This is a genomic window from Promicromonospora sp. NPDC023805 (assembly GCF_040639635.1).
Taxonomy (GTDB): Bacteria; Actinomycetota; Actinomycetes; order Actinomycetales; family Cellulomonadaceae; genus Promicromonospora.
Genome location: NZ_JBFAAH010000026.1, coordinates 1 through 56,937, shown reverse-complemented (window position 1 = coordinate 56,937; position 56,937 = coordinate 1). Strand labels below are relative to the sequence as shown.

Sequence of the window (56,937 nt, the reverse complement as noted above, 5' to 3'; positions counted from 1 at the left end):
CGGTACGCGAGCATGAGGAGCCCGCCGATCGCCGCGAGCCCGAGCAGCCGACGGACCAGCACGAGGCCCGGGCGTGGGGTCCGGGCGCGTGCGCCGTCGAGCACTATCCACAGGCTCATGCCGAACAGGAAGCAGAAGATCGGCACGAAGCGGGTCTGGACGGTGAGGTACAGCGCGTCCATGACCGGGTCCGGGACGATCGCACCGCCCGCCAGGATGCGGTCCATCCCGGGGCTGATGATGTCGATCGCGTTGACCAGCAGGATCCCGAGGACCGCGAACCCGCGCAGCGAGTCGATGAAGTGCCAGCGCTGCCGCGTCTCTGCCCGCGGAGCCGCTGCGAGTGCAGTGGTTGTGCTCATGCTTCCCATCCAAGCGATCCGATTCCTGCCGGTCGTCAACCCACGGGCCCACGTTCGGTGGTCACGAACTACGGGTGAACCCTGTGTGCAGCGCCCTGTCCGTCAGGGGGCCGGCCCTGACCTCGGGGATCCGGTCTCCGTCGGTCGGGTGGCAGTCACGGTAGTCGTGATGGTGGCGTACGTCGCGGCCAGGCTCGCCAGCAGCCGCAGCCGCTCCTCGGTGGGTGAGCCGGGGTCGGCGGTGTAGATGAGGAACGACAGCCCTGGTTCGGCGGTCAGCTCCACCAGCTGAACTTCCACCTCGCGTTCGCCCGCGACAACGGCGTGACCGAGCAGGAGCTCGTCGAGACCATCACGCACCTCGCGTTCTACACCGGCTGGCCGAGGGCGATGTCCGCGATGACCGTCGCGAAGGCCGTCTTCGCGCCCAAGGAGTGACCGGAGGCCTGTCCCGGAGTGACAAGCAGGTGTCCGCACCGGTGCGGGTGATCGGCAGGATCTCCGTCGAGGATCGAGTTGTGCCTCGGCACCCTGAACGAAGGGAGGACGCCATGGGCGTCAACAAGGAAGAGATCAGCCGGACCATCCTCGAGCTGGAGAAGTCCTTCAACGAGCGCTGGAGCGCCGGCGACAACCGCGGCTACCTGGACAACTACGCCGACGAGCTCACCTACTTCGATCCGATCCTCAAGGACCTGGTAGTCGGCCGTGACGCGACCATCGCGCACATCGACGCGATCTACTCCAACCCGCACATCGTGCGTAGCGAGTACCTCAACCCGGTCGTGCACGTCGGCGACAGCGGCGACCTCGCCGTCCTGGCGTACAACCTGAACACCTACGTGCTCGACGAGAACGGCGAGGAGCAGCAGCTGCGTGCCTGGAACTCCACCGAGGTGTACCGGCTGATCGACGGCGAGTGGCGCATCATCCACTCCAACTGGGCGTTCTCCGAGACCGCGACAGAAGCAACTGCTTCCTGACCTCTCACCTGCCGGATCTCACCTGGCGGAGCCGGCCTCGCCGGCCGCGAAAGCGGCCGGCGTCAGGCCGGTCCGAGCGCGGAAGAACCGTCCGAAGTTCCCGGGGTCGGTGAACCCGAGATGGGTCGCCACGTCCCGGGCGTCCCAGCCGGCGACTCCCAGCAGGCGCCGGGCTTCGAGGAGTCGTCGCTCGTCGATGACCTCACGCGCTCCCTTCCCGGTGGCATCCCGGGTGGCGCGGCTGAGGGTACGGATCGAGCAGCCCAGCAGCCGCGCGTACTCGGCCACATGGTGCAGCTCCCGGAAGCGCAGCTCGAGGACGTCCACGAACCGTGTGTACGTGCTGCCTCTCACCGCCGGCGCCGCGACAGGACCGACGCCGGAAGAGCTCGCGAGGCGGAGCAGCAGGGCTTCGAGCAGGCTGCGCCGTAGTGCATGGTGCACATCGAGCTGACGGCGCCCCAGCGCACGGTGCTCGTCCAGGAGCTGGAACGCCGTCTGCCGCAACCAGGCCTCGTCGTCCGGATGCGGAGTCAGTACCGCAGGAGCCTCGTGCACGGTGACCGGGGCCAGCAGATGGGCGATCTCCGGCGAGAGCACCTCCGGCTCGAACAGGATGAACGGACCGCGGGCGGCGCTCGGCGGGTGCCAGCACTGCGCATGTCCGTGGCGGACCCACAGCCACTGGCCGGGCCCCACGGTCTGCGTGACGTGGTCGACGTCGTGGAGGAGCTCACCCTCGGTGACCAGGATCAGGTAGTGGAACGTGGCGCGGCCCGGACGGGACGTGTCCCACGGCCAGGGATCGTGCTTCGCGAAGAAGTCCTCGATCGTGTTCACCTCGAGGCCGTACGGCGTGCCGACCGGAGGGTCGAACTCGTACAACGGCACCGCCGCCTGCCCCCGGCGTCGACCTCGCGACGCACCCTTGGCGAACGGCCGCCGCTTGTCGATCGTCACGTGTCCACCAATCAGTCGGTCGGGCGACCCGCGCTCCTCAAGGTAGGAGACGAGCGAGGACTTCGCGTGCCAGCGCCGCGGGCTCCTGACCTTCGACGTGCAGCCGAAGGTCGCTCGGCAGGTGCTGCAGGTGCCCCGCGTAGGCCTCGTGATCACCGCGGAGGAAGACCGGATCCTGACTGATCCCGCGTCCGGAGTCGGCCCTCGCCCGGGCGAGCGAGGCGTCGAGGTCGGCGGTCAGCACGACCTGGAAGACGTCGGTGCCCTCGGGCACCTGGTCGAGCACCTGCTGCACCTCCGTCGGGCTCGAGGTGCCCTCGTCTACCACTACGCCGACGCCGGTCCTCAGCCAGGCGCCGACCAGCTGCGCGTGGATCCCATGAGCCCAGTCCCAGCTCGGCAGCGTCGGCAGCGCCATCTCCGCGACGGTGTCGAGGTCGGTGAGCGCGACCGAGAAGCCCTCCAGGCGCAACAGCCGAGCCAGCTCTCCGGCCAGCGTGCTCTTACCCGAGGCGATCGGTCCGCTGATCATCACCAGCCGGGGAATCGCGCGGTCCTGCGTCGTGTCATACACCCGGTGATCGTGCCACGGCCTACTCCTCGTACGAGAACGTCACGCGGCGTTCGAGCACGTCCTGGGCTGCGGACAGCAGGCTCGTCGACCGCGCGAAGGCACGCGCCCGGATCATCGCGGACGCATCGCCGGGGCTGACCCCCAGCTGGGCGACGACCATCCCGATGGCCAGGTGAAAAGGGCTTCGCTCGGACCAGTCGAGCAGGTCGGCATTCCCCAGCAGCACCGCCCCGACGGCGTCGGCCACGAGCTGCAGACCCTCCCGGCTGAGGTCCTGTGGATGAGCGGTCACGTACAGGCTGATCGCCCCGATGACCCGACCGTCCCCGCGCATCGGGATCGCGTACAGCGTCGGGTCACCAGCTACCGACTCGGTCAGCCGGGAGAAGACGGGGTACTCGTCCACCAACGTGCCGATGCGCACATCCACCAGCCGGTCCTCGGCCATCGCCTGAGGCACCGGCCCCTCCCCCAGCACCTCCTGGAGCGGCTCGAGGTCCTCGAACGCGCCTGGCGTGCTGACGGCGGCCTGTTCTCCCGGGCCTGCCGAGACAGTCAGCGCGCCGCCCTGCGCGTCAAAGGTATCGACGCACGCCTCGCACAGCCGCGTCAGCAACGGACGGTCGTCGTCGGTCTCGGCGAGGTTCCGCACGAGCATGCTCAAGAGTTCCGGTGGGTCCATCGGTCCGCACCTCCCCTGCCCCCACCCTCACTCTTGCATCACGACTTTCCAGTCGCATTGCCTGTTTTGTCACCGCACCGTGCCCTGCGAAACAAGGTGGCTGCGGATCAAGGCTGGACCGACGCGGCGACCAGCCAGGCCGTGAGCAGCACGATCACGACCATCAGGGTGGTCTCGCGTCCCGCACTGCGCCGCAGCGTGCTGCCGGCCCGGTGGGAGAGTCCGGCATGGCGCACCACCCCGCGGCGTCGGGCCGTGAGCCTCGGCACGACGCTGAAGTGGTTGTACGTGCCGATCACGGCGACCACCAGGACGACGCCGACCTTGGCCAGCAGCAGGAGTCCCCAGGCGCTCTGCCAGAGCTGCTCCGGGCGATCGATGATGCCGACCGCGAGCACCACCCCGGCCACGCCGACCACCGTGACGGAGAGGGCCGCCACGACGGAGAAGCGAGCGGCCATCAGCGCGGCGTCGAGGTCGTGCCCGTCCCGGTGCCGGGCGCGCAGCAACAGACCCATCGAGACGACGCCGCCCACCCACGTGGCCGCGGCCGCGAGGTGTGCGACGTCGGCGGTCACGACGAGCCACCGTGGCTCGACCGTGTTGCTGTGGCCGCCGAGGACGTGCCCGGCGCCCACCAGCACCGCACCGAGCACGGCGAGCCACGAACCCCGCAAGGTTCGCCGGGCGCCCGCGGCCAGTGCGACAGCACCAGCGGCCTGAAGGCCGACCTCCCGGAGCGTGGTGCCGGTGAGCGAGTCCGCGATCGCCGAGGGTGAGACGGCCGCGGCGAGGTCACCATGGGCGACGAACACCGATCCGGCCAGGACCCGGACGGCGAGCCCGCCGAGGATCAGCACGCCCGCCCAGCGGGCGAGCCGCAGCACCACCGGCGCGTCCGCCTCGTCGCGTCCGCGGAGCACGAAGGCCGTGAACGCCAGGGCACCGGCGGCGACCAGCCCGCTCCAGAGCGTGACGGCGCTGCCGAGCCGGGCGACCGCCGCCGCGACATCGGTCGCCGGACTGTCCATCGCCGACGGTTCGTGGCCCATGTCGTGGTCCATGCCACTCATGTCGTGATCCGTACCGGGGCTCGCGCCCGCCGACGGCGCTCCTGTACCTCCGGCCGGCTCGCTCGGGTCCGCGCCGGCGACGACGAAGCCGAAGGTGCCCTCCAGCGGGTGGCCGTCCTGGGCAGCGGCCGTCCAGGTGACCGTGTAGTCGCCTGCGGGCAGCCCGTCGGACGGCGTCGCCACCAGGGCGAGGCCGTCCTCTGCCGCAGCGACGTCGGCCACGACGGCGCCGTCCGGTCCCTCGATCAGGATCCCCTCGCCGAGCAGGCTCACCGGCAGCGTGAACCGCAGCGTGACCTCGGTGACGGGACCGTCCGACGTCGACCCGGCGGCGGGTGCGGAGGATTCGAGCCGGGTGTGTGCGGTGGCGGACGGCGCGCACCACAGCGCGAGCAGGAGCGCCGCGAGCACCGCGACGGCCGCCCGGATCACGACCGCGCCGGAGCGCCCACCAACAGAGGTTCGGCGCATGTGCGGACTCCTTCGCAGCAGGGGTGGTGCGCCGGCGCGTGCCGGCGCACCACCGGAGGGTCACATCGAGGCGAGGAGATCCTCCATCGTCGCGATCTCGGCCTGCTGGGTGTCGACTATCGTCTGCGCCATCTCCAGCGCGCCCGTGTCCTGGCCGGACTCGATCTCGGTCTGCGCCATCTCTACCGCGCCCTTGTGGTGCGCGATCATCTGCTCCAGGAACAGCCGGTCCGCCTCGGGGCCCGCGGCGTCGGCGAGCGCCTGCATGTCCTCCTCGGACATCATGCCGCTCATCCCTGCGTGGCCCGAGTGCTCAGCGGTGCGCTCGGCGCCCCAGGCGTCGAGCCACTGGCCGAGCTCCTCGATCTCGGGCGCCTGGGCGGCCTTGACCTGGTCGGCGAGCGCCGTGATCCGGGGGTCGGCGTCGGGCTTGGCCAGGACGGCGTCGGCCATCTCGATCGCCTGCTCGTGGTGCGGGATCATCATCTGCGCGAACATGGCGTCCGCGTCGTTGTGCTCTGCGTGCTCGCCGGCCACGGTCGTGGTGTCCTGCGCGGGCTCCTCCCCTGAGCAGCCCGCGAGGGCAAGCGCTCCGGCCAGGGCGATGACAGACATAACGGTTCGCTTCATGGGGTCTTCCTCTAACTCGTCTCTGGGTAGCAGTCACTGACCCGGCCGCGCTGGGCACGGCGGGGCTGTCGGATCGGCGCGGAGCAGGCGCCGGACCCGGGTCTACGTCCGAGAGATACAGAGTTCGTGCAAGGAAGGAGCGGTGCGGGCGCGGACACCGACGAGCGCCGGTGTCAGGGACATCGCCAGCTCGAGCGGGGCCCGCCACAGCAGCCGGCGTACGGGCACGACCAGGGCGAGGAGCGCGACAAGGATCATGAGGCACATCGCCGTCGCGAGGCCGTCGCCGCAACATCCCCCGCAGTCGCCGGTGCCCTGTTCGCCGTGTCCGCCCAGCGTCTCCGCCACAGGGCGGACGACGACTGCGGCGGCGGCGGTGACCTGCTCCGCGACGACCACGGGGGCCTCGTGCGGCACGGCGTGCGAGTGCGTGACCGGTGACCCGCTCATCGAGTGCATGGTGACCACGCCGACGATCACCGTCAGGATCGCCAGCGCGCCCACCGGGCGTCGGCGAGGCCCGGCGACCGCCGAACGAAGAAGCGAGATCACGCGCACGGCACGGAGGCTATCCCACCGCCGATGGGGATGAAACCACGGCTGCGGCCCGCCCTGCCCGTCACCGGCGTAGATCGCGATGTGGCCGGGCGACCAGAGCAGGTCCCCTGGCTGCGCCTGGGACCAGGGCACCTCGGTCCCCGCGCGACTGTGCCGAGATGGTGCCGCCGCGGGATGATGCGCGTACGGCCCGCCGCACCGAGCGGAGCGCCGTCGCACCCGGGGGAAAGAAGAACCATGAACCACACAGCGATAGTCACCGGCGGCGCCGGCGGCATGGGTCTCGCGACAGCGAGGATCCTCGGCCGTGACCATCGCGTCGTCATCGCCGACGTGAACCAGGAACGCCTCGACGACGCGGTGGCCCAGCTGAGCGAGGACGGCGTCGAAGCCGTCTCCGCCCGCTGCGACATCACCAGCCGGGAGTCGGTCGAGGACCTGTTCCGGGACGCCAACTCCGACGGCACTCTGCGCGCGGTCGTGCACAGCGCCGGCGTCAGCCCGCAGATGGGTGACGCCGGGAAGATGATCACCGTCAACGCCCTGGGGACCATCCATGTCACCGAGGCCGCTCTCGCCCTCGCGGGCGAGGGTTTCGCCGTGGTCAACGTGGCCTCGTCCGCCGCTCATATGGCACCCCGGGCCCTGATATCCCACCGCGCCTACCGGCTGGCGTTCACCGACCCCGCCCGCTTCGTGTCCCGGCTCACCGCCCGCGCGAACCTGCTGCCGGGCAACTTGCGCTCCGGGCTGGCCTACGCCCTGAGCAAGAACTTCGTCATGTGGTACTCCCAGGAGATGGCCGCACGGTTCGGCGCCAAGGGCGCACGCATCCTGTCCGTCTCCCCCGGCAGCTTCGACACCACGATGGGCCGGCTGGAGGAGAAGAGCGGATCGCACAAGCTCGTCGAGTACGCCGCCCTGCACCGCTACGGGAAGCCCGAGGAGATCGCCGAGGTCCTCGCCTTCTGCGCCAGCGACCGACCGGGCTACCTCACCGGCGTCGACATCCTGTGCGACGGCGGGACCAAGGCAGGACTCGACCTCAAGGGCACTCTCGCTATGGCCCGAGGCAACTGAGCTCTACCCGGCGCGGCGGGGAATTCCCGTGCGGCCCGTATCGCGCGTCTGCGAGCATGCGCCGCTATGCAGACCAACGACGTCGCCGTCCGCCGTGCGGTCGACTCCGATGCCGCCGCGGTAGCCGAGGTATACCTGCGCTCCTTCACGGCGGCGCTCCCGAGCGTGCGCCGGGCTCACACCGACGACCAGGTCCGATCCTGGTTCCGCGAGGTGGTCGTGCCCGACCAGGAGACGTGGGTCGCGACATTCGAGGGCTCGGTGGTCGGGATGATGGTGGTGGACGGCGAAACCTTGGACCAGCTCTATCTCGACCCTGCCTGGCAGGGTCAGGGCATCGGCGGCCGACTCGTTCACCTGGCAAAACAGCTTCGTCCGGCCGGGTTGGCGCTGTGGACGTTCCAGGTCAACGAGTCGGCGCGGCGCTTCTACGAGCGGCACGACTTCGTGGCTGCCGAGTACACCGACGGTCACGACAACGAGGAGCACGAGCCGGACGTGCGGTACGTGTGGTGCCCCGGTCGGGGGTCAGAAGGACATATCCGTTAGCCACTGTTCGGTGGTGCGCGGGGTCAGGCCGAGCTTCTGCTGGGCGCTGGTGGCATCGTCGATCACGTGGGCAGGCGCTTCCCACAGGCCCTGATAGAGCGCTACGACGCCTGCCGCAGCAGCTTCGCCGACCGCCGAGGCGATGTTCTTGCCGAACTCGGCCGGGACGACGGCCTCGAACACGACCTCCCGGCCGAGGTAGGTGGAGTAGGCAGCGGCGAGGTCCTTGCCGGTGATCCCGGACAGCTGGCCCAGACCGACGATCCCCGTGGTCCTGGTCTTGTTCACCAGCAGCTCGACTGCCGCATCGGCGATGTCCAGGTGCGAGGCCCAGGAGATCGAGATGTCCTCACGGATCGGATAGCGCAGCACCCCGTCACCGCGGACGGCCTCGACCAGCGGGGGCATCAGCAGGTTCTCGAAGAACAGCCGGGGCTCGATCACCGCGTGCGAGATCCCGGCCTCCGCGACACCGGCGATCAGGGAACTGAGGACGGCGTCCTGCCCCTGCGGCGAGGACACCAACCTGCCGCTGGTGGAGATCACCACACGGGCCGGGTTCGCGGTGCGCAGCGCTGCTGCGATGTTCCGCGCCATGGGGCGAAGCACCTCGTCAGGCGCCGCCGGCAGGTGGACGAACACGCCATCGGCGTCGCCGTACGCCCTGGCGAGCGAATCACTCGAGGCGAGGTCGGCGACGACGGTCTCGACCCCCGGGATGCTGGTCTGGTGGTCGCGGGTGAGCGCTGAGACCTCCGCGCCGGCGGCGGTCAGGGCGGAGACGACGGGAGAGCCTTGGGCGCCGGTGGCGCCGTGCACGGTGTATCGCATGACCCATTGGTACACTCGCTGCACCAGTTACATCAATTGCACTAATGGAGGTGCACTGCACCATGGAATCCCGCCGCAAGCTCCCCGAATGCGGGGTCGCCCGCTTCTTCTACCTCCTCGAGGGCCCGTGGGCGAGCCTGATCGTGAAGGAGCTGTTCGAGGGCCCGCGCAGGTTCACCGAGCTGCGCAACGCGCTGCCCGGGATCAGCCCGCACACGCTGACCAGCAGGCTGCGCCAGTTCGAGAGCCACGGCATCGTCACCCGACGCGCCTACGCGGAGATCCCGCCCAGGGTCGAGTACGAGCTGACCGAGCTCGGCCAGCGGCTCCGACCGGTGGTCGCCGCGATGGGCGAGTGGGCGCTCACGGTCCCGGATCCGTCCCTGACCGACGACGACAGCGTCTCCACCCAGGTACGTGCAACTTCGGCCAGTTCCTGACGAGGACCCCACCGACGTCAATACCGTCGTCTCCGCGTCGACCGACTCCAGCTACCTTCCTGCGGGCGGCGCACGTTGATCATCCCCGCAGGGGGGACGGGCTCGCGGCGTCGGGCGCGATGGGATTCGATCAGCAGCATGCCTGCCGCGACCAGAAGGATCGGCAAGGGCGAGGGCTCCGAGGTCACGAAGGTGACGACCGCGGCTGAAGAGCCGGGTGCGATGTCGACGATGCCCCTCTGTCTCACGGGGAGACAGAGGGGCTTGTCCGGTTCGTCCTAGCTGATCTTGCGGCGGTAGGCCGACATCGCGAAGAAGTACGCGACGGCGAGGATGCCGACGCACCAGCCGAGGGCCACCCAGATGTCCGTGCCGACCGGCTGCTGGGCGAGCAGGTCGCGAATCGTGTTCACGATGGAGGTGACGGGCTGGTTCTCGGCGAACCAGCGCACCGGCCCGGGCATGGTCTCCGTCGGGACGAAGGCCGAGCTGATGAAGGGCAGGAAGATCAGCGGGTAGGAGAAGGCGCTCGCGCCGTCCACGGTCTTGGCGGACAGTCCGGCGATGACCGCGAGCCAGGTCAGGGCCAGCGTGAACAGGACCAGGATGCCCGCGACCGCCAGCCAGGCCGGCACACCCGCTCCGGAGCGGAAGCCCAGCAGGAGGCCGACCAGGACGACGACCACCACCGAGACGATGTTGGCGACCAGCGAGGTCAGCACGTGTGCCCACAGGACCGCCGACCGGGCGATCGGCATGGACTGGAACCGCTCGAAGATGCCGCCCTGGAGGTCCAGGAACAGCCGGTAGGCCGTGTAGGCGATGCCCGAGGCGATGGTGATGAGCAGGATGCCGGGCAGCAGGTAGTTGACGTAGTTGTCGGTACCGGTCTGGATCGCACCCCCGAAGACGAAGACGAACAGCAGCATCATGGCGATCGGGGTGACCGCCGTCGTGATGATCGTGTCCGGGCTGCGCAGGATGTGGCTCAGGGACCGGCCGGTCAGGACGGCGGTGTCGCCGAAGAAGTGCTTGGTCATGACAGCTCCTTGCTCGACTCGTCGCTGGTTTCCTTGCTGCCCTTGCCGTTGGTGCCCACGAGCGTGAGGAAGATGTCCTCCAGGGACGGCTGCTTCTCGACGTACTCGACCTTCGCCGGGGGGAGCAGCGCCTTGAGCTCGGCGAGGGTGCCGTTGGCGATGATGCGGCCCTGGTGGAGGATCGCTATCCGGTCGGCGAGCTGCTCGGCCTCGTCGAGGTACTGGGTGGTGAGCAGGACGGTGGTGCCCTGCTTGGCGAGCTCCGCGACGATCTGCCAGACCTCGATGCGGGCCTCGGGGTCGAGCCCGGTGGTGGGCTCGTCGAGGAAGATGATCGGCGGGTTCCCGATCAGGCTCATCGAGATGTCCAGCCGGCGCCGCATGCCACCCGAGTAGGTGCCCGCCTTCCGCGATCCCGCGTCGACCAGGTCGAACCGGGCCAGGAGGTCGTCGGCGATCTTGCCGGGGTCCTTGAGGTGCCGCAGCTTGGCGACCAGGACCAGGTTCTCCCGGCCGGTCAGGACCTCGTCGACCGCCGCGAACTGTCCGGTCAGGCTGATCGACTCCCGGACGCGCTGTGCCTCCGTCGTGACGTCGAACCTGAGGACGGTCGCCGTGCCGGCGTCGGGCCGCAGCAGCGTCGACAGGATCCGCACCATCGTGGTCTTGCCCGCTCCGTTGGAACCCAGCAGCGCGAAGATGCTCCCCCGCGCCACCTCGAAGTCCACGCCCTTCAGGACGTGCAGGTCCTTGTAGGACTTCTCCATACCCCGCACCCGGATCGCAGGTTCGCGCCCTGCTCCGGTCGTTGCCTCGGCACTCATCTGATTCCCTCTCGTCACGTTCTCGCTGGTCACGTTCAGAGGCTGCGGGCAGCGATGTCACCCTGGGTGGTGGTCGCCTGGATCTCCAGGTCAGCGGCGCCGGTGTTCGTGAGCGCGTTCTGGATCCGGCCCATTGAGGTGCCGGCGTCCAGGGAGGCGGAGACGCCGGCGGCGGCGCCCACTGTCACGTTGCCGGCCTGGGTGGTCAGCACGACCTTGCCGCGGACGGCCTCGGTGATGGTGATGTCGCCCTGCATGGTGCTGATCTCTCCGGGACCGTTCAGGCGGCCGACCGAGACGTCACCGGCCTGGGCGGTGAGCCTGACGCTCGCCGCCTCGTCGATCTTGATCGCGCCGTAGGCCTCGTGGGTGACCTCGCCGAACCGGCCGACGCCGCGCAGCTCGGCGGTGGCCGTCTTGCCCTCGACGCCGGAGCCGGCGGGAAGCTGGACGGTCACCTCGATGGCTCCGGAGGCGCCGAGCATCTCGTGCTTCACCGGCGTCACGATCCGCAGGACGCCGTCGGCGTACTCGACGGTCGTCCGCTCCGCGGCCTTCACGTCGCGGCCCTTGGCGGCGTCCGCGGGAAGGACCTCGACGACCGTGTCGGAGCGGTCGGCGGCGATGAGCTGGACCCGTGCGGCGGGGACGTCCAGGACGGCGGTGATCGGGTTCGGGGTGTCGAAGGTCTGCATGGTGTTCAGCTCCTGTGCTCAGCGATGCTCGTACTTTCTGATGTCGGAAACGCTACGTTGCGTTCGCACACCAGGCAACACTCACGTTGCGTTGACTCGATGTTTCTGCAGTTCGAAGCGTATAAATCGTTGCGCTGCATAAGAAGTTAACGCAACCAAGGTTTCGCAGAACGTTGCACTGTTGGAGAGTGAACGCTATTCTGAAGGACCGCACGAGCACCAAGGAGATCGCTATGCCGGGTGGCAGGCTCACCAAGCAGGAACGCCAGCAGATCGCGCTGGGTCTGGCCGACGACCTCGCTTACGCGGAGATCGCGCGACGCCTTGACCGGCCTACCTCGACGGTCACGCGCGAGGTGCTGCGCAACGGCGGCCCCGTCGACTACCGCGCCGACCTGGCCCACCGGGCCGCCGAGCGCCGCACCCACCGGCGCAAACAGACGACGCCCCGCGGGCAGGAGACACTCCCCCAGGCCCACGGACGCGACGCCGAGGCCGTGCGCGAGTTCGAGGAGTCCTTCACCACCCTCTTCATGCAGTCGGGCGTGCCCCGCATCGGCGCCGGAGTGCTGACCTGCCTCCTCACCAGCGACGCGGGCAGCGTCACGGCGGCCGAGCTCGCCCAGCGTCTCGAGGTCAGCCCGGCATCCGTGTCCAAGGCGATCTCGTTCCTCGAGGGCCAGGGCCTCGTCCGCCGTGAGCCCGGCGAAGGTCGCCGCGAGCGCTACGTCGCCGACAACGACGTCTGGTACCAGTCGATCATCGGCACCGCGCAGTCCAACGCCCAGCTCGCCACGTCCGCGCGGGAAGGCGTCAGCGTCCTCGGCCGCGACACCCCGGCCGGCGAACGGCTCGAGAACATCGCCCGCTTCATGGACTTCATCAGCGAGAGCCTCGTGCGCGCGGCGGCGCAGGCTCGCGAGATTCTCCACACGAGGTCCGGGACGCCCTCGGACGACCCGTCCTGAGCGACGACGCGAGAGCGGCCGGGGGCCGCGCTCGGAAGAAAACGTCTCCCGGGCAACGAAGAAACCCCGCTAGACCGGAGCGTTTGCTCTGGTCAAGCGGGGTTTCAGTCTGTGGAGCTAGGGGGATTCGAACCCCCGACCTCTTCTGGGGGTGCCGAGTCCGCGCTCTACAACCGGACCGTCTGGTTCTTGTTCTTGTGGCGAGTCCGCGACCAGCGGGATCGTTGAAATCCTGCGGCTCGCGGGGCTCGCCGTCGAGTCTGGCACTCGTACACAGTGGTACGCAACCGGGCCCACCTAGGCTCGTTCGATGCGCGGCATGCGCGTGGCACAGGACTAATGCGTGGCACATCCGTGGCACAAACTCGTTCGCAATACCAGTCGACATACTCACAAGCACGGGTCGCCGACCAACCGGGCAGGGCCCGCCACGAGGCGGCGAGACTTGGTCCTCACCTGTAACGATCAGGCAGCCCTGGGGACTACTAGGTATGAGGCCTGACGGTCCGAGACAACTGCGACAAGCAAGACGCGCAGCCTGCCACGATGTGGCGGCTGTACGCCCACCGCGTACACGCCTACGCGCTGCGACACGCCGATACGAGTGTCGCTGAGGACGTGGTCGCTGATGTCTTCCTGGTGGCGTGGCGCCGGATCGACGACGTTCCGGAACATGTCACTCTGCCGTGGCTGTTGAGAGCCAGCCGAATCGCAGCGCGCTCTCGCGAGAGCGAGCCACTCCGAAAGGGACGCGCCAGCCGGCATGACAGCCCTCACCAAGCGGACATCCGGAATAGACGACCGTCGTCTCCCTCATCGTGAAGCGTCAGGACGACTTCTTCTCTCGTCAGCGTTGAGGCGCTAGTACCCAAAGACGCTGGCAAGTCACTGTCCAGAAGAGAGACTATGGGTTGAATGCCAAGATCTGCATACTCCCTAAATACACCGAGCAACTTCTCTCGCTTGCGAGGTTCCAGTTGCTCAAATGCACCGTCATGGTACACAAACCTTGGAAACTCCACATCCAAGTACGTGCGAAGCATTGCCAGATCGAACGCTATGCAGAGCAACTTCTTGTACGAAGTGCCTTGATCCCCGCTGGTTGCAGTTCCGCCGTCCCCTATAAACTCGGCGGCAAATTCGAGCCCACCCCTGCTATTCATCTTGATGGCCAGAACAGCATTCTGACCGAGTACCTCGTGAACAATTTCGGTGAAGTAGCGGCGCAGCTGTCCGAATCGACTCTCTTCGTCCGAACTTAGCGCACCAATCAGAGCCTCCACCTCGGTCTCGAGGTGTCCATACTGCTCCTTGATAGCTCGCTCTTCTCGCCGCAGCTCAAGGAGTCTCTCTACAGCTGCACGACGAACTTCAAGCGATTTTAGTTCAGCCCTTTGGGAGACCAGTTCCTGAGACAATTCTTTGTACTTTTGAAGAGAATCCGCCTCACGCAGGAACTCCAGGGAACGAGTGCGTTCCAAGTTGAACTCAATGAGTTCCCTATCAATCTCACCCAACCGCGTCGAAACTTCGACTCGCTGAGCCTCAAGAACTTGTCTGCGTTCCTCCGTAATCGCCCGGTTGAACTCGACGAGTTGCCGATAGTCCCGCACAACTTGATCACCGAACGAAATACCCGCCTCCCGGAACAGCCGTTCGGCATCCTCTGTTCGGAATATGACCTGACTCTCCGCCAACGACTCGTCCAGCCGAACAGCAAGTTGACTCAAGCGGTAGGATTCCTCGTTCAAAGCAGAGATCCTAAGCTCGGTCTGCTCTACGAGATCCGTGGTCTTCCGCGAATCTTCTTCCCTGAAGGAGAAAGTGTCCAGCGAGTCCGACTTGGCCTCCACGTCACGTCGCATAACTGAGATCAAGCCGTCGAGCACCGAAGCGCTAGCACTCTCGCCGCCCCACTCCCTAGTCAGAGCCGCTAAATGCGCCTCTGTCGCAGCCAATTCCTCACGCTTACCATAGAGGTCGATTACCGGCTGAGCATCCATCCCTAACACATGCGCAACAAATGGCTTCCAGTCCTGATGTTTGCCGGAGAATTTTCCCAGTTGGAAGACGTCCATGTAATCGCGCTGCGAACGGATCAGGTAGCCAACCAGTTTCCGAAAACCCCAGGGCTTGAGTGCCTCGATACCGAGCATCCCATCGAGAAGCAATTTTGCACGAGAGAAAGCAAGATTTGTGTGGCTCCAATTCAAGTCGTCGAGTTGAGTGACGTCAGGAACGGACTCGTCGGTCAGTACCAGATCGACGCGCGATCCCGGGTCGACCGGCCGCGATATGGTCAAGAATTTGCCACCAGAGATCTCGACTTCCAAATAGAAAGTGAATCTCTGAAATAGCGCCTCGTGGCGAAAAAGGAAGAAGTCCTTCGCCTTGCTGCGCAGCAAGCAATAGTCGATGAGACTTCCGACTGTCGTCTTCCCGAGGTTGTGGGTATCCAGGGTTCGGTTGGCGGGAATTCTGATCTCCGCAAGAATGGCAGAGAGTCCGTCGTTGAAAACGATGGGCGAGAAAAGCTCAGGCTGATTGGTGTACAGGCGCTTAAGCCGCATCAGTTCCCCACATACTCAAACGTGTCAACAGTGGATCGATATTTGACCAGGCCCAAGATGTACAAAAGGCTGATCGCTGGAGTGAAAAGATACTCAAGATCTCTCACTCGCTCGCCGACCCCATCCCTTAGCTCGTCATAAGTCATTGCTTGATGCTCGGCGAGTGCACCCAACATTGCAGTCGCTGCAGCCAATACCGTGCCATCCGGATGTGAGTGCTTATTCGGCAGTAGCATCTTGTACCTCCCCGATGTCACAATGCCAATACATATAGAACAACATTGCTCGGGTGGTCCGACGGTTGGCCGATAGAACACCGTCACGCTTGAACAGTAGATCGATCAGATAGTTATATACGTGATCAAAGGTTTGGTACTCTTGGCGATGAGCAACGATCTTTAGCTGGAAGTCCTCGACCGCCGCTTCGTAGCGCTTCCGGATATCTGAATTCGCCGGAGAGGCCAAGAAGTCTTGGATCTGCGGCACTAGGCCCATGTAGTTTCGTACGAGCGTCCTAGAGAACGCAGGCGTCATCCCGTTCAGCAGGTCCTTCTCATTCAGAGAAACCCTGCCCATTACGGCAGAGTCCCCCAGTAGAGACGGTGCCGACAGCACATCCGCGATCCCCAGAATCACTTCTGCAAATTCACGGCTTGAGACAAGAAGGGGGCCATCGATTGGATCGATCCGCGCGAGGCGGAGGAGGTCGGGGTACTCGTGGACCATATCGTCGAGGAACTCAATCCCCGCTAGATGAATCCGATCGTGCAGGACTCCAGCATCATCAGAGATTCGCTTTATGATCCTCGGCCCTGCGACTCCACCGACCCGGCGATTTGTCACAAGGAAGTAGTTATCGAGGTCATTTCCTCGCGCGAGCGATTTAATGCGAACTATTTCGTGTGAGATGACCGATGTGTCGGCGTCGCTCCCGAAATCGGAGTCGCTGACGTGGGCATTAATCGCATTAGTGTGTTTCGCTTGACCTACAGTCGTACCCACCCATGCTCCAGCGGCACTCGGGAACCTCTCCGCAGTGCCTCGGAAGCGTGCATCCCGCCCCCCATCGGGCCCCGCCGCGAAAGACTCGACCCCTGGCCCGAAGAGCTTGCGCATGACTTGGACCACCAGTCGCTCAAACTGGGAGTCATCCAAGTCTTCGTATGGGTAGGCCACGTTGGCACCCTACCGTTGCAGGTAGCCTCCGGGCGGGCGATATTTTCCATGTGTCATGATGCCCACTCGGGGGCAACGCTCACATGTGTGTCCGGATTGCGACCACTGATTCGACGGGTCTGCCGATCCGACTGCCGCAGCGATGATTGACACGCGACACAATCATCCGGCCCAGCGGGCGAGCCACGCCCAAAGCGCCTCAACGGGCAGGTTATCGTCCCGTTCGCGAGCTGGGTGGCGAGGAGTCCCCCCTGAGGCGGAGCTGGCAGCCCGTCGGCGACAGGGCTCACCATCGGGCAAGCACGACACCCGAGTGTCGGTGAACCGCCCTACCCTCTCTGCATGGAGTGGACTGACTGGCTCGCCCTTATCTCTGCCTCGGCTCTCGTTTCGGCTGCCGTGTCGTCGCTGGTCCAGTGGGGCACCGGTCTGCACCGCGACCGCGCGACGGCGAAGCGTGACCGGCTCTACCTCGCTGTCGCAGACCTGATCGCTGCCGAGAGTATCCGGTGGGATGTCGAAGACCGCACCGAGTCCGCCTTCCATCTGCACCTGCGCGCAATGGAGAGGGGCGAGAACACCGAACGAGCAGAGCGCGAACTAACAGAGGCACGCGAGTCGTGGCTACCCGCCCTGATCGACTCCCGCAACGCTCTGGCCCGCATCCGCATGGTCTCCGCCGATGTCGGCGAGGCTGCCGCAGCCCTCGTCGACATGAGCGCGCACCGCGCGAACCCGGACGAGCGGGCTGTGGCGGTCGATGCTCTCGTGACAGCCGCGCGGAAGGAGCTTGGGTTCGGGTGAGCCGAGGTGGCTAGGCGCGCCTGGGTGGCGCTGTGGCCATCTTCTACATGCCGATACCTCGCTCGTGTCGCGTCGTGCTGTGCCGGGGTGCATGCACGGCAGGTGGTCGCCCCACTCCACACAGCGCAGCGGCCGCGCCTGCGGCATCGACAGCCTGAGCATCAGAAAAGACCGGGCCATTGCCGAGCGGTGCAGCGCTGGTGATGCCGTAGCGGTCGCGGTACGCGGCGATCATGTGTGCGGTGGCCTGCCAGGTGTGTCGTGCTCCGGTGTCGTCTGGTTCGGGGCCAAGCGCGGTAAGCCAGGGTTCGTGCTCGTGGATGGCGCGTTGGACGAGGCGTGTGACGCGTTGCTCGATCAAGACCACCCGCTCCTGGAGCGCCTGCTGGTACTCGTCTGCCATGGGTCCGGCGGCTTCGGGGATTAGGCCGGCGATCCGGCGCGGTGGGCGTTGTCGGATGGTCAGTCCGTCGTGATAGACGGGCCGGGCCGTCGCGGTGGCGAGGCGGTGGTGCAGCACGGCTGCGGAGTCGTCGGCGTCGCCCAGACCGCGCTGAGCGACGAGTTCGGGCATCAGACGTTCGATGTCGTGGCCATCTGCTTCGGCCCGGCGCAGCTCTGCGGTCAGGGCTCCGAACGCGGGCGCGGTGATGACCTGGTCCGCGTCCCGGGGTGCGAGGCCGCACTGGTGGAGCAGTCTGGTCCAGCGGTCGCGTTGTGCGGCTGCGGCCAGGGTCTCGTACTCGGCGGCGAGCTGCGCGACCGAACCCCACCGCTCCGCCTCGTCCTTGCCGACCTGGGTAGCGGACTTCTCGGCTCCGACCGTGCGGACGATCCCGGCCAGGATGCTTCGGGGTGTGGGGTCCTCGTGGTCGTCTGGCGTGATCTCCACGGGAGTGTCGGTGATGACGTAGGCGGTGTTGTTCTCCCGGCCCCGGGTCAGACCGACGTACAAGCTCTCCCGAGTCATCCCTGGCCCGGTGATGACGTGGCTAGTGTCGACCGTGAGCCCTTGCGCACGGTGGGTGGTCACCGCGTACCCGAGGTCTAGCTGCTCGGCCGTGTACGTCGCGGGGAGCACGACCGTGTTGCCGTACTCGGCTTCGGGTCGGCGTACGACGACCGACCCGTCACTGCGGATCTTCACGAGGGTCCATCGGTCGCCGTTACGCACCCACGAGCCGTTCCTGGTTCGCAGGTGGCGGTCGTTGCGCCGGGTGATGACCACGTCACCTGCCGACGCGCCGAGCCCGTCAGCGAGCCGCACGGCCCGGCCAGCATCGGTGGCGCCGGTCTGGAGTCGTTCGGTACGGGCGCGTTCGTTGACCGCCCGGACGGTCTCGCTGTCCGAGGCCACGAGCACGGAGGTCTTGCCGTCGGCGAGGTCGTCCTGCCACGCGACATACGCGGTCTCGACCATGTCCTGGGCGTCGCCGTCGCGGACCCGTCCGTGGTCCATGTAGGCGTCGATCGCCTCGTCGTGTCCGTGGCGTAGCGCGAGGGAGGCATGCTTCTCCCACGTGTGAGTGAACCGGTGAACCTCGGTCAGTTCCGGTACCCCGTCCTCGGCCTCCCGGGTGGCGGCGAGGAGTACGAACGCTCCGCCAGCCTCGACGGCCTGGAGCTGGGCCGGGTCACCGACCAGCAGCACCTTCGCCCCTACCTCGGCGGCGTGTGCGGTGATGCGGTCCAGGGTCAGGGTCCCGGCGAGCGTGGCCTCATCGACGATGACCAGCTGCCCTGGCTGGAACACGGCGGCCTGGTGGGCGTGGTCGTAGAGCCACTTGGCCGTGTTCTCGCACGCGATGCCCAGGTCTTCGGCTAGGACCGCTGCGGCAGCCGCCGACGGCGCGAGGCCGACGACGGACTCGGGGCCGTGCTCGTGCTCCCATGCGGCGCGCAGGGCGCGCATGGTGGTCGTCTTCCCGGTGCCGGCCGGGCCGATCAGCAGGTCCACCTGCCGAGCCGAGACGGCAATACGGGCGATGGCTTCAGCCTGCTCGCCCGAGACCATCCACGTCCGCTCACCGGGACCGCGCGTGGTGGTGGTGTGCTCGACAGCGTCCAGGCTGATGGTCGGGCTCGTGCGGGTGCCGGCCCGGTCCAGGAGCCGTGCCTCGGCGTCCAGCAGGGCTTGCGAGGAGTAGAGGGCTGAGTCCTTCGGGCGCAGGATGCTGCTTCCGTCTGGGCGGCGGAACTTCTCGGGGGTGACGGCCAGGTCGTGCGGTGTCAACCGCACCGAACCGCCCTCGGCCCGGTCCGTGATCGCGGCGAGCACGGCCATCCGGTCGTCCGCCGAGGCGAACCGCAGGGCCTTGGTCTGCCGGGCCGCTTCGGCGTACAGGTTCCAGCGCCGCCACGTCGGCCGCTTCTCCGAAACCACGATCACCACCAACTGGGCAAGGTCGCCGATCATGTCCAGGGGGACGTCATCGGCCCGCAGCACTCGAGGCGGCGCCTTGGACACGAGGCCGCTGGCCCACGTACTGGGATCGCGGCCCAGGATCTGGGCAGTATGCAGCCGCCACGCTCTGGCCAGGTCGGCCAGGGAGTGGTGGGTCTTGTCCGGGCGGGTCTCCCGGCTGGCCCGCTGCCGGTACTTGTTGATCGTGGGCCTGCTGGGGCGGCGCCCGTACTTCGCGACGTGCTCCGCGATCAGCTCGTCAGCGCGAGTGTTGACCTGTACCGACCGGCGCGAGAACGCCACCATCAGATCATCCGGGACGCCCTTGATCGACCAGCCCGGGTTGCGGCCCTGCCCGGCCCTGGGCCGCAGCTCCCACCCGACGCCCAAGGTGCGGGTCAGGTGGTCCATCACGATTGCTTCGTGCAGCTCCGACATCGCGACCGTCGCGGCGTGCAGCCCCCGCCCGTCCAGAGACCGCCACTTCCCATCGAGGACGGTCTTGACCTTGTTGGAGACCACGACGTGGGTGTGCAGGTGCGGGTCGTTGGTCCGTGAGTCCCAGTGATCGAACGCCATGCCAATCAGGCCAGTGACACCGACCTGCGCCACCGCGCCGCCCTCCCCTGCCGCGCTTGTCGCGTTCCCGGCGACAAACGCTCCGGTCCGGGTCGCGGCCAGCTCGCGTTCCATGAACGCGAAGACCTCGGCCACCGCCGCGTGGTGGATCGCCACGATCTGTTCCTGGACCCCGGCGTCGGCCACACCCCACAAGATCGAGGCCGACTTCGGCAGCGCGAACGAGAAGTCATACCCCGCCACCGCCCGCCGAGACTTACCGCCCGCGTTGGGTCCGTACACCGGGTAGGCGCGGCCGAGCCGTTCGCCCGTGATCGGGTCCAGGGCCTTGCCCGCCAGCCGGGCCATCTGTTCCTCGGTCACCAGGTCCCCTACGAGCAGGCGCCCCAGCTCGTTCGAGCCCAGGCTCGCGACACCGGAACCCATCCACCGGCCGGGCGGCGTGCCCGTCTCGGTGTAGTACCGCGTCAACGGGGTACTCATCGACCGGTCGCCATCTCCAGCCGCGACCGACCTCATGAAGTACGAGTACCCGTCCCCGCCCGACATCACGGCAATCGTCACAGCCATACGCCGCACACCTCCCAAGCACGAGGTGTGCAGCCCGCACCCAAGGCGGGCTAAATCGCTCTAGGTGCCTCGATCTGCAAGAGGCGTGACCCGTTCTCGGGCGGTCCGCGGGTCCCGCTGTCAGTCCGCTCGCTGTCCTAGCCGCACAAGCGCAACGTCGTGTCAGCCGTCTGTTGTGTGTCGTCGCGCGCGTGTATGTCGCGCGCGTGTGCGTCGGCCGTATCGCAAGCGCGCAGGCCGTAGTCAGTGCTGCCAGGGCCGGAGGGAGTCGCGGAGTGGGGACCCCTGCCCCTAAGCCTCACCGGCACCGCCCAGCGTGTGACGCAGTCCGTTCGGCTGGGCGTCGCTGCCCTTCAATGCCATGTGCGCCTCCCCTCGACAGAGCAGAGCCCCAGCCCGGGACGATTCGGGCTGGGGCTCTGGCTTGTCTCCTGGGGCGGGTTAGCTCACGGGAAGTCGATACCGAGCCCAGAGCTGCGCGCCACGAGTCGGGGCATCACGGTGCGGGCTGGGGAACTCGATGGAGAAACGCCTCCACTGGCCGTAGGTGGTCGCGGCGAACGTCGTGAGGGCATCCGCCGTCGCGCTGGCGTGCTGCATCCCCCACGTGCCCGCCACCAACTGCTCAGCGTCGGCCGGGTCGTGCCCTTCGGCGATCAGGCGGATAGCGAGGAGTGAAGCGTCCACCCAGGGCGCGGCGGTCCGGGACCACGCCCAGTCGATGACGCTCACCGTGCCCTTGTCCACGAGCATGTTCAGCTCGTGGATGTCGGCGTGGACCAGACTGTCCCCAACCAGGACGCGTGGCGCGTGGTGGTCCAGCTCGACGAGCAAGTCCAGGTGCTGCTTCTCCCACGCGTCGAGCTGGTCCGCATGGTTGTCCGCCAACCATTGCCACCCGGCCAGCCGCGCGTACTTGCGGCTGAGCGGCGCCACCTCGGGTGCAGGACTCGGTGTCAGGTCCTCGGCCATCCGGGAGATGGCGTCGACCACGGCCGGGATGTCAGGCGAGCCGGGGGCGAAGTCGGCGTGCTCGCCAGGCACGGACTCGTACCCGGCGAGCAGCCAGCCTCCAGCCTCGATCGTCCACAGCAGGCACGGCACACCGGAGACGCGGTGCCGTAGCCAGGTGTTGACGCGGATCTCGTGCCGGTGGGCGTTGAACAGCCGAACGTCGGTCGGGATGCCTTTGACGAACACACTCCCGTTCGCCGTGTGCAGCAACGCGGACAAGGCCGAATTGCGGCCAGCGGACGGGGTCTCGATGCGCAGGACCGGCCCGCCGCATTGTGCCTCGATAGCGCGGCGGACGTCGTCGGGCAGCTCGTCCCAGGATCGGCGGTTCATCTGTCTCCCTGTCGATCAGACGGGCGAGCTGGTGCAGCCCGCGTGACACTGCGAGCATTTGCCCGCGTGCGCGGTCGGCCACAGCTCGGTGTCGACATAGAACCCTGCGAAGGCGATGGCGCTCACGGTGTAACTGAGCGTGTCGTGTGCGCCCTCGCCTTCAGCGGACAGCTCCTGGGGGTCGGTGGGCACGTGGTGCAGGAACCGGCCGGCGACCCGCTCGCAGAACGCAGCGTAGTCAACCGTGTGCAGGATGAACTCGTGCCACCCCGGGTCCACGATCTCGGACGGTGAGAGGGGACGCCCCACGTGGGTCGCGGTGGTGCCCAGGAACGCGAGGGCCTGGTCCACGATCCGTCCGGCCATGGTCAGGTCGTGGTCGTGCTCCTCGGCGACTCGCTGAACGAGCTTGTGGAACAGGTCGGCATCGACGAGTTCCCTGCCCTCTCGCAGTTCTCGCGCGGTGGTGATGGTGGTCATGTGCTTCCTCCTCGTTGTGCGGGGTGGTGCTGTACATGCCCGCCAGAAGCGGGCTTGCGGCCGAGCGGTGATGAAGGGGTCTGGGGCGCCACCCAGCCGCAAGATCAATGAGTGATCGGGGCAGAAGCCCTGATCCGGGCCAGGCCGCGCAGGATCAGGGCTGCCCCGTCTTCGAACACGGACTTTGTCCGGTAGGGGGCCTGAGACCGGACCGAGTCCGGGGCATGGCCCATGGCCACCCCACGGTTCGCCCACCTCAGCATCGGGATGTCGTTCTCGCCGTCCCCAATGGCCACAGTCGCTTCCTTGGGAATGCCTAGTTCGCGGCGGAGCTTTTCGAGGGCGGTCGCCTTGCTCACCTTGTCCGGCGTCACGTCGACCCAGTCGGGTCGTGTCCGGATGGCGGTCATCCCGCCTGCGCGGATCGACGGGACAAGTGATTGTGCGTTCGGCCCGTAGATCGCCAAGCGGGGCGTCGGGTTAGCCCAGAGGCCGGAGAGTTCGGAGACCGATATCTGGTGGCCGTTCAGCTCCCGAATCGGGAAGCTGCCCCACACGTGGAAGCCAATTCCGACGATCTCGGTTGCCATGCATAGTTCGGGACGGACGTACGACACGTAGTCGACGACAGCCTCCGCGTCGACCGGATGCATCTCGGTTACCTCGGCCTCGGCGCCAGTCATCCGGGCCACGACGGCCCCGTTCGAAGCGATGATCCAGCCGTCTGTCATCTCCAGTAGGCGGGCTGCCCTCAAAGCACCGACCAGGGAACGCCCCGTTGCGAGCACCAGTTTGTGGCCGGCGTTCTGTGCAGCCCTGAACTCAGCAACAACGGCAGGCGTCGGGTCCTTGCCTGTTACGAGTAGCGTCCCGTCGATATCGAGGCCGACCAAGTGTGACCCGGATCTGTTAGACGCTGGCGGCTCTGCCTGTGCTGGATTCATGGGGCTCTCCTGGTGGTAACCCGCGCCTTCTTCGCGGCTTTCTCCACCCTGCCAATTCAGCGAGAGCGCTACCGACACAAAATCAACACAGGGGCCGGGCCAGCACGGACGGGCCTGTTGCCGGGCAGAGCCGGGCATTACAGTGAGAATCCCCCGCTACCCACCATCCAGGGATGCCGACATGGACGACGACGACTCGATTGGTCGCCGCATCAAGCACCAGCGCAAGTGGGCCGGGCTCACCCAGCAGGCACTGGCCCGCAAGCTTGGGATCAGTGAATCGCTCCTGCGCAAGATCGAGGCGGGTTCCCGCGAAGCGAACCAGCCCATCGTCGCGCGGACCGCGCGCGTGCTGGGCATCGACATCGCGGACCTGACCCGGCAGCCATATTTCCGGAAGGGTGCGCAGCCCGACCGTGTCCACCAAGCAATGCCGGTTCTCCGGCGCGCCCTGGCCTACTGGGATTTCCCGCCTGAGCTGGACGGGCCTCCGCGCCCCCAGGCGGAGGTCATCGCCGACGCCTTCCGGTTGTCCAAGCTCCGCCAGCTCGACCGGAATATCGAGGTTGTGGAGCAGCTGCCGGCGGTCATGCTGCAAGCCGCCGCCCTCTTCCACGAGGACCACACCGGCCGGGAGAGAGCGGCGCTCGTCGATGCGATCACGGCCATGCTCCACGCGGCCCACTCGGTCAGCTACAAGCTCGGCTATGAGGACTTCTCGGTTGTGATCGAGAAGCAGATTCAGTGGCTCTCCACTCAGGTGAACGACCCGATGCTCGCGGCGTTCAGCGATTGGGTACGGACCAACTCCCTCATGCGCATGGGCGACTACTCGACCGGCCTAAAGATCCTCGACCGTGGCCGCGCCGGTATCGACCCGATGGGCCGCGACAACCCGGAAGCGCTCCGCATGCTGGGCTCTCTCCACCTGCGGTCCGGGATCATCGCCGCTCGCGCCAACAAGCCGGACGAGGCGCGCGCCCATGTGGCCGAGGCCCAGAGGATCGCCGTCCACCAGCCCATCGACACCGATGGTGACTGGAGGAAGCTCGGCTTTGGCCCGACGAACGCGGGCATCCACGCCGTGGCGACGGCCGTCGAGTCCGGCGACGGGCCGACTGCCCTCGCCCTGAACGACCAGGTCCGTGTCCCCGCGGAGTGGCAGCGCAGGCTCCCGACGCGCGTTGGGCACCACTACCTCGACCTGTCACGGGCGCAGTTCTGGCAGGGACACCACGAGGACGCTCTAACGAGTCTCGAAAAGGCACGCCAGGTCGCACCCCAGCAGACGCGCCACCACCCGACGGCGCACGAGGTCACCCGGCTCCTCGTCCGCGCTCACAGGCGCACAAACCAGCCGCTGGTGGAGTTCACAACGTGGCTCGGTGGCGACGGCAACGGGCAGTAGGGTCGCGCCGTGTCGACATCGGACTCCGAGATTCCTCATGAGTTATCCGCCGAGCGTGAAGGCGACTCCGTTTTCGTGTTTGCCGAGGAAGCGCTGCCGCGAAGCTGGAGATCGATCAAGCGGCAGCGCAAGCTCGACAGCGGTGTGGATGCCGTACTGCTCGGCTGAGTGCAGGCGAAGGCACCGGTCCTGAGACGACGAAGAGAGGCAACCCGCCCGTTCCGGGTGGCGTTGCCTCCGTCTCGGCGCACTCTCCGTGACGTCGGTGTACGACGAACTGGTGTGCGCCTTCTGACCTGCACAGATAGGCCCGCACACCCTGGTGTGCGGGCATCTTGGTGTGCGCAGAGCGTGCGCTCGTTCGTCACCATCGACGCATGGATGTGTGCGTGCGCGCGGGTCGCCCGGCGGAGGCAGTGGGCGGAGCAGGCTGGCCCAAGCCGTCGTCGGGCGATGCCTGTGCACGAACGCGCTCCGATTTCCACGTCCCGGCCCTGAGCAATGTTCACGAGTTGGGGGACATGTGTTCGCCCTGTTCACCGCCATGTCCCCCACCCGGACCCTGCCCGGAAAGGCTGCTTGGGGGGACGTCAACTGGTACCTCGACGAGTACAGGTGGCGTGCACAATCGCGAGCATGGGGCAGGCAGACGCAGGTACATGCGGGCTAACTCGGACATGCGCGGTGGTGGCAAATTGCCACCACCGCGCGACCTGCGGGTTCGCTCCGACATGCCGCGCGGTCAGGACTGCGCCGTCACCAGCCTCAGGGCTAATTCGGACAGCCGCGGTGGTGCCAATTTGGCACCACCGCGTGACCTGGGCTTCTACCGAACCACCGATGCGCCCCTGGCCCGTCCCGGCTCTGGCGAACAAACCGGACAACAATGGTTCTGCCAAATTGGCAGGACCATATGACCTGGGCAGACGTTCCAGGCCCAGCGCCGAAATTCCCGAGCCCGGGTGTCGGCGTCGATCACCGGCCAGAGCCCCAGGACGACCGCCGGCCGATCCGAGTTTCAGAAACGATCCGCGTCGGGCCCTCGACGGACCTGAGGAACAAACCGGCCAAGTACGGTCCCGCCGATTTGGCGGGACCGTACGACCTGGGCAGATGCTCGGTGCCCCTCTCGGGGGTCACCAGCCGCTGGCGTCCACGAGCTCTCGGTCCGGCACAGCAGGAGCCTCAGCCGCTGTCTCCGGATCGGTTGTTCCTGGACGCTTCTTCTCAGCTTCTTCCTCGCCGATGGCGACCAGTTCCTGCAGCACGGACGACGTGTCCGGCGCCAGCCTCAGCCGCTCGATGTAGTTCCTGACCGTTACCCCGCCGTCGATCTTGTGGCCGAGCAGAGCGGCGGCGACGGCCGTGCTCATCTTGCGAGCGACGACGGTCGCGACCGTCTTGCGCAGCAGGTGCGGGTACACCTCGCCGGTCATCTTGGCCTCCTTCAGCGCAAGGCGCAGGGATCGTCTGACGTTGTGCGTGGTCTGCGGAGTGAGCGCGTTGCGCCCGTCCCGGAACGTCCGGGACGGGAAGACGGGCATCTCCGCCGTCGTGGCCGAAGGGCGGATCGACTCCAGCGAAGCGGCCAGGAACGGCGGGATGATGATGGTCCGCTCCCCCGCGTCCGTCTTCGGCCTCTCCTGGCGCACAGTGCCCTGCCCCTTCACGTCCGTCAGGGTTGCCTCGACCGAGATCGTCGGCAGCCCGTCCGGGGACAGGTTCACCTCGCCCCACCGCAGCGCCATGACTTCTCCGATGCGCATCCCGGTCCCGAGCATCACGTCCACCGCGACCGGCAGATGTCCTGTCGGCTTCGGGCCCGGCTGCCCCTCCCGGGAGGCCTCCCACGCGCGAACGGCGGTACGCAGGCGATACACGTCCGTCGCAGTCATCGCCTTCGGGTCCGGCGTCTTCCTCGCCGGCGGGATCGTCTTGCGTACCGGGTTGTCCCGCAGCGCGTCATGCACCACCGCCCGATCCAACACGGCGATGAACGCACCCCGGGCACTGATCGTCGTGCTGATCAGATCGTTCTTCTTACCCTGCCCACGAGCGACGATGCCGTCGATCCAGGCCTGGCAGCGAGCAGGCGTCAGCTCGTACAAGCGCAGCTTGCCCAGGTGCGGCACCACATGGTTGCCCAGCAGCCGTTCGTACTCGTCCACAGTCTGTGGACGGATCTTCGGGTTTGCCCACTTCGACCGCACCCGCAGCTCTTTGATCCACTGCCGACAGGCGGTGCCGACCTTGCTGTCCGGCTTCAGGTCCACAGACCCCTGTGCCGCCCCCAGACGCTCCGCAACCGCGTCTTGCACCCTGAGCCGCGCTTCCTCACCCGTCGGCCCTACGCGCGAGACCTGCGTCTCGGACCCGTCGAACAGGCACACACGCACTTTCGCGCGGTACTTGTCCTTGTGCTCAGAGATGAAGATTTCGCCGTGCTGTCCCGGCTTGAGCTTGATGGCCACGATTCACCACCCCGACCCGTCATCGGTACCGGTGTGCTCGTCGGTCTCATCATCGGTAGCAGACGTTGTCCGGCGTGCCTCCAGCCAAGCGCGTACGTCGGCCTCGTCGAACATCAGGTGCCGGCCGACCCTGTATCCGGCAGGCGCAGTGCCGCGACGTCGCCAGCCGTGGACCGTCCGTGGCGTGACGCGCAGCTTCGTGCACAGTTCGTTCAGCGTCCACAACGGTGTCCGCGACAGGTTCTCGTCGTCCTCAGCGTGGTCGTTCATGGGCGACAGGTGTGCGTGGCACACCGACCGTCCATGACCGCTCATGCGCGCCAGCCGCCATCTCACGCGTGGCACAACCCGTGGCATCTTCATTCGGCCGCCCTTCGTCGTGGCGGTCCGGCAAAAACAAAGAAGGCCGCTGACCTGGCGTTACGCCAGGATCAACGGCCCTCTGTCTGTGGAGCTAGGGGGATTCGAACCCCCGACCTCTTCATTGCGAACGAAGCGCGCTACCAACTGCGCCATAGCCCCTCGGACTGCAGAAGAGTAGCACTTCACCTCAGGTGATCCGCAACTTCTTCCGGTGTCGCGCGGGTCACGGATACGTGACCCGCGCGACCTCGATCAGCGGCGTCACGCCGCCGACCAGCAACGTCATCCGGCCGCCCGGCGCCGCGCCAGGATCTCCTCGAGCGGCTTGCCCAGCGTCTCGGACTTCTTGCGCGGCGGCTCGCCCCGCAGGAGCTCGTCCTCGGCAGCCGGGTCGGCCCCGGCCCGCGCGGAGGCGGACACGGGGACCGACGGCGGCAGCACCGCACCGGACCCCGGCTGCCGGCCCGGAGCGCCCGTCGTCGGACCTGAAGATGCTGCCGCGCCCCTTGGCGCCGTCGACGAGGCCGGAAGTGCCGCCGGCTGACGCTGCGGCGCCGCCGGCTTGGTCACGTAGGTGGGCAGCGGAACCGGAACCGGGTCCCAGGCGCGGCCGCTCGGCGGCTGGTCCCGCTTCGCCGGCTCCTTGGCCTCTACGGGACGCTCCGCCTGCACCTCGTCCTCGACGGGCACCTCGATGACCTTCGGCTTCGCGGGGCCGTCGAGGATCTCGTCGAGCACGTCCTTGCGGACGACCCGTGGGATCGCCTGTGTCTGCGTGCTCGAGCCGTGCGTCGCCAGACCGGTGACCTGCGCCCGGTTTCGCGGCGCGTAGGGCCCGCCGTTCGCGAGGACGCGAGCCTGCGTGGCACGCTGTCGCGCCGCCCGCACGGTCGCCTGCCACCGGGCGTCCGCCCGCCGTGCCGCACGGGCCGCACGGCGGCCCAGGAACAGCACGAACAGGAGCATGCCCGACGGCGCGACGGCCATGCCCCAGTGCAACCGGTCGAGACCGACGAACACCCAGGCGGCGATGCTGCACACCATCAGGAACGCGGACACGATGAGACGACGTCGGGCACGCGCGGCCCGCCGCGCACGCCGCTCGACCCGGCGGATACGCTCCGCCGTCAGCGGGCGGCCGCGGACCATGATCTGGAGCGGGTGCCCCTTCGGGGTCGGGCGGGCGACGCGTGGCACACCCTGCCCGGTCCCCCGCGGCTTGCCGTCAGTAGCCATCGCCCCTCCTTTCCGTCCGGAGCCACTCATCGCGACGATTCGCAGCCCTGCCGAGAACCGGTCGGTCACCCGCGCGTCGGCGAGCTCTGTCCGGTGGCGTACCAGGCTTGGCAGCCAGTAACCCAGCCACAGGACGAACAGCGCTGCGGCTGTCAGTCCTGCGGTCGATTCCACGACACGACGTTAGGCGAGCATTGCCTCGCCCAGCGGCACCGCGCGCGGCGTGTCCTCCCGTCAGGGCGCGTCCCGCAGGCGCTGCCAGCGCGTCAGCAGCCCCTCCGGGACCTCCTCGCGGGTGACCGCGAAGGTTCGGTGGTCCCGCCACCGGCCCTGGATGTGCAGGAAGCGCTCGCGCACACCCTCGTCCCGCAGCCCCAGCTTCTCGACCACACGAAGGCTCGGCTTGTTCTCGGGCCGGATGTTGATCTCGATGCGGTGCAGCCCAAGGAAGAACGCGTAGTCGGTCGCCATCGCGACGCCCGTGGGGATGACGCCCCGACCGGCAACGCTCTCGCTCACCCAGTACCCGATGCTCGCCGAGCACATCGACCCCCACGTGATGGAGGAGACCGTCAGCTGCCCCACGAGGGCGCCGTCGAGCTCCACCCCGAAGGGGAGCGACGTCCCGGCGCGGGCCTGCGCGGAGAGCGAGCGCACGTACTCGCCGAACGTCGAGGCGATGTACCGGTTCGCACCGGGCGCCGTCGCCTCCCAGCGCTCCAGCCAGGCTGCGTTCTCGGCCCGGAGCCGGGACCATTCGGTCGCGTCCCGCCGCCGGAGGGGGCGCAGCACGACCGCACCCGCCGACGTGTCCTCGCGCAGCGTCACCGGCCATGGCTTGGCCACCGTCCACCCCTTAACAAACTTTCCCGTCGTGCCTTCTGGCACGTCCGACCTGCTCGACGGCATCATCGTTCGCCCCTTGCCGCGTTCCAAGACGAATCCCGGCGTTGGAGCGGGTCTACCACGCTCGGTGGTGGAGGACCCGTCGAGCAGCCGCTCGGTCATGTTCTCGCCTTCTTCGTACGCTGTTCGTAACAATCTTGTCTCGGAGTCTTGGCACAATAGCGGTCATGAGCGGCATCTCGGTTCCGACGCCACAGCCTTACCCCGTCATACCCGGGATGGAGACAGGTGACGCCAAGGAAGAGCTCCGCCGCGCGATCCGCGCACAACGCGGCCACCGGTCGGCCCGGCAACGGGCCCAGGCGGCTGAATCACTAGCGGACATCATCGAGTCAATTCCCGACGTTCGCGACGCGGGCTGTGTTGCGGCCTACGCGGCACGGAGCGCCGAACCCGGCATGCTGCCGCTCCTGGACCGCCTCATGGACCGCGGGGTCCGCGTGCTGCTCCCCGTGCTCGGGGCCGGCCTGGCCCGCGACTGGGCCGACTACACCGGCTCGCACGACCTCCTCGAACGTGCACCGGGCCGGCCGCCAGAGCCCGGAGGCGCGACGCTGGGCACCGACGCCATCAAGCTGGCCGACGTCGTCCTGGCGCCGGCTATCGCGGTCGACACCCGTGGGGTGCGGCTCGGGCAGGGCGGCGGCTGGTACGACCGGGCGCTCACCCACCTGCGGCCGGGGGCGAAGGTGATCGCCGTCGTCTTCCCGGAAGAGGTGTACGACGCCGCGGACCACCCGCTCCCGCTCGAGGAGCACGACATCCGCGTGGACGCCGTCGCCACGACGACGGACTGGCGCCTGCTCGGCGGGAGCTAGACCACCGCCTCCCGCCGAGCAGGCGCCTACCTCACGGGGTGAGGGTCAGCTCGTCCACCTGCGCGGCGGCCACCGCCTCGGGGCTGGACGGCCACGGGAAGGTCTCCCCCGTCGCCCATGCCTCGAGCTGGTCGTCGTAGTGCGCGGACGCCGGGTGCGCGGACGTGCCGGTCACCACCACCCAGGTGGAGGCGTCGAGATCCGCGAGGTCGACGACCATGCGCATCGACGGGCCGCTCGTCACGTCGAAGCTGCCGCTGGCGGCGTCCCATGCGGTGGCGTTCACGACAGAGGTGCCGCCGCCGACCATGACCGGCGCCGGGTTCATGTACGCGGCCAGCGGCGCCGGGATGCCGGGCCCGCCGAGCACCAGATGCCGCAGCTTGAGCTGGTGGAGCGTGCCCCACTCCCAGTCGCTGGTGTCCTTGCCCAGCTCGACGGTCAGGTCCTGGCGCGCGCTGACCAGTGCCTCGGTGAGCACCTGGTCACGGCTCTCCACGACGGCAACCGTCGACCTGTCGTCCCAGAACGCGTCGTTCGGGTTGTCGAGCATGCCCTGGATCACGGCGAGCCAGCGGCTGCCGCCGTCGGGCCACATGGACTGCGGCAGCTCGTCGTTGAACGTGATCTCCAGGAGGTTGCGCCATACCGCCGCGAAGTAGGCGGCCGCCGCCGAGTCCGGATCCATGGAGTAGTCGTCCCAGTCGGCCAGGAGCTTCTGACCGTCCGAGTCGTAGCCGGCCGGGAGCTCGACCTCGGTCAGGACGGGCACCAGGGTCTCGGCGAACACGCTCCACTGGTCCAGCTGGAACTCCGACATGTCGGCGGCCGTGAGCTTGCGACCCTCGGCGATCCGCTGGCTGATGAGCGTGCGGATGCGTTCCGACCGGTACCCGTAGTCCCAGTCGCGGGTGATGAACGGCCCGGACCCGCTGGGCAGGACCGCTTGGTTGGCGGCGACGATGAACCCTTCCTTCGGGTCGACGACGCCGGGCATCTGCGCCGGAGCCACGTAGCCGGTCCAGTCGTAGCGGGGGTCCCAGCCCGGGCGCGGCCAGGCGCCGTCGGACTCCACGGCGCCGGGCACGCTGGCCCGCACCGGGATCTTGCCCGGCGCCTGGTAGCCGATGTGGCCGTCAGTCGTGGCGAAGACGATGTTCTGCGACGGGACCTCGAACTTCGCAGCCGCCGCCTTCATGTCCGCAGGGGTCTTCGCGCGGTTCATCTCGAACACGGCGTCGGCGGTGCGGCCGGGCTGGAGCGCCGTCCACTTCAGCGAGATCTCGTACTGGCCCAGCTCCGTGCCGGTCTCGGTGGGCGAGTTGCGCACGGCGTCCATGGTGGCCTCGTCCATGACCGACGAGACGATCGGGCCGTGCACGGTCCGCCGGACCTCGAGGTCGACCGGGCTACCGCCGTCGACCCGGATCACCTCGGTCTCCTTCTCCATCTCGACCCACTGGTCCGCTCCGCGCAGGTACGTGTCGTTGCGGACCCGCTCGATGAAGAAGTCGGTGACGTCGGCGCCCATGTTCGTCAGGCCCCAGGAGATGTCCGCGTTGTGCCCGATGATCACGCCGGGGAAGCCGGAGAAGGAGAACCCCGAGACGTCGAAGGGGCACTCCGGGCCCACCTGGTTGCAGTGCAGGCCGACCTGCGCCCAGATACCGGGCGCCGCGAGGTCGAGGTGCGGGTCGTTGGCCAGCAGCGGCATGCCCGACTCCGTGTACTTGCCCGACACCACCCACGAGTTCGAGCCGGTGCCCTCACCGCGCGCGATCTGCACCGGAACGGCGTCCAGCGCCCGCTGCGCGGACTTCAGGGCCTCGGCGAGGTCGGGGCTCTGGAAGGCGTCCCCGGTGCCCGACGACGTCTGGGTCGCCTGGGTCTGCTGGGTCGCCTGCGGGAAGCCCGCCTCTGCGGGGTCGAGGATCGGCGCGTTGCCCGAGCCCGAGTACGCCGGGAAGAGCTCCGCGACCCGTGTCGCGTCGCCGAGGGTGGTGTAGGCGAGGGCTCGGTCGAGCTCGTCGTCGTAGTTGCCACGCAGGTCCCAGGCCATGGCCTTGAGCCAGGCGAGCGAGTCGATCGGGTCCCACGTCTCCGGCGCGTTCACCTCGACGCTGACGTCGAGCACCGTGTACTCGACGGCCGTCTCGGTGGGGCTACGGTCCTTGAGGTAGGCGTTGACGCCGTCCGCGTACGCCTGCAGGTACTGGCGCGTCGTGTCGTCGAGGAGGTTGAACTCCTCCTCCGCCACGTGGCGCCAGCCGAACGTGCGGGTGACCATGTCCGCCTGGATCGCGTCGGGGTTGTTGCCCACGAGCTCGGCCAGACGGCCCGCGGTCACGTGCCGGCGGTAGTCCATCTCGAAGAAGCGGTCCTGCGCGTGCACGTAGCCCTGCGCGCGGAACAGATCCTCCGCCGAGTCGGCGTAGATCTGCGGGACGCCCTGGGCATCGCGGCTGACGCGCACGTCAGAGCTCAGTCCCTCGACCTGGATCTCCCCGGAGTACTCCGGGAGCGGCCGGCGTGCGGTCAGCCAGCCGAAAGTCGTCAGAGCAACGAGGACGAGGACCAGGATGACGGCGGTGCCGACGATGAACTGGCGGACACGAGTGGTACGAGTCCGACGGGGCTTGGTCGGTCCCGCACCGTCGGAGTTGGCTGTTTCGGCGGGCTCTACGGGCTCGGCGGCAGTGGTCGCGGACACGCACTGGAGACTACCGTCCGCCCCTGTCCCTGCGTGAACGCACCGGAGTGAACACACGCCGGAGAGCCGGGGACTATCCCCCGCCGCCAGGCCGTTACTATTGGCACTCGGAAACCCCGAGTGCCAGAGCCGGTTCCGGTGAGCGCGCGACGCTCCACCCGGCCTGATGTCCAAGAGGAGTGCACGTGCCCACCTACGCGTACCGGTGTGCCGACTGCGGCCACGCGTTCGACATCCACCAGGAGTTCAGCGACTCTTCGCTGACCATCTGCCCCGAGTGCCAGGGCAAGCTGCGAAAGGTGTTCAGCTCTGTGGGCGTCACCTTCAAGGGCTCCGGCTTCTACCGGACGGACTCACGCAGCACGTCGACGACCAGCACCGTGAAGCCGGGCAAGTCGGAGTCCTCCTCGGGCTCGTCGAGTGCTTCCTCCTCGGACAGCTCCGGGTCGTCGTCCTCGCCCTCCTCGTCGGGGCCGTCGAGCTCTTCCGGTTCGGCCGGGTCCTCGTCCGGATCCTCTGGTTCGTCGTCGAGCGGTTCGAGCACGTCGAAGGCCGCCTCCGCCTGATCCTGCGGCCGAACTTTTTCGGCCGCGGCGCGGACCCGTCCGACGGCCCGCCAACGGTGCGAGCGCGACCACAGGTCGCGTACTCGGCCTCTTGTACACAGGCTGCCCGACGGCGGCACCGCGTCCCCTCACCTGCTGCATAACGTCGCGGGCATGGGACTTCTCGATTCGATCACCGAACCGGCCGCACGCCGCGGTTCGCCGCCCGGCTCCGGCTCCGATGTGCGCACGCCGTGGGACATGGTGGTCGGGACCGCTCCACCCGCCGGCCAGCCGGCGGGGCTGGGTCCACGCCGGGCGGGTCCGGGTAGCTCCCGTTCGGCCGCGCTCCGGCGTGCCCGACGGATCCTGTGGCGCTGGCGCTTCGCACTGGCTGCCGCCCTGTTCGGTCTCGCGGCCTCGGTGACGGTGCACCTCCTGCGTCCGCCGCCCCCGCCGACGATCGACGTGGCGGTCACCGCACGGCCCGTCGCGGCAGGAACCGCGCTCACCCGGAACGACGTCGTCCTGCGTTCCGTCGCCGCCGAACTCGCCCCGCCCGGGGCGCTGCACACCGTACGCGGCCTGCTCGGTCGCGCGACGGTCGTCGGGCTGCCTGCGGGCGCGCCGCTGCACGCCACCCTCGTGTCCGACGACGGCGTCTCCGCCGCCGCCCCGCACGGCACCGTAGTGGTCCCGGTCCGCCTGTCCGACGACGCCGTCGCCGCCCTCCTGCGCCCCGGCGACCGGATCGACCTGCTGGCCGGGACGACGTCGGGCAGCGAACCGCACGGAGCACCCCGGTATCTCGCGCGCGGCGCGCTGGTGCTGCCCGTCCCGGCCGGACGCGAGCCGGAGGCCGCGGGCGGGCTGCTCGGCCCGGCGTCGGACGGCGACCGTCCGGTCACGCTCGTCGCGGTGATCCCGAAGGACGCGCCGGAGCTGTCGGCGGTCTCGGGCTGGGGCGCGGTGACGGCGGTACTGGTGCCGTAGGGCGGTACGGTCGCCATCGCCCGGGCATAGCGGGGCAAACATCGCCGCAATTCGGCAGAATGTCCCTTCAAGGTGCGGAATGTTCGAAGTAACCGCAGAATCCTTGACCGGGCCGGTCCCGGCGGCTCTCGACCACCGATGAACAACAGCAGGGGACACAGAATGTTTCAGGGTTTCAAGGAATTCATCACGCGCGGCAACGTGCTCGACCTCGCGGTCGCCGTTGTCATCGGCGCCGCTTTCTCCGGGGTCATCAACGGCCTCGTGCAGGGCCTCATCATGCCGCTCATCGGGTGGCTCGTCGGCGCACCGGACTTCTCGCGTATCGCCTTCGACGTCCCGAACTGGTACGGCAAATCCACCGTCTTCCCGATCGGGGTGTTCATCCAGGGCCTGATCATGTTCGTGCTGATCGCGGGCGCCATCTACTTCTTCGTGATCCTCCCGATCAACAAGCTGAAGTCGCTGCGCAAGACCTCGGAAGAGGTCGTCGAGGAGGCCGCCGCAGAGGAGGTCGTGCTGCTCACCGAGATCCGCGACCTGCTGCGTGCGCAGTCGGGCGCGCAGTCGCCGTCGCAGTCCAGCTAAGTAACCGCGGGGTCCTTAGGGGCTGTGAGAACGGGGTTATGTTCTGCAGCGAACGTGCTGCGAACATGACCCCGTTCTCGACTCCTCGGCCCATCTGCACCCGCCGACGCCGGTGACGTGTTCAGCCCCAGTGCGGCGGGACGTCCCGGCGGAGCTGCTCGTCGTTCGAGTCTTGGCCTGCGCCGGCCGCGCTGCCGCCGTCGGCTCCTTCGCTCCAGCCCGCCGGCCGCTCGTCGGCGCTCGCCCCGAGCACTGCCTCACGTTCGGTCCCGCGCCGCACGGCACGCCGAGGCCCTCGCCGCCGCGGGGTGGTCCCCGTGACAGTCGAGTCGGCACCGCCCGGCACCGGGTCGGCAGACGTTGCCGAGTCAACCGACGTCGCCGAGTCAGCCGACGTCGCCGAGTCAGCCGACGCCGCCGAGTCAGCCGACGCCGTCGGCTCAGCCGAGGGCACCGGATCGAACGGCTGGTTCACGGACTCGCTCACGGCACCATTGTCACCCGATGTGGATATGAGATCGGTCCGTTGCACGGCCAGACAAGTGACTTCGGTCGGTTGCTCCGAGATCGGTCATTTGATTGACCGATCTCAGAGCAACGGACCGAAGTCGGCCCCAGCTGCCGTGCAAACGACCGAAGTCGGCCCCAGCTGCCGTGCAAACGACCGAAGTCGGCGCCAGCTGCCGTGCAATGGACCGAAGTCAGCCCAGCAGCAGCCGTGCAATGGACCGAACTCACGCAAACCCGAGTCCCAGACCGCCCAGGGATCAGTCGTCCAGCACCTGCGGGACCACCAGCTCCGCCGCCGGCGACACGCCGCCCGAGACGCCCACCCGGGCGTCCCGCACGGCCAGCACCACGCGGCGCACCCGCTCCGCCTCGGCGTCCGGGTCGAGGAACGCTGCGGCCGACCACACCTGCGCGACCACCCAGCCGAGCCGTTCGAGCTGCTCGGCGAGCTGCCTGTCGCGTACACGGATGGAGGGTTCGGCCACGTAGGCGGCGTCGTCGGTCAGGACAGCGACCAGGAGCTCGCCCGGAAGGTCCGGGTGCCCCACCGCGAGCGGGATCCGGTCGCCGCCCGGCAGGCCGTAGTCGGTCTCGACCACGAGGCCGGAGCGCCACAGCCGCTCCCCCAGGTCCACGACCAGGCGGTCGACGGACCGCGCGACGTCCACGCCGTTACCGATCTCGACCTGGTCGGCGAGCCCTGAACGCTCCTCGGCGAAGGCCAGCATCTCCGCCAGCAGCTGCGGCCCAGGGCCGCGCAGTCGTTCGGGATCGAGGTCCGCGGCGGGGAAGCACGACACGACGTGCAGCCGCTTGCGCGCGGCGCCCAGCGAGCCGAGCAGCATCGCGTCACCGCCGCCGTCACCCAGCACGCCGAACCGGTGCAGCACGCGGCCGTGCGGCGTCCGCCCGAAGCCGAGGGTGAGCACTATCGTGTCGCGCGCCAGGCCGGCGACGCCCGTGACGTCGGCGACCACCACCGGCTCGGGCCGCGATCCGGCGAAGAACGGCGCCAGTGCGGGGTTACCGCGGACCTCGGCGAGCAGCCGCTCGCGGATGCGGTCGGCGTGCGCGGCGGTGACGGTGACGATGCCGAAGGTCTCCTCCGGCCGGGTCATCGCGTGCTCGATCGCGAGGTCGACCACCTGCTCCACCTCGGCCTGCGTCGACTCGACGGTGCCGGAGACCGGATCGGGCATGCCCGTGCCGTCCACGAGCGAGAAGTGCACGAGCGCCTCGGTCCGCGGCATGGGCGCGGGCCGCATGATGCCCTCGTACCCGTGGGCGGCCAGCAGGCCCGTGAGCTGGGGATCTCGTCGCGCGGGCTCGGGCTGCAGCGTGACGCGCGGCAGCAGCCGCGCGAGGTCGCGCACCGCGGTGCCCGACGCCGACCGCGGGTCGCCGACCACGACGATCTGCCGGCCGCGGGCCAGCGCCGGCACGACCACCTCGACCGGCACGTGCTGCACCGCATCGAGGATCACCAGGTCCGCGCTCCGCTCGGCCGGCAGCAGGTGCGGCACCATGGTCGGCGTCGACACCCAGGTGGGCCGCAGACGCCGCGCGGTGGAGCCGTGCCCGGACACGAGGTCGCGCATCGAGCTGAGCCCGCCCTCGACCAGGGTCGCGTAGAGGGCCTCGGCGTCCTCCCGCTCGTCGCGCATCGCCGCACCGAGGTGCGCACGCACCGCTGCCCGCACGGGTGCGGACAGGGACTCGATGTGCCGGCGGTCGAGCTCGCGGAACCGGCCGGCGAGAGCGTCCAGCCCTGCGCCGTCCTGTCCGGCGAGATCGGGCTCGGTCGACAGGATCTGCTCGAACACCGAAGACCACCAGGACAGCTCCAGCTCCGGCCCCACGAGGTCGGTCTCCACGCGGCGTTCGCCGAGGTCGTCGACCAGCTCGCCGAGCCCGGCCTTGCGCAGCCGGCGCAGCACCGCGGTCCGCTCGGGCAGCGGGGTCAGCGCGTCCTCGGTCTCCGCGAGGGACGCGAGCCGCTGGACCAGCGCGAACAGGTCGAGGTCGAGCAGCCCGCCGCCCGCCTGCGAGGCGCGCAGCACCGGCTCGAGCGCCTCGAGGTCGATGCGGACCGCCTCGTAGGTCTCCTCCACCGCGGCCAGGCCCTCCGGCAGGGTCGGCCAGCCGCCCCGCGGGCACTGTGCCTGCCACACCTCGCGCTGCCGCTGCACCTCGACGAGGGCCGCGTGCATGTCCGGCACGCGGACGCCGGGGCGCACCATCTCGCGGGCCCGCCGCTTCAGGCGGCGCCGGGTCAGCCAGCCCATCTCGGCGCCCTGCTCGGCCCGCGCCCGGCTCGACGCCGTCGCCTGCACCATGTCAGCGGCGGTGCGCTCGAAGACCATGGGCTGGAACACGTCGAGCGTGCCGCGCATGCCGCCCAGCATCGCGAGCTGCTCGCCCCACTGGTTGGCGGTGGTGGCCTCGACGAGGCCGGTCACCCGGGCGACGTACTCGATCTGCTTGCGCAGCTCCGGCAGCGTGTGATCGGCGAGGCGCGTGACGCGGGCCAGGGCCGAGCGGGCGTCCTCGTCGGTGAGGATGTGCGCGCCGAACCACGGGCTCGACGCCGACCGCAGCGTGAACGCGCCCAGCTCGGCCGCCCGTTCGAGGTCGGCGGCGAGCTCGGCGCGACGCTCCGCGCCCAGGACGAGCACCGTCTCCGAGGCCAGCCGCACCCGGGTCGCCGGGGCGGGACGCTCGGAGGTGAGCCGGGCCAGGGCCTGCAGAGCGTCGTACGCGGAGACCCGCCACGGGTCGCGCACCCGGTGCAGCGCCCCGATGTAGCCGGCGAGCTGCGCCCGTGAGCCGATCAGCGCGTCCCGCACCCGGGCCACCCCGTCGGCGTCTATCCGTTCCTGCGCTGGCGCCATCGCCTCCAGCAGACGGCGCGCCGTCGACGTGCGCCAGGTCGGCACAGGCGCGATGTCGAGCAGCAGCCCGCCCAGGCCGAGCGAGTCGAGGCGTGCGGCCAGCGCGTCGGCGGCACGGCGGTGCCCCGGGACGTACAGCACGGACCTGCCGCTGGCGTTCGCCTCCGCGACGACGGCGGCCAGCGTGCCCGCGACGTCCGACCCGACAGGCGCGTCGACGAACAGGTGGCTGCCCGTGGCCAGGGCATCCACGACGTGTCGCTGATGCGGGTCCAGGTCGCCGACGCCGCGCTCGTGCGCCGGGTCGGCGTCGCCCACGCGCCGCTCCGGGAGCTCGACCTTGCCCAGCTGGGTCACCGAGCTGTCCACCCCGCCGAGCGCCGAGACCACCTCGTGCCGGCCCAGGGAGGGGGCCAGCTCGTCGAGGTCGTCGACCAGCACCTGCCCGGGGTGGACGAACGTGCCGACCAGCACCCGCCGGTCGAGCTGGAACTCGCCGAGCACCGCCGACCCGAGGCTCGCCACGCGGTCCAGCACGTCCGACGGGTTGAAGCCTGCGAGCGTGAACGTCGCCTTGGCCAGCGCCGTCGGGTCGAGCAGTGCACCGTGGGCGCGCAGCGTGCGCGCCACCACCGGGTTGATCTCTACCGTCGGGTCGAGCGTGATGTCGTAGTCGCCCTCGCCGTCGCTGCGCGGCGTGAGCATGACGGGCCGGAGCAGCACGGGTGCACGCACGACACGCGGCTCGTCCTCCTCGCCGCCCGACGGCGGCACGGGCCGGCCGGAGGGCATGGCCAGCGTCACGATGGGGACGGACCCGGTGAGCGCAGGCGCGTCGGCCGGGCTGTCGGTGGACTCGTACTCAGGGGCGGACACCGTGCTCGCCGGGCCGAGCACCCGGGTGATGGCCTCCATGTCGCTCCGGTCGCCACCGGTCGTGGGCCGCTCGATCCATGTGGCCACGCCTATCGCCAGGTAGGTGGGCGACACCCCGTAGCGCTGCGCGTGCTCGGCGGAACGTGCGGCCACCGCCCGTGCCCGACGGCGGGCCGCCGGCAGCGAGCCGGACTCGCGCACCAGGTTGGACAGGCGGGTGGGCCGGCCCGCGAAGAGCTGGGCCACACCCGAGGGATGGGCGGTCGACAGGTCGATGACCGCCTCGCCCAGCAGCCCGACGTCGGCCAGGGAAGATCCCCCGGCGAGCCGGACCAGCCCGGCGCGCCAGCGCGCGACCGACTCGGCCATGGGGTCCCGGACACCGTCCGGTGTGGACTCCGGGGCCTCCGACACGGCCAGGTCGGTGGCCGGGTCCGTCGTCTCGTCCTTCAGCGCGGCCGAGAGCTCCTCGGACAGATCGACCGAGCTCTCGGAGGCGGCTGCGGTCTGGCGGCGGGCAGCGTTCACACCAGCACGCTAACCGCGTCGCGTCCGCAAGGGTCGGACGCCACGCCGCGCGACACGCCGGGTACTCGGAACTCCCGGGCGTGTCCGGCGTGCAGGTCACCCGGTGTGCGCCGGTCGGGCGGCGCGGAGACCCGGCCCGGGAGACGAGGGGCCGCGGTGACCGCCGTCGGGGAATGCAAGAGCCCCTTCGGCAGGGGGTCCGAAGGGGCTTCGCAGACGGGCCGGAGCCCGACGGGGTATGACAGTGCGCACCGCGCAGGGGGCGGGCGATGCGCACCGTCCTGTGAGAGTCTGCACCTGTTCCCGGCGGACGTCAACACCGAGTCGGACGATCGTCCAACTGTTGAAACGTGGCGTTAGAAATCGTTATCGAAGTGACCGTTATATCCGATCTGCCGCTCGCCCGACCGCAGGATCTCGCCGATCCCGCGTGTCGCCGACGCCGCGCCGCGAACACCGGCCGCAGCGCCCCCGCGACCGCCAGAAAGCCCTGTCCGACGCCGGCGATATCACCCCCTCGAGGGGCCCGACCCGACCGGAAGAAAAAAGCCTGGACGCCGCACCTAGACTCGAACGTTTGTGAGCGCACTCATCGAGGCAGTCTTCCCCCGCCGGCTGGGCAAGTCGTTCCGCTGGCTCGTGACCTCGTCCTGGACCAGCAACATCGGCGACGGCATAGCGCTCGCCGCGGGCCCCCTCCTCGTCGCGTCGCAGACCGACAGCCCGTTCCTCGTCGCGCTCGCCGCGATGCTCCAGTCGCTGCCCTGGCTCCTGTTCGGCCTCTGGGCCGGCGCCCTGGCCGACCGCCTGGACCGCCGTCGCATGGTGATGATCGCCAACGGCCTGCGCGCCGCGGTGATCGTCGCGCTGTGCGTCATCATCGTCACGGACGTCGTGAACGTCGTCCTCGTGCTGGCCGTCATGCTCGCCCTCGGGGTGGCCGAGGTGTTCGCCGACTCCGCGAGCCAGACGCTCCTGCCGATGGTGACCCCCAAGGAAGACCTGGCGATCGGGCAGGCCCGGCTCATGGCCGGCTTCGTGACGGCGAACCAGCTCGCCGGGCCGCCCATCGGCGCGTTCCTGTTCGCTGCAGGCATGGCCTGGCCGTTCGCCGCCCAGGCGGTCACGGCAACGCTGGCGATCGTGCTGATCTCGCGGATCTCGGTGACCCAAGGCGCCGTACGCGAGACCCGGACCCATATCCGCCAGGACATCACCGAGGGCCTGCGCTGGGTGTGGCGCACCCCCGCCGTCCGCACGCTGATGCTCACCATCCTCACGTTCAACATCACCTACGCCGCACCCATGGGCGTGCTCGTGCTCTACGCGACGGAACACCTGGGGATGAGCACGCTCCAGTTCGGCATGCTGACCACCGCGACAGCGGTGGGCGGTCTCCTCAGCACGGCCTTCTTCGACCGGCTGCAGAAGCGGGTCCCGTTCGCGACGCTGATGCGCGTGGTCCTGACCTGCGAGGTGATCTGGCACCTGGGGCTGGCGCTCAACACGACCGTATGGGGTGCCTTCGTCGCGATGTTCGGGTTCGGCGTCTACGCGTTCGTGTGGGGTGCCATCTCCAACGCCGTGCGCCAGCGCGCCACCCCTCTCGACCTCCAGGGGCGCGTGGGTTCGCTCAACATGGTGAGCGTGTTCGGCGGGGTCCTCGTGGGCAACGCGCTGGGCGGTTTCATCGCCGAGCAGTGGGGGCTGGCCGCCCCGTTCTGGTTCGGGTTCGTGGGCGCAGGGATCACGCTGATCCTGATCTGGAAGTCCCTCGGCAGCATCGCCCACGCCGACTCGGGCGAGTAGGCGGCTCCGGCCGGAGCCGGACCGGGACGAACCGGGTTCCGGTCAGCGCGCCCTGACGATCGGGATCGAACCCGTCTCCGTGAACTCGCGCATGCGCTTGCCCACCGTCGACCGGCTGACGCCTACCTCCTCGGCGATCTCCCGGTACGTACGGCCCTTGGTGCGCAGCTGGATCATGCGCTCGGCGTCCTCGGTCCCGAGCCCCGTGTTGCGCCGCGGACGGCGCCGCGGGGGCAGCGCCTCCCGGACGTTCGCCGTGGCCCGGTCCGCCGCCTCCGCAGGCTCCTCGACCGGTAGCTCCGCACCCTGGTCGGGATCACTCTCGGGCGCGGGTGCGCGCTCGCTCACACCCTGGCGCGGCGTGTCGAGAGCGGCGCTGACGCGCGCTGACCGGCGATCGGTCTCGCCGTCGAACACCTCGCCGTCGTACACCTCGCCGTCGTACACGTCCCGGTCGAGGAGATCCTCGCCGAGCACGCCCCCGTCCCGGCCCCGCGCGACGGGACGGACGTCGGCGAACTCCGCGGCGACGGCGTCGGCGGCGCGGCGCTCGTAGTCGGGCGCACCCACCCCGAGGCCAGCACGCGTGTCCGACACGCGGCCGTCCATGAGCTCGTCGTCCACGAGGATGCCGGTCAGCCGCTGCCGGTCGGCGAGGTGCAGCCGGGCGACGTCGGCGGTGCCGTCCCCCACCGCGGCGAGCGCCTCGCACCAGGCGGCGACCTGCGCCCGCATCTCCATGGGCGGGACGGTGCGCAGGGCGACGGAGCGCGCCCTGCGGCGTCCGGCCTCGGCGCGGGCGAGCCGACGGCGAGCGGCCCGTGACCCGTCGTGCAGGCTCTGCGCCCGGAACAGGTCCTCGGTGGTGAGGAAGAGCGCGTGCATGCGCGCGGACTGCCGCATCGCCGACCAGGACGTGCCGGTGGCGAGGTGCCGGTCGCCGATCAGGGCGAGGTGCCACATGAGGGCGGCGAGCAGTGGCACGATGAACCTGAACAGGACGGCGCCGATCGGGTGGCCGATGTAGGCCTCGTGCCACGCGGCGAACACACCGGACGCGGACGACAGTGCCCAGGTCAGGGCGAGCAGGGTGCCGCCGGGCCGGTTGTCCCGGGCGGCCTCGCGGGCGAGGAGGGCGACGGTGACGAGGGACAGCTCGAAGACGCCGGCGGTCGCGTACGCGGTGCCCTGGTTCATGGCGAGGACGTCGATGCCGAACTGGACCATCGCCAGGTACGCGGACCCGGTCGAGATGAGGGCGACGGAGATCGCGCCGGTGAGGACCAGTCTGCGGGAACGGCGCGTCGGGACGGTCGTGACGGGGAACGTCCGGTCGGCGGGTGCCACGGTGATCTCTCCTTGGTCGAGGGGTGCCGGGTGAGAGTATCGAACAAGAGTTCGGATTCCCAGAGGTTGGGCAAAAATGAAGATATCGGACATAGATGTCGGGCCGGTATCGTCCGGTGCATGACGCGGAAGCTCTGGGCCTGGATCGCGGGTGGTTTGGCGGTCGCGCTGCTCGGGGCCGCGGTGTGGGGCGGCCTGCTGCCCCGCGACGAGCCCGCTCCTGCGGCAGCCGCTCCGTCGGCGAGCCCGTCGCCGTCGCCGAGCCCCACGCCGACGCCGGCGCCGACCCCCGCCGTCTACTCCCTGCGGTCCCTGCCCAGGCCAGACATCGCCGAGATCCTGCCGCGCGCGCTACCGCAGGCCGAGGTCGGGTCCCTGGAGGACCTGCCCGGTTCGGTGGCGCGGCCGAACGAGTTCCGCATCCCGGTCTGGGCCGCCCCTGACGTGACCGAGGCGCCGGTCCTCGCCCTCGAGTCCCGCTACTACGACGCCGAGGCGCGCTGGCTCGTGCTCGACAGCCGGCCGGGGTGGGTGCAGGTGCTCGTCCCGTACGGGCGCGGCGCCCTGCCGTCGCGCGATGCGGAGCGGGTGAACGGCGCCGCGGGCTGGCTCCGCGGGAGCGACGTCCTGCTGATCCGGGAGAAGCGTTCGGTGCTGGTCGACCTGTCCGACCGCACCGTGACGGTCACGCACGCCGACGGCTCCAGCGACCGGCTCCCGGCGGCGGTCGGCGCGTCCGCCACGCCGACGCCGCTGGGGATCACCCAGGTGTTCACCGTCACGGAGGCGGTGAACACCGGGATGTCGGTGTTCCTGTCGATGCAGAGCGAGACCCTCGACGGGTTCTACGGCACCGACTACGCCGCGACCGCCATCCACGTGGGCGAGGGCCAGGGCCAGGCGGTGAGCAACGGCTGCGTCCGGCTCACAGCCAAGGACTTCGCACGGCTCACCGACCTGGACCCCGGCGTCCCGGTACTGATCAGAACCTGATCCTTCGTCATGGCCCGGCTGGGCACGGCTCCTCCGCCGCCTTGCGGAAGCACCCCACGAAGTGTCCGGGTGTGTACTCGACCAGGCCGACGCCGTCGGGCACGCCGTCGGCGGCCTCCGCCTCCTCGCCCAGGGCCCGGCCCTGTGCGGTGATCGCCTCGTGGTAGAGGCAGCGACCTGCCAGGAGCCTGGTGCGGTCCGCCTCCTCGGCCTCGACCTCGTCCCACGTCCGGTCCAGGTGCGGCACCGAGGCCAGGAGGTCGCGCGTGTAGGGGTGCAGCGGGTCGTCGAAGACGGCGTTCGTCACGCCCCGCTCCACCACCCGCCCCTTGTAGAGGATGACCACGCGGTCGGAGACGTAGTTGCCGAGCGAGAGGTCGTGCGTGACGAACAGGATGCCGAGGCCGCGCGCCTTGAGCTCACCCAGCAGGTTGAGCACGTCGATCCGGGTCGAGGCGTCGAGCATCGAGATGATCTCGTCCGCGACCAGCAGCTCGATGTCGAGGAGCAGGGCCCGCGCGATGAGCAGCCGCTGCAGCTGCCCGCCGGAGAGCTGGTGCGGGAACTTGCCGAGGATGTCGTCCGGCTCGAGCGTCACGGCGGCGAGCGCGTCCTCGAGCCGCGTCCGCCACTCCCCCGACGAGACCTTGGGGAAGTAGGAGCGGCGCAGCGTCTCGAACGTGCGGTCCACCTTGTAGATGGGGTTGAACGACGAGAACGGGTCCTGGAACACACCCTGGACCTTGCGGTAGTAGTCGCGGCGGGCGCGGAAGGAGAGCTTGGTGACGTCCTGCCCGTCGAACGTGATGGTGCCGCCCGAGGAGTCGAGCAGATGGAGCACCAGCTTGCCGATCGTCGACTTGCCGCTGCCCGACTCGCCGATGAGCGACACCACCTCCCCGCGCTGCACGTCGAGGCTCACCTGCCGCACCGCGTGCAGGTCGGAGGTGCCGAAGGTGCCGGTCCGGTAGACCTTGTCGAGGTGGTCGAGGGTCAGCATCAGCTCACCGCCCAGCAGGCGACGTGGTGCCCCGGGGCAACCTCCCGGAACGGTGGCGCCTCTGCGCACCTGTCGTGTGCCAGGGGGCAGCGGGCGCGGAACCGGCAGCCGGCGGGCGGTTCGAGGAGCGACGGCGGCCGCCCCTCGATGCCTTCGAGCTGCTGCTCCTCGTACCGGTCGCCGACCTTGGGCAGCGCCCCGATGAGCATCTTCGTGTAGGGGTGCAGGGGGTCGCTGATGATCGTCCTGGCCGGCGCCTTCTCGGCCAGGTGCCCCGCGTACATGACGAGGATGGTGTCGGCGACCTGGAACAGCACGGAGATGTCGTGCGTGATGACGATCATCGACTTCACGAACCCGTGGTCGCGGAACTCGACGAGCGCCCGGGCCACCGCCTTCTGCGAGGAGACGTCGAGCGCCGACGTCACCTCGTCGCCGATCAGGAGCGACGGGTTCAGCAGCGTGGAGAGCACGAGCACCACACGCTGCTTCATGCCGCCGGACAGCTCGATCGGGTAGCGCTTCAGCACGTCCGGCTCCAGCCCGACGAGCTTGAGGCGCCGCTCGAGCTCGGGCAGCACGTCGGTGTACCGGACGTTGTGCGCCCCGAGGAGGTCCTTGATCATCCGGCCGATCTTGCGGGTCGGGTTCATCGCGGACATCGCGTACTGCGGGATGAGGGACACCTCGCGGTAGCGGTGGCGGCGCATGGCGGCGTCGTCAGCCAGCGGCAGCTCGTCGTCGTCCAGGACCACCGTGCCACCCACGTGCTTCATGCGGGTGTCGAGGCGGATCAGGGCCTTGCCGAGCGTCGTCTTGCCGCAGCCTGACTCGCCGGCCACGCCCATGATCTCGCCGTCCGCCACCTCGAAGGTGACGCCGTCGAGGGCCTTCACATCGCCGCGGCGGGTGCGGTACCAGACCTTGAGGTCGTTCACGGCCAGGGCCATGTCACATCTCCCGCAGCTTGGGGTTGAAGACCTCGTCGAGGCCGACATTCATGATGTAGAGCGAGCCGACGATGAGCGTTATCCCCAGCCCCGGCGGGATGAACCACCACCACAACCCCAGATGGAGCGCGCTCCACTGCACGGCCTGGTTCATCATCAGGCCGAGCGACATCGCGTTGGTGGGCCCGAGCCCGATGAAGTCGAGCGACGCCGCCGTCAGGATCGATCCGCCGAACAGCAGCACGAACGTCATGAAGAGGTAGGAGTACATGTTGGGCGCGACCTCGCGCCGCAGGATCGTGCCCACCCCCACGCCGGACAGCCGGGCCAGGTCGATGAAGTCCCGCGTGCGCAGGGACAAGGTCTGCGAGCGGACGGCGCGCGCCACCCACGGCCAGCTGAAGACGCCGATGTACAGCGCCTGCATCGGGACGCTCCGCACGCCAAGGTAGGCGTTGATGATGATGAGCACCACGAAGCCGGGGATCACGAGCACCACGTTGGTGAGCATGTTCAGCAGCTCGTCGATCAGGCCGCCGCGGTAGCCCGCGACGAACCCGATGGTCATGCCGATGACGGCGGACACGGCGCCGCCCAGCACGCCCACGAGGAACGTGGACCGCAGGCCGGCGACGAACTGCGCGAAGATGTCCTGGCCGAACGTCGTGGTGCCGAACGGAAACTCCGCCGACGGCGGCGCCATGGGCGGCCCCGCGTAGTCCATGGGCGCGTACTTGAGGAACGCCGGCCCGATGAGGCCGAGCAGCAGGAACCCGAGCACCACCACCATGCCGATGATGACCTTGGGGTTGCGCAGCGCGAAGTACAGCGTCTCGCGTGCGTCGCCGCCCGGCTTGCGGCCCACCACGGGGCCGGCCACACCGGGTTCAGCAGCTTCGGTTCCGGGCCCCGCAACGGGCTGTGTCGCCGTCATGCCGTCCCCCCTGTCAGTCCGGTCCTGGTGCGGGGATCAACCAGCACGTAGACGATGTCGATCACGAAGTTGGCGACCAGCACGCCGATCACCACGAACAGCAGGGTGCCCTGCAGCAGGAAGAAGTCCTGGTTCTGGATGGCGGACAGCACGAGCTTGCCGAGACCCGGGTAGGCGAACACGATCTCCGTGACCAGGGCGCCGCCCAGGATGGTGCCCAGCTGCAGCGCCAGGCCCGTGATCTGCGGCAGCTGCGCGTTGCGGAACGCGTACTGCCGGATGAGCCGCTTCGGCGCACCGAGCGCGGCGAGGTAGTTCGCGTAGTCCGACTCGAGCTCGTAGATGATCAGGTTGCGCATGCCGATCGCCCAGCCGCCGAGCGAGACGAGGAAGAGCGACAGGAACGGCAGCACCCAGTGCTGCAACAGGTCGACCGCGAACGACCACGACCACTGCGGCACGAGGCCGAAGTCGTAGCCGCCGGCCACGGGGAACCAGCCGAGCGCCACGCCGAAGCCCCAGGCGAGCAGGATCGCCAGCCACATGTACGGCATCGCCGTGATCAGGTAGCCGACGGGCAGGGCGACGTTGTCCAGCCAACGGCTGCGCGCCGCCATCGCGCCGACGGTGTTGCCGATCACGAAGCTCAGCAGGATGGCCGGGATCATGATGCCGAGCGTGTACGGGACGGCGTCGAGCACCACCTCGCTGACCGGGGTGGGGAACAGCCACACGCTCGTGCCCAGGTCACCGCGGAACAGCGAGCCCCAGTAGTTCAGGTACTGCTGCCAGATCGGTAGGTCCAGACCGAACATGCGCTCGTAGTAGTCGGTCATGGCCACTATCGTCTCGGGGTGCTGGACGGCGGTTCGCGCCACCATCCGCTGGACCGGATCCCCCGGCATGAGCCGGGGGATCAGCCAGTTCAGCGTCACCGCGACGACGAAGGTCAGGCCGTAGACCAGCGTCTTGCGAGCGAGATAGCCGCGCATACGTCAGGAGGCCGGCTCGAGGGCGAGCAGTGTGTTGAGGCCGCCCATCTGCACGTACCCGTTCCACATCACCGGGAAGTACGCGTCCTCGCGCCCCTCCTTGGGCCAGTTGGTCCACTGCGACTCGTTGTACTGAGCCCATGCGCCGTTGTACCAGAGCGGGATCACCGGGAGGTCGGTCATGAACTTCTCCTGGACCTGGGACAGCGTCTCGGAGAACTCCGGTGTGCCGCTCTCGGTCCGGGACAGGTCCTGCACCAGCTCCCAGGCCTCCTCGTCCTCGTACCGGCCGAAGTTGCCCGCCAGCATCTGCTCCTGGACCGGCTGGTAGAACGCGTAGTTGTAGTAGGTCCAGGGCGTGTTGCTGATGCCCGCGTTGCCGTTGATGAGCAGGTCGAAGTCGCCGGTGGCACGGGCGTCGTCGATGGCGCCCGCGTCGGGGAAGTCGGCGGTGACCTTGATGCCTGCGGCGGAGGCGTCCTCAGCGATGACGCGTGCCGCCTCCATCCAGTCGGTCCAGCCGGCCGGGACGATCAGCTTGAGGTCGATCTTCTCGCCGTCGGGCGTCTCGACGAACCCGTCGCCGTCGGTGTCCTCGTAGCCGGCGTCGGCCAGTATCGACTTGGCCTCCTCGGCGTCGAACGTGAAGCCGTGCTCTGCGGCGACGTCCTCGTCGTAGTACTGCTCGAACGCCGGGACCAGACCCGAGGGGTGAGCCTTCTGCACGAGGCCGCCGTAGGCGTTCGAGACGATCTTGTCGACGTCGATCGACCGCGCGAGCGCCTGCCGGAAGTCGACGTCGTCCATCGGTGCGCGCGTCTGGTTCGGGATCAGGTTCGCCGACGCCGCGGCAAGCATGTACGGCTCGCCGTCGTAGTAGGTGCTGACCGAATCCTGGTCCACGAGCGTGTTCACGCCGGGCAGGAAGTTGTTGCTCAGGTCGAGGCTGCCGGACAGCATCAGGCCGAGGGCCACCTCGTTGGAGGTGTTCACGACGTCGACGATGTACTTCATCGGCATCTCGAGGCCGAGCTCGCTCTTGGCCCACCAGTCGTCGTTGCGCTCCCAGACCATGCGGTCCTGCCCCACGGCGGAGAACTTGAACGCGCCCGAGCCGATCGGCTCCTCGTTCGGGTTGGACAGCAGCTCGTCGTCCGACCACTCACCCATGATGTGCTCCGGCACCATCATGGTCGTGTAGAGCCAGTTGTCCCACTCCTGGAAGCGGGGGTCGGAGAAGGTGAACTCGACGGTGGTGGGGCTCGTGGCCTCGGCCTTGTCCAGCCACGTCCACAGGTTGCTCCACGGCACGGCGTCGACCTTGCCGAGCTCCGCGGTGAAGACGACGTCGGCGGCGTCGAGCGCCTCGCCGTCCTGCCAGGTCAGACCCTCACGGAGCGTGAGCTCGTACGTGTCGTCGCCGGTCCACTCGCCGCCCTCGGCGAGCCAGGGCTTCAGCTCGAGGGTGATGGGGTCGAACTGGAACAGCGGCTCGTAGAGCAGGCCGCCCAAGCCGGTGGCGCCACCCGCACCGGGGATCGGGTTCCAGGAGGCGGGCGGACCCCACTGGGTGCCGCTGGTGAAGAGCGTCTCCTCGCGGGGGTACTCGCCGATGAGCTCGGTCGCCGACTCCATCCCCTCGGCGGTCGCGTAGGGGTTGGGCGCGGCGGTGGGCGCGCTCCCACCGCCGCCGCCGCAGCCGGTGAGCAGCAAGCCGGTCACCGCGGCTGTCGCTAGGGCCAACGTGCCCCGAGACCTGGTCTGTCGAAGGAACATCATTGATCCTCTCGTCCACCCGCACGGCCGTCGTGCGGACCCGGTGCGACGTCGCGCCGGGTTTGCTGAGCATCGTTCTGCCCTGATGTGGACCGAGTCAAGGTTTGTCACCTATGTTGCCAAAATGTGACACCGCTGTCGGACGTCGGACTTCGCGCACAGGGCCGGGCGGACGCTAGGCTGTGTCCGCCGGTCCGGGCTCCGCCCGGCGCCGGACGTGCTTCTCCCTCGGGAGAGGCGCGAGCGCCTGTAGCTCAGTGGATAGAGCACCGCTCTCCTAAAGCGGGTGTCGGCAGTTCGAGTCTGCCCAGGCGCACATTCTGGCGAGGACCCCGGGGATCCGTGGACAAACCGTCGCAAAGAAGATTGCATGAGCGCATGGCCGACGGTGTGGAGACCACTGCGTATCTCGTCAACCACTCACGAGCGCGCAGGCCCGACCTCGCCCTGGACCCCTTCGCGGAGTCCTGGATCCCCGGCTCGGAACGGTCGGCGGTCCGCGAGCTGTGGGAGGGCTTCGCCCGCACCGTCTACGAGCACGACGACCTCGTGGTCTCGCTGCGCTGCCGCGCCATATCGGACGCGCTGGAGGAGACGCTGGAAGCCCACCCGGACGCGGTGCTCCTCACCTGTGGTGCCGGCTTCGCGTCCTACCCGTGGCTCTTTCGCTTCACGGACGTCGTCGAGGTCGACCTGCCGGACATGATCGCGGCCAAGTCCGCGCGCGCAGCGGAGCTGCAGGAGCAGGGGGTACTGCCCGAGCGGCGCGTCACCTATCTTGCCGCCGACCTCTCCGACGCGGCCCAGCGCCGCGACGTCATCACCACGACCACCCGGATCGCCGCCGGCCGTCCGGTGGTCTACCTGGCCGAAGGCTTCGTCTTCTACCTTCCGCTCGAGGACTGCCGAGCCACCGTCACGCTCGGTGCCGAGATTCCCCACCTCGAACGGACCGTCGTCACGTACTGGGAGTCCGAGAACCCGGTTCTCGCCCGCCAGCGTAAATGGTTCCAGCAGCAAGGGATCCCGGACGACGCCTCTTATCTGAGCCGGGCAGACCTCGCGGGGCTTCTCGGGACCTCGATCAGCTTCTCCAGCGTCGACGACCTGCAGCGACGCTATCTCGGCTCCGTCGAGATCGAGGAGGCGACCGAGCTCATCCCCGAGCACGTCGCAGTGGCCGACCGGTGAGCTCTGTCCTGCACGTCCAGACCCGCGCCTATCCCCTCCACTTCGGAAACCTGGAGCTGCTCCCGGACAACCTGGAGGTCCCGGGTCACGGGTCCGTCGGGCTGGCGCCGGGCCGGCTGGAGAGCCAGACCTACAACCCCGAACGGTTGGTCGTGCTGGACCTCACAGCGCTGGTGCGGAGCGCGGTACGCCTCCCTGGCGCGACGATCCGCCACTGCCGGGCACGGGTCCTACGGGCAGGAACCGTGCTGCTGACCTACGCGATGACCCACGAGACAGACCTGCGCGCACTGGACACCGTCGCTCTCGACGAGTTCGACGCCGCGGTCAACACCGCCCTGCGGTCCGCCGACGCACAGGTGATCAACGCAATCCTGGACACAGCCGCTTCGAGCGGCCTCCTCGGCAACCCGACGGTCGTCAACACCGGCGGGATCAGCACCGGGATGCCGTCGTCCATCGACCTGCGGGTCGTCCGGTACAACGCGCACTTCATCACGGCCGAGCCACCATGGGAGCGGGATCATCGAGTCCTGCCGATGCCGCTGGGACCCCACTGCAGCATCCTGATGTCCTACACGTACGCCTGGGATCTCGACGCCGACACTCCCTTCGACGACGTCCTGACCGCTCTTGAGCCCGCGGACATCACCGTCGCTCAGATCTCGGTGCTCTTCAGCGCCATGATCGGAAGCCGCCGGATCCTGACCCAGCTCGCCCGGGCGAACACGGGACTCATGGAGGACCACGACTTTCGCCGGTTCCTCGACCAGGTGTGGGCCGAGTTCTACATGCTGGATGCCTATCGGCTCGAGTCGGCGCAGAGCCACCGAGCGACCTACATCGCGGCACTCGCCAACGTCGGGCTTCCCCAGGCACAGCAGAACGCCACCGAGCTGCTGGCCCACGTCAACAGCTCGCTGCGCGCCGAGTCCACCATGAAGACACAGCGCCTCGACGGTCGGCTCAACCGGGTGGCGGCGATGCTGACCGTCGCTGTCGCCGGCAGCTTCACGGTGGACATCATGGCCTACGTCGCCCCGGACGCGCCGGTGGCCATCCGCGTAGCTGTCGTCGCCACCGTCGTGGCGCTGGGGATCGCAACGGTCGTCGCGACCCTGGTGGCACGCGGCAACACCTCGTCGCGACCGGACCAGCTCCGGAAGGAGCGCCGCCTGTTCAGGCGTCGCGTCGCGCGGTCACGCGCTTGACACCCAGGCGGCCGGCTCGGCGAGCACCGCCTGCAGCACCTCGCGCGCCCCGCCCGTGAGCGCCGCCTGCGGCCCGGCCTGCGCGGCGCGGACGTCCAGGTCGACGAACGGCGCGGCGAGGACCCGGTCGGCGAGCACCTCCTCGACGTCGGCCCGGAGCCAGGGCAGCAGCTCGGTGTAGGCGCCGCCCAGCACGATGGTGGAGACGTCGAGCAGGTTGACGAAGTCGGCGAGGGCGGAGCCGAGCGCCCGGCCGGCGGGCAGCGTGGCCATGGCGCTGCCCGCCGCGGCGGGGCCCGCGCCGTCCTGGGTCAGCCGGGTGATGAGCGCGTCGAGCGGGGAGTCCGGCGGCAGCCCCGCCGCGCGCATCATCGCCTCCTTGCCCGCGTACTGCTCCAGGCAGCCGAACGCGCCGCACGAGCAGCGCGGTCCGGCCGGGTCGACGACCACGTGCCCGATCTCGCCGTTCCACCCGCGCTCCCCCAGGAACAGCGCGCGGTCGACGACGATGGCCGCGCCGATGCCGACGTCGCCCGAGACGAAGATGAAGGAGTCGGGTGCCGCGACGTCGGAGCCGCCGGCCAGCTCGGCGAGCGCCGCGAGCTTGGCCTCGTTGGCGATGCGGACCTCGAGGTCGCCGAGCCCCAGCAGCGGGACCGGGTCGAGCGTGGACCAGCCGAGGTTGGGTGCCACCTCGAGGAGCCCGGTGCGCGGGTCGACCAGGCCGGGGAGCGCCAGGCGTGCGCCGGCGACGGTCATGCCGGACGCCGCGACGCCGTCGGACACCTCACGGGCGAGCGCGCCGAGGCGGCCGAGCACCACCGTCGGGTCGCTGTCGTGGAAGGCGCCCGGAACCACGCGCTCGGCGACGACGTCCCCGGTGAGATCGAGCACGCGCGCGCCGAGGTAGTCCACGTTCACCTCGAGCCCGAGGCCGACGACGGAACGGGGTGCCGGGACGAGCGGTACCGCGGGCCGGCCGGCTCGCCCACCGTTCACGGCGGGCAGCTCCCGCACGAGCCCGGCGGCCACCAGCTGGTCCACCAGCGTCGAGACGGTGGCCCGGGCCAGGCCGGTCGCGGCGGCGACGCCGGCGCGCGAAAGTGGTTCGGAGACCTCGAACACCGCGCGCGCGACCAGCTCGAGGTTGCGTTCGCGCAGGGTGTGCTGGCGGGCCGCGCCAGGGCCCGTCCACGTGGTGCTCTCGCGTGCGGTCCCGGCGGTGGTCACGCCTTGACTGTAGCCGAACCTCGCGCAATAGTTCATCCGTACAACAAATGCGGCGCCGCATACCGGGGCCGCCTCGATGAGGAGACCCCGTGAGCGACATCAAGTACTCGTTCGGCCTGTGGACCATCGGCTGGCCCGCTGCCGACCCGTTCGGCACGGCGACGCGACCCGAGCTCGACCCCGCCGAGTCCGTCCGCAAGCTCGCAGACCTCGGCGCCTGGGGCTTCACGTTCCACGACAACGACGTCTTCCCCTTCGGTGCGGACGACGCCGAGCGCCAGAAGCAGATCGACTCCGTCAAGCAGGCCGCCGCTGACACCGGCATGGTTTGCGAGATGGTCACGACCAACACGTTCACGCACCCCGTCTTCAAGGACGGCGCGTTCACCTCGAACAACCGCGACGTGCGCCGCTTCGGCCTGCGCAAGGTGCTGCGCAACGTGGACCTGGCCGCCGACATGGGCGCCTCCACGTTCGTCATGTGGGGTGGCCGCGAGGGCACCGAGTACGACAACTCGAAGGACCTCAACGCGGCGCACGCGCGCTACGCCGAGGGCATCGACACGGTCGCCTCGTACATCAAGGAGAAGGGCTACGGGCTCAAGATCGCCCTGGAGCCCAAGCCCAACGAGCCGCGCGGCGACATCTTCCTGCCGACGATCGGTCACGCCATCGCGCTGATCGACTCGCTCGACAACGGCGACATCGTCGGCCTCAACCCGGAGACCGGCCACGAGCAGATGGCAGGCCTCAACTACACCCACGGCATCGCCCTGGCGCTGCACCTGGGCAAGCTGTTCCACATCGACCTGAACGGCCAGCACGGGCCGCGCTACGACCAGGACCTCGTGTTCGGTCACGGCGACCTGCTGTCCGCGTTCTTCACGGTCGACCTGCTGGAGAACGGCTTCCCGAACGGCGGACCCCGCTACGAGGGCCCGCGCCACTTCGACTACAAGCCGTCGCGCACCGAGTACCTCGACGGCGTGTGGGAGTCGGCCAAGGCCAACATGGAGACCTACGACATGCTCGCGGCCAAGGCCGCCGCATACCGTGCCGACTCCGAGGTGCAGGCCGCGTTCGAGCACGCCGGCATCTTCGAGCTGGGTCAGTCGACCCTCGCCGAGGGCGAGACGTTCGACTCGTTCCTGGCCGAGGCCGACCCCGACGTCGACGCACTGGCCGAGAAGGACTACGGCCTGGTCCGCCTCCACCAGCTCGCGCTGAAGCACCTGATCGGCTGACGCTCCGGTCGTGGTCCGGCCTCATCGGCCGGCCACCCTCTTCGAGGCCTAAGTTCCTTCGCTCTCGGCGCGCTCAGAGCGAAGGAACTTAGGCCTCGAAGGGGGCTAGCTCGAACTGCGGCGCGCGGTAGCGTGGCCAGCCGCGTCCCCTTCCCTCATCTCCTGGAGCATCGATGCCCCTCGTCGCCGGCGTGGACACGTCCACGCAGTCCTGCAAGATCGTCGTGCGCGACGCCGAGACCGGAGCGCTGGTCCGCACCGGTTCCGCCAAGCACCCGGACGGCACGGAGGTGGACCCGCGGCACTGGTGGGACGCCTTCCAGGAGGCGGCCGCCGCGGCGGGCGGCCTGGCCGACGTCGCAGCGCTCTCCGTGGGCGGTCAGCAGCACGGCATGGTCGTGCTCGACGCCGACGGCAACGTCATCCGGCCAGCGCTGCTGTGGAACGACAACCGCTCCGCGCCGTCGGCCGAGACCCTGATCACCGAGCTGGGCAACGGGGATCGCGAAGCGGGTGCGCAGGCGTGGGCCGACGCCGTCGGCTCCGTGCTCGTCGCGTCCCTCACCATCACCAAGCTGCGCTGGCTGCACGACAACGAGCCGGAGAACGCGGCGCGCGTCGCCGCGGTGGCGCTCCCCCACGACTGGCTGTCCTGGCGCATCGCGGGCTACGGCCCCGCCGGTGACCCCACGGCCCCGCTGGGCCCGCAGCTGGACAAGCTCTTCACCGACCGGTCGGACGCGTCGGGCACCGGGTACTACGACGCCTCCACCGGCCAGTACCGACCTGACCTGCTGGAACGTGCCATAGGGCGGACCGACGTCGCGCTGCCGCGCGTGGTCGGCGTGGCCGAGGCGGGCGCCGTCGCGCATCCGGACGTCGCGGGCTCGGCGGTCGATGGCGGGGCCCTCATCGGGCCCGGAGCAGGCGACAACGCGGGCGCGTCCCTGGGGCTCGGCATGACGCCGGGCGACATCGCGATCTCGATCGGCACGTCGGGCGTGGTCTCCGCCGTCGCGCCGAAGCGCACCGCCGACGGCTCGGGCGCGATCAACGGCTTCGCCGACGCGACGGGGAACGCCCTCATGCTCGCCGTCACCCTGAACGCGGCGCGCGTCGTGGACGCCGCCCGCGAGGTGCTCGACGTCGACTTCGACACGCTGGCCGAGCTCGCGCTGCAGGCCCCGCCCGGTTCGGACGGCCTCGTGCTCGTGCCGTACCTGGAGGGCGAGCGAACGCCCAACCGGCCCTCCGCTACGGGCACGCTGCACGGCATCCGCCTGGCGACGTCGACCCGCGCGCACCTCGCCCGGGCCTATATCGAGGGCATGCTCTGCGGGCTCGCGGACGGTCTCGACGCCCTGCGCGCGCAGGGCGTCTCGGTGGACCGCGTGATGCTGATCGGCGGCGCTGCGCAGTCGCCGGCCGTGCAGCAGATCGCCCCGCAGGTCTTCGGGCTGCCGATCGGCATCCCCGAGCCCGGCGAGTACGTGGCCGACGGCGCCGCGCGCCAGGCCGCCTGGACTCTTGCGTCCGCGGGCGATCCGGAGGCCGCTGCTCCGGCGTGGTCCACGACGATCGCCACGACCCTTGACGCCGACCCGAAGCCAGTGATCCGCGAGCAGTACGCCGCGGTCCGCGACCTGGTCTGACTGCAGAACGCGACCCCGCCAGGGTGGTCGAGCCGGCCGGAGAACTAGTACGTCTGCGGGGTGTGTTGCGCAGCGTCTCGGCCAGGAGTTCCCGTCCGTGTCGCACTCCAAGCTCCGCTTCCTCGAGGAGCAGGGCCTGATCGAGCCGGTGCGCACGCCGTCGGGCTACCG

52 protein-coding genes, 2 tRNA genes and 2 pseudogenes (1 of these 56 only partly in view) are annotated in these 56,937 nt (G+C 69.0%); 21 read left to right on the top strand and 35 right to left on the bottom strand.

Features of this window, described 5'->3' with window-relative positions:
* Positions 1–362: the start of a DUF418 domain-containing protein gene (locus tag AB0F70_RS22135; protein WP_357453375.1), read on the bottom strand. Its footprint begins 658 nt before the window's first position; 362 of the gene's 1,020 nt are visible here — the first part of the coding sequence; it begins with the start codon at positions 360–362; the stop codon falls past the left edge of the window.
* A gap of 102 nt (positions 363–464) precedes the next feature.
* Positions 465–662, bottom strand: a complete 198-nt coding sequence (locus AB0F70_RS22130; protein ID WP_357453372.1) for a hypothetical protein — start codon at positions 660–662, stop codon at positions 465–467.
* A gap of 24 nt (positions 663–686) precedes the next feature.
* Here AB0F70_RS22130 and AB0F70_RS22125 point away from each other — a divergent pair, with 24 nt between their 5' ends.
* Positions 687–800: a carboxymuconolactone decarboxylase family protein gene (locus tag AB0F70_RS22125; RefSeq protein ID WP_357453370.1), complete on the top strand. Its 114-nt coding sequence runs from the start codon at positions 687–689 to the stop codon at positions 798–800.
* A gap of 113 nt (positions 801–913) precedes the next feature.
* The gene (locus AB0F70_RS22120; RefSeq protein WP_357453367.1) at positions 914–1,345 is read left to right on the top strand and encodes a DUF4440 domain-containing protein; all 432 of its coding nucleotides are present in this window, start codon (positions 914–916) and stop codon (positions 1,343–1,345) included.
* Between the two features lie 18 nt (positions 1,346–1,363).
* Here the strand turns inward: AB0F70_RS22120 and AB0F70_RS22115 are convergent, their stop codons facing one another.
* From AB0F70_RS22115 to AB0F70_RS22090, 6 genes are all read right to left on the bottom strand, one after another.
* Entirely contained in the window at positions 1,364–2,305 is a 942-nt protein-coding gene (locus AB0F70_RS22115; protein WP_357453364.1) for an AraC family transcriptional regulator, read from the bottom strand.
* 37 nt (positions 2,306–2,342) lie between these two features.
* The gene (locus AB0F70_RS22110) at positions 2,343–2,879 is read right to left on the bottom strand and encodes an AAA family ATPase (RefSeq protein ID WP_357453360.1); all 537 of its coding nucleotides are present in this window, start codon (positions 2,877–2,879) and stop codon (positions 2,343–2,345) included.
* A 19-nt stretch (positions 2,880–2,898) separates the two neighbouring features.
* The gene (locus tag AB0F70_RS22105) at positions 2,899–3,561 is read right to left on the bottom strand and encodes a GAF domain-containing protein (RefSeq protein ID WP_357453357.1); all 663 of its coding nucleotides are present in this window, start codon (positions 3,559–3,561) and stop codon (positions 2,899–2,901) included.
* Between the two features lie 107 nt (positions 3,562–3,668).
* Positions 3,669–5,105 (bottom strand): copper resistance CopC family protein, encoded by a 1,437-nt coding sequence (locus AB0F70_RS22100; protein WP_357453354.1) that lies wholly within the window; start codon positions 5,103–5,105, stop codon positions 3,669–3,671.
* Between the two features lie 60 nt (positions 5,106–5,165).
* The gene (locus AB0F70_RS22095; RefSeq protein WP_357453351.1) at positions 5,166–5,735 is read right to left on the bottom strand and encodes a DUF305 domain-containing protein; all 570 of its coding nucleotides are present in this window, start codon (positions 5,733–5,735) and stop codon (positions 5,166–5,168) included.
* Between the two features lie 102 nt (positions 5,736–5,837).
* Entirely contained in the window at positions 5,838–6,293 is a 456-nt protein-coding gene (locus tag AB0F70_RS22090) for a DUF6153 family protein (protein ID WP_357453348.1), read from the bottom strand.
* A 237-nt stretch (positions 6,294–6,530) separates the two neighbouring features.
* Here AB0F70_RS22090 and AB0F70_RS22085 point away from each other — a divergent pair, with 237 nt between their 5' ends.
* A complete protein-coding gene (locus AB0F70_RS22085) occupies positions 6,531–7,373 on the top strand; it encodes an SDR family oxidoreductase (RefSeq protein ID WP_357453345.1) in 843 nt (280 codons plus the stop codon).
* A gap of 66 nt (positions 7,374–7,439) precedes the next feature.
* A complete protein-coding gene (locus AB0F70_RS22080) occupies positions 7,440–7,922 on the top strand; it encodes a GNAT family N-acetyltransferase (RefSeq protein WP_357453341.1) in 483 nt (160 codons plus the stop codon).
* Here AB0F70_RS22080 and AB0F70_RS22075 read toward each other — a convergent pair.
* Complete coding sequence (locus AB0F70_RS22075) at positions 7,902–8,753, bottom strand: NmrA family NAD(P)-binding protein (RefSeq protein WP_357453338.1); 852 nt, start codon at positions 8,751–8,753, stop codon at positions 7,902–7,904. The two genes, AB0F70_RS22080 and AB0F70_RS22075, sit on opposite strands and share 21 nt — an antisense overlap.
* 62 nt (positions 8,754–8,815) lie before the next feature.
* Here AB0F70_RS22075 and AB0F70_RS22070 point away from each other — a divergent pair, with 62 nt between their 5' ends.
* Positions 8,816–9,193, top strand: coding sequence for a helix-turn-helix domain-containing protein (locus AB0F70_RS22070; RefSeq protein WP_357453335.1), 378 nt, complete (start codon positions 8,816–8,818; stop codon positions 9,191–9,193).
* 278 nt (positions 9,194–9,471) lie between these two features.
* Here AB0F70_RS22070 and AB0F70_RS22065 read toward each other — a convergent pair whose 3' ends face one another.
* From AB0F70_RS22065 to AB0F70_RS22055, 3 genes are read right to left on the bottom strand one after another with little or no spacing between them, the layout of a single operon-like run.
* A complete protein-coding gene (locus AB0F70_RS22065) occupies positions 9,472–10,233 on the bottom strand; it encodes an ABC transporter permease (protein ID WP_357453332.1) in 762 nt (253 codons plus the stop codon).
* A complete protein-coding gene (locus AB0F70_RS22060) occupies positions 10,230–11,057 on the bottom strand; it encodes an ATP-binding cassette domain-containing protein (RefSeq protein ID WP_357453329.1) in 828 nt (275 codons plus the stop codon). The genes AB0F70_RS22065 and AB0F70_RS22060 overlap by 4 nt, the downstream gene beginning before the upstream one ends.
* Positions 11,058–11,092: 35 nt before the next feature.
* Positions 11,093–11,752: a DUF4097 family beta strand repeat-containing protein gene (locus AB0F70_RS22055; protein WP_357453326.1), complete on the bottom strand. Its 660-nt coding sequence runs from the start codon at positions 11,750–11,752 to the stop codon at positions 11,093–11,095.
* A gap of 188 nt (positions 11,753–11,940) precedes the next feature.
* Here AB0F70_RS22055 and AB0F70_RS22050 point away from each other — a divergent pair, with 188 nt between their 5' ends.
* Positions 11,941–12,720: a helix-turn-helix domain-containing protein gene (locus tag AB0F70_RS22050; RefSeq protein ID WP_357453323.1), complete on the top strand. Its 780-nt coding sequence runs from the start codon at positions 11,941–11,943 to the stop codon at positions 12,718–12,720.
* 773 nt (positions 12,721–13,493) lie between these two features.
* Here the strand turns inward: AB0F70_RS22050 and AB0F70_RS22045 are convergent.
* From AB0F70_RS22045 to AB0F70_RS22035, 3 genes are all read right to left on the bottom strand, one after another.
* The gene (locus AB0F70_RS22045; protein ID WP_357453320.1) at positions 13,494–15,290 is read right to left on the bottom strand and encodes a DUF2326 domain-containing protein; all 1,797 of its coding nucleotides are present in this window, start codon (positions 15,288–15,290) and stop codon (positions 13,494–13,496) included.
* Entirely contained in the window at positions 15,290–15,436 is a 147-nt protein-coding gene (locus AB0F70_RS22040) for an ABC-three component system middle component 8 (protein ID WP_357453493.1), read from the bottom strand. The genes AB0F70_RS22045 and AB0F70_RS22040 overlap by 1 nt, the downstream gene beginning before the upstream one ends.
* Positions 15,437–15,509: 73 nt before the next feature.
* On the bottom strand, positions 15,510–16,466 hold the full coding sequence (locus AB0F70_RS22035) for an ABC-three component system protein (protein ID WP_357453317.1): 957 nt from the start codon (positions 16,464–16,466) through the stop codon (positions 15,510–15,512).
* 342 nt (positions 16,467–16,808) lie between these two features.
* Here AB0F70_RS22035 and AB0F70_RS22030 point away from each other — a divergent pair, with 342 nt between their 5' ends.
* The gene (locus AB0F70_RS22030; RefSeq protein ID WP_357453314.1) at positions 16,809–17,270 is read left to right on the top strand and encodes a hypothetical protein; all 462 of its coding nucleotides are present in this window, start codon (positions 16,809–16,811) and stop codon (positions 17,268–17,270) included.
* Between the two features lie 43 nt (positions 17,271–17,313).
* On the opposite strand, the gene mobF is transcribed toward AB0F70_RS22030, so the two are convergent.
* The 4 genes from mobF to AB0F70_RS22010 all read right to left on the bottom strand — a co-directional run bounded on the left by mobF (position 17,314) and on the right by AB0F70_RS22010 (position 23,594).
* Positions 17,314–20,823 (bottom strand): MobF family relaxase, encoded by a 3,510-nt coding sequence (mobF, locus tag AB0F70_RS22025; protein WP_357453311.1) that lies wholly within the window; start codon positions 20,821–20,823, stop codon positions 17,314–17,316.
* 441 nt (positions 20,824–21,264) lie between these two features.
* A complete protein-coding gene (locus AB0F70_RS22020; RefSeq protein ID WP_357453308.1) occupies positions 21,265–22,170 on the bottom strand; it encodes a phosphotransferase in 906 nt (301 codons plus the stop codon).
* 15 nt (positions 22,171–22,185) lie between these two features.
* On the bottom strand, positions 22,186–22,650 hold the full coding sequence (locus AB0F70_RS22015) for a hypothetical protein (protein ID WP_357453305.1): 465 nt from the start codon (positions 22,648–22,650) through the stop codon (positions 22,186–22,188).
* Between the two features lie 104 nt (positions 22,651–22,754).
* On the bottom strand, positions 22,755–23,594 hold the full coding sequence (locus AB0F70_RS22010) for an HAD family hydrolase (protein WP_357453302.1): 840 nt from the start codon (positions 23,592–23,594) through the stop codon (positions 22,755–22,757).
* 181 nt (positions 23,595–23,775) lie between these two features.
* Between AB0F70_RS22010 and AB0F70_RS22005 the strand changes: the two genes are divergently transcribed.
* Entirely contained in the window at positions 23,776–25,002 is a 1,227-nt protein-coding gene (locus tag AB0F70_RS22005) for a helix-turn-helix transcriptional regulator (RefSeq protein ID WP_357453299.1), read from the top strand.
* 9 nt (positions 25,003–25,011) lie between these two features.
* The gene (locus AB0F70_RS22000) at positions 25,012–25,170 is read left to right on the top strand and encodes a hypothetical protein (RefSeq protein ID WP_357453296.1); all 159 of its coding nucleotides are present in this window, start codon (positions 25,012–25,014) and stop codon (positions 25,168–25,170) included.
* A gap of 968 nt (positions 25,171–26,138) precedes the next feature.
* Here AB0F70_RS22000 and AB0F70_RS21995 read toward each other — a convergent pair.
* The 5 genes from AB0F70_RS21995 to AB0F70_RS21975 all read right to left on the bottom strand — a co-directional run bounded on the left by AB0F70_RS21995 (position 26,139) and on the right by AB0F70_RS21975 (position 29,864).
* The gene (locus tag AB0F70_RS21995; protein ID WP_357453293.1) at positions 26,139–27,473 is read right to left on the bottom strand and encodes a site-specific integrase; all 1,335 of its coding nucleotides are present in this window, start codon (positions 27,471–27,473) and stop codon (positions 26,139–26,141) included.
* A gap of 3 nt (positions 27,474–27,476) precedes the next feature.
* Positions 27,477–27,743, bottom strand: a complete 267-nt coding sequence (locus AB0F70_RS21990) for a helix-turn-helix domain-containing protein (RefSeq protein WP_357453290.1) — start codon at positions 27,741–27,743, stop codon at positions 27,477–27,479.
* A 179-nt stretch (positions 27,744–27,922) separates the two neighbouring features.
* Positions 27,923–27,995 (bottom strand) — tRNA-Ala (locus tag AB0F70_RS21985).
* Positions 27,996–28,118: 123 nt separating this feature from the next.
* Entirely contained in the window at positions 28,119–29,072 is a 954-nt protein-coding gene (locus AB0F70_RS21980; protein ID WP_357453287.1) for a hypothetical protein, read from the bottom strand.
* Positions 29,073–29,306: 234 nt separating this feature from the next.
* A complete protein-coding gene (locus AB0F70_RS21975) occupies positions 29,307–29,864 on the bottom strand; it encodes a GNAT family protein (RefSeq protein ID WP_357453490.1) in 558 nt (185 codons plus the stop codon).
* 281 nt (positions 29,865–30,145) lie between these two features.
* Between AB0F70_RS21975 and AB0F70_RS21970 the strand changes: the two genes are divergently transcribed.
* Positions 30,146–30,796 (top strand): 5-formyltetrahydrofolate cyclo-ligase, encoded by a 651-nt coding sequence (locus tag AB0F70_RS21970; protein WP_357453285.1) that lies wholly within the window; start codon positions 30,146–30,148, stop codon positions 30,794–30,796.
* A gap of 31 nt (positions 30,797–30,827) precedes the next feature.
* Here the strand turns inward: AB0F70_RS21970 and AB0F70_RS21965 are convergent, their stop codons facing one another.
* Positions 30,828–33,377 carry a penicillin acylase family protein gene (locus AB0F70_RS21965; RefSeq protein WP_357453486.1) on the bottom strand — a complete coding sequence of 850 codons (2,550 nt, stop codon included), beginning with the start codon at positions 33,375–33,377 and terminating at the stop codon, positions 30,828–30,830.
* A gap of 308 nt (positions 33,378–33,685) precedes the next feature.
* Here AB0F70_RS21965 and AB0F70_RS21960 point away from each other — a divergent pair.
* Positions 33,686–33,832, top strand: a pseudogene (locus AB0F70_RS21960) (FmdB family zinc ribbon protein); the annotation flags it as partial.
* Positions 33,833–33,846: 14 nt separating this feature from the next.
* On the opposite strand, the gene AB0F70_RS21955 reads toward AB0F70_RS21960, so the two are convergent.
* Positions 33,847–34,050 carry a hypothetical protein gene (locus tag AB0F70_RS21955; RefSeq protein ID WP_357453499.1) on the bottom strand — a complete coding sequence of 68 codons (204 nt, stop codon included), beginning with the start codon at positions 34,048–34,050 and terminating at the stop codon, positions 33,847–33,849.
* Between the two features lie 175 nt (positions 34,051–34,225).
* Between AB0F70_RS21955 and AB0F70_RS21950 the strand changes: the two genes are divergently transcribed.
* Positions 34,226–35,044 carry an SAF domain-containing protein gene (locus tag AB0F70_RS21950; RefSeq protein ID WP_357453282.1) on the top strand — a complete coding sequence of 273 codons (819 nt, stop codon included), beginning with the start codon at positions 34,226–34,228 and terminating at the stop codon, positions 35,042–35,044.
* Positions 35,045–35,206: 162 nt separating this feature from the next.
* On the top strand, positions 35,207–35,632 hold the full coding sequence (mscL, locus tag AB0F70_RS21945) for a large conductance mechanosensitive channel protein MscL (protein ID WP_357453279.1): 426 nt from the start codon (positions 35,207–35,209) through the stop codon (positions 35,630–35,632).
* Between the two features lie 121 nt (positions 35,633–35,753).
* Here the strand turns inward: mscL and AB0F70_RS21940 are convergent, their stop codons facing one another.
* Together AB0F70_RS21940 and AB0F70_RS21935 are read right to left on the bottom strand one after the other, a co-directional pair.
* Positions 35,754–36,119 (bottom strand): hypothetical protein, encoded by a 366-nt coding sequence (locus tag AB0F70_RS21940; RefSeq protein ID WP_357453276.1) that lies wholly within the window; start codon positions 36,117–36,119, stop codon positions 35,754–35,756.
* Between the two features lie 280 nt (positions 36,120–36,399).
* Positions 36,400–40,437 (bottom strand): hypothetical protein, encoded by a 4,038-nt coding sequence (locus tag AB0F70_RS21935; RefSeq protein ID WP_357453273.1) that lies wholly within the window; start codon positions 40,435–40,437, stop codon positions 36,400–36,402.
* 579 nt (positions 40,438–41,016) lie between these two features.
* On the opposite strand from AB0F70_RS21935, the gene AB0F70_RS21930 reads away from it, so the two are divergent.
* Entirely contained in the window at positions 41,017–42,246 is a 1,230-nt protein-coding gene (locus AB0F70_RS21930; RefSeq protein ID WP_357453270.1) for an MFS transporter, read from the top strand.
* A 42-nt stretch (positions 42,247–42,288) separates the two neighbouring features.
* On the opposite strand, the gene AB0F70_RS21925 is transcribed toward AB0F70_RS21930, so the two are convergent.
* Positions 42,289–43,593: a winged helix-turn-helix domain-containing protein gene (locus tag AB0F70_RS21925; RefSeq protein ID WP_357453267.1), complete on the bottom strand. Its 1,305-nt coding sequence runs from the start codon at positions 43,591–43,593 to the stop codon at positions 42,289–42,291.
* Between the two features lie 120 nt (positions 43,594–43,713).
* Here AB0F70_RS21925 and AB0F70_RS21920 point away from each other — a divergent pair, with 120 nt between their 5' ends.
* Positions 43,714–44,586, top strand: a complete 873-nt coding sequence (locus AB0F70_RS21920) for a L,D-transpeptidase (RefSeq protein ID WP_357453264.1) — start codon at positions 43,714–43,716, stop codon at positions 44,584–44,586.
* A 7-nt stretch (positions 44,587–44,593) separates the two neighbouring features.
* On the opposite strand, the gene AB0F70_RS21915 is transcribed toward AB0F70_RS21920, so the two are convergent.
* Genes AB0F70_RS21915 through AB0F70_RS21895 form a run of 5 tightly spaced genes read right to left on the bottom strand, consistent with a single transcriptional unit; the run spans position 44,594 to position 50,184 of the window.
* Positions 44,594–45,586: an ABC transporter ATP-binding protein gene (locus tag AB0F70_RS21915; RefSeq protein WP_357453261.1), complete on the bottom strand. Its 993-nt coding sequence runs from the start codon at positions 45,584–45,586 to the stop codon at positions 44,594–44,596.
* Positions 45,586–46,536 carry an ABC transporter ATP-binding protein gene (locus tag AB0F70_RS21910; protein ID WP_357453258.1) on the bottom strand — a complete coding sequence of 317 codons (951 nt, stop codon included), beginning with the start codon at positions 46,534–46,536 and terminating at the stop codon, positions 45,586–45,588. The genes AB0F70_RS21915 and AB0F70_RS21910 overlap by 1 nt, the downstream gene beginning before the upstream one ends.
* 1 nt (position 46,537) lies before the next feature.
* Positions 46,538–47,470, bottom strand: coding sequence for an ABC transporter permease (locus AB0F70_RS21905; RefSeq protein WP_357453255.1), 933 nt, complete (start codon positions 47,468–47,470; stop codon positions 46,538–46,540).
* Positions 47,467–48,462: an ABC transporter permease gene (locus tag AB0F70_RS21900; protein ID WP_357453251.1), complete on the bottom strand. Its 996-nt coding sequence runs from the start codon at positions 48,460–48,462 to the stop codon at positions 47,467–47,469. Before AB0F70_RS21900 ends, AB0F70_RS21905 begins: the two co-directional genes overlap by 4 nt.
* A gap of 3 nt (positions 48,463–48,465) precedes the next feature.
* Positions 48,466–50,184 carry an ABC transporter substrate-binding protein gene (locus AB0F70_RS21895; protein ID WP_357453248.1) on the bottom strand — a complete coding sequence of 573 codons (1,719 nt, stop codon included), beginning with the start codon at positions 50,182–50,184 and terminating at the stop codon, positions 48,466–48,468.
* A gap of 297 nt (positions 50,185–50,481) precedes the next feature.
* Between AB0F70_RS21895 and AB0F70_RS21890 the strand changes: the two genes are divergently transcribed.
* The 3 genes from AB0F70_RS21890 (at position 50,482) to AB0F70_RS21880 (ending at position 52,640) form a co-directional block, all read left to right on the top strand.
* Positions 50,482–50,554: transfer RNA gene (locus tag AB0F70_RS21890), tRNA-Arg, on the top strand.
* 62 nt (positions 50,555–50,616) lie between these two features.
* Entirely contained in the window at positions 50,617–51,429 is an 813-nt protein-coding gene (locus AB0F70_RS21885; RefSeq protein ID WP_357453245.1) for a class I SAM-dependent methyltransferase, read from the top strand.
* Positions 51,426–52,640 carry a hypothetical protein gene (locus AB0F70_RS21880; protein ID WP_357453242.1) on the top strand — a complete coding sequence of 405 codons (1,215 nt, stop codon included), beginning with the start codon at positions 51,426–51,428 and terminating at the stop codon, positions 52,638–52,640. The genes AB0F70_RS21885 and AB0F70_RS21880 overlap by 4 nt, the downstream gene beginning before the upstream one ends.
* Here AB0F70_RS21880 and AB0F70_RS21875 read toward each other — a convergent pair.
* Entirely contained in the window at positions 52,629–53,870 is a 1,242-nt protein-coding gene (locus tag AB0F70_RS21875) for an ROK family transcriptional regulator (RefSeq protein WP_357453239.1), read from the bottom strand. The genes AB0F70_RS21880 and AB0F70_RS21875 overlap by 12 nt on opposite strands.
* Positions 53,871–53,959: 89 nt before the next feature.
* On the opposite strand from AB0F70_RS21875, the gene xylA reads away from it, so the two are divergent.
* From xylA to AB0F70_RS21860, 3 genes and pseudogenes are all read left to right on the top strand, one after another.
* On the top strand, positions 53,960–55,114 hold the full coding sequence (gene xylA, locus AB0F70_RS21870) for a xylose isomerase (RefSeq protein WP_357453236.1): 1,155 nt from the start codon (positions 53,960–53,962) through the stop codon (positions 55,112–55,114).
* 173 nt (positions 55,115–55,287) lie between these two features.
* A complete protein-coding gene (gene xylB, locus AB0F70_RS21865; RefSeq protein WP_357453233.1) occupies positions 55,288–56,766 on the top strand; it encodes a xylulokinase in 1,479 nt (492 codons plus the stop codon).
* A 76-nt stretch (positions 56,767–56,842) separates the two neighbouring features.
* Positions 56,843–56,937: pseudogene (locus AB0F70_RS21860) on the top strand (MerR family transcriptional regulator); the annotation flags it as partial.

Coding starts and splice junctions, on each gene's coding strand:
- AB0F70_RS22060 (WP_357453329.1), bottom strand. CDS start 11,057: ATGAGTGCCGAGGCAACGACCGGAGCAGGGCGCGAACCTGCGATCCGG.
- xylB (WP_357453233.1), top strand. CDS start 55,288: ATGCCCCTCGTCGCCGGCGTGGACACGTCCACGCAGTCCTGCAAGATC.
- AB0F70_RS22085 (WP_357453345.1), top strand. CDS start 6,531: ATGAACCACACAGCGATAGTCACCGGCGGCGCCGGCGGCATGGGTCTC.
- mscL (WP_357453279.1), top strand. CDS start 35,207: ATGTTTCAGGGTTTCAAGGAATTCATCACGCGCGGCAACGTGCTCGAC.
- AB0F70_RS22015 (WP_357453305.1), bottom strand. CDS start 22,650: ATGACCACCATCACCACCGCGCGAGAACTGCGAGAGGGCAGGGAACTC.
- AB0F70_RS22030 (WP_357453314.1), top strand. CDS start 16,809: ATGGAGTGGACTGACTGGCTCGCCCTTATCTCTGCCTCGGCTCTCGTT.
- AB0F70_RS21920 (WP_357453264.1), top strand. CDS start 43,714: ATGACGCGGAAGCTCTGGGCCTGGATCGCGGGTGGTTTGGCGGTCGCG.
- AB0F70_RS21910 (WP_357453258.1), bottom strand. CDS start 46,536: ATGGCCCTGGCCGTGAACGACCTCAAGGTCTGGTACCGCACCCGCCGC.
- AB0F70_RS22095 (WP_357453351.1), bottom strand. CDS start 5,735: ATGAAGCGAACCGTTATGTCTGTCATCGCCCTGGCCGGAGCGCTTGCC.
- AB0F70_RS21990 (WP_357453290.1), bottom strand. CDS start 27,743: ATGAACGACCACGCTGAGGACGACGAGAACCTGTCGCGGACACCGTTG.
- AB0F70_RS22055 (WP_357453326.1), bottom strand. CDS start 11,752: ATGCAGACCTTCGACACCCCGAACCCGATCACCGCCGTCCTGGACGTC.
- AB0F70_RS22010 (WP_357453302.1), bottom strand. CDS start 23,594: ATGAATCCAGCACAGGCAGAGCCGCCAGCGTCTAACAGATCCGGGTCA.
- AB0F70_RS21970 (WP_357453285.1), top strand. CDS start 30,146: ATGAGCGGCATCTCGGTTCCGACGCCACAGCCTTACCCCGTCATACCC.
- AB0F70_RS22040 (WP_357453493.1), bottom strand. CDS start 15,436: ATGACTTATGACGAGCTAAGGGATGGGGTCGGCGAGCGAGTGAGAGAT.
- AB0F70_RS21915 (WP_357453261.1), bottom strand. CDS start 45,586: ATGCTGACCCTCGACCACCTCGACAAGGTCTACCGGACCGGCACCTTC.
- AB0F70_RS22065 (WP_357453332.1), bottom strand. CDS start 10,233: ATGACCAAGCACTTCTTCGGCGACACCGCCGTCCTGACCGGCCGGTCC.
- AB0F70_RS22045 (WP_357453320.1), bottom strand. CDS start 15,290: ATGCGGCTTAAGCGCCTGTACACCAATCAGCCTGAGCTTTTCTCGCCC.
- mobF (WP_357453311.1), bottom strand. CDS start 20,823: ATGGCTGTGACGATTGCCGTGATGTCGGGCGGGGACGGGTACTCGTAC.
- AB0F70_RS22120 (WP_357453367.1), top strand. CDS start 914: ATGGGCGTCAACAAGGAAGAGATCAGCCGGACCATCCTCGAGCTGGAG.
- AB0F70_RS22020 (WP_357453308.1), bottom strand. CDS start 22,170: ATGAACCGCCGATCCTGGGACGAGCTGCCCGACGACGTCCGCCGCGCT.
- AB0F70_RS22005 (WP_357453299.1), top strand. CDS start 23,776: ATGGACGACGACGACTCGATTGGTCGCCGCATCAAGCACCAGCGCAAG.
- AB0F70_RS21950 (WP_357453282.1), top strand. CDS start 34,226: ATGGGACTTCTCGATTCGATCACCGAACCGGCCGCACGCCGCGGTTCG.
- AB0F70_RS22070 (WP_357453335.1), top strand. CDS start 8,816: ATGGAATCCCGCCGCAAGCTCCCCGAATGCGGGGTCGCCCGCTTCTTC.
- AB0F70_RS21905 (WP_357453255.1), bottom strand. CDS start 47,470: ATGACGGCGACACAGCCCGTTGCGGGGCCCGGAACCGAAGCTGCTGAA.
- AB0F70_RS21980 (WP_357453287.1), bottom strand. CDS start 29,072: ATGGCTACTGACGGCAAGCCGCGGGGGACCGGGCAGGGTGTGCCACGC.
- AB0F70_RS22105 (WP_357453357.1), bottom strand. CDS start 3,561: ATGGACCCACCGGAACTCTTGAGCATGCTCGTGCGGAACCTCGCCGAG.
- AB0F70_RS22080 (WP_357453341.1), top strand. CDS start 7,440: ATGCAGACCAACGACGTCGCCGTCCGCCGTGCGGTCGACTCCGATGCC.
- AB0F70_RS22100 (WP_357453354.1), bottom strand. CDS start 5,105: ATGCGCCGAACCTCTGTTGGTGGGCGCTCCGGCGCGGTCGTGATCCGG.
- AB0F70_RS21885 (WP_357453245.1), top strand. CDS start 50,617: ATGGCCGACGGTGTGGAGACCACTGCGTATCTCGTCAACCACTCACGA.
- AB0F70_RS22075 (WP_357453338.1), bottom strand. CDS start 8,753: ATGCGATACACCGTGCACGGCGCCACCGGCGCCCAAGGCTCTCCCGTC.
- AB0F70_RS21900 (WP_357453251.1), bottom strand. CDS start 48,462: ATGCGCGGCTATCTCGCTCGCAAGACGCTGGTCTACGGCCTGACCTTC.